Source organism: Gilliamella sp. BG2, assembly GCF_046635645.1.
GTDB classification, from domain to species: Bacteria; Pseudomonadota; Gammaproteobacteria; order Enterobacterales; family Orbaceae; genus Gilliamella; species Gilliamella bombi.
Genome location: NZ_JBIDFF010000020.1, coordinates 1 through 47,231, shown reverse-complemented (window position 1 = coordinate 47,231; position 47,231 = coordinate 1). Strand labels below are relative to the sequence as shown.

At 34.8% G+C, this 47,231-nt stretch carries 31 protein-coding genes and 2 tRNA genes; 14 read left to right on the top strand and 19 right to left on the bottom strand.

What is annotated here, in order from left to right; translation table 11 throughout:
• Window positions 1-589 precede the first annotated feature (589 nt).
• Entirely contained in the window at window positions 590-2,377 is a 1,788-nt protein-coding gene (locus ACGH6Q_RS09245; protein ID WP_411592661.1) for a hypothetical protein, read from the bottom strand.
• A 386-nt stretch (window positions 2,378-2,763) separates the two neighbouring features.
• Here ACGH6Q_RS09245 and ACGH6Q_RS09240 point away from each other — a divergent pair, with 386 nt between their 5' ends.
• A complete protein-coding gene (locus tag ACGH6Q_RS09240) occupies window positions 2,764-3,258 on the top strand; it encodes a GNAT family N-acetyltransferase (RefSeq protein ID WP_085163926.1) in 495 nt (164 codons plus the stop codon).
• A gap of 43 nt (window positions 3,259-3,301) precedes the next feature.
• Window positions 3,302-4,033 carry a rhomboid family intramembrane serine protease gene (locus tag ACGH6Q_RS09235; RefSeq protein WP_174798551.1) on the top strand — a complete coding sequence of 244 codons (732 nt, stop codon included), beginning with the start codon at window positions 3,302-3,304 and terminating at the stop codon, window positions 4,031-4,033.
• 54 nt (window positions 4,034-4,087) lie between these two features.
• Here the strand turns inward: ACGH6Q_RS09235 and lolE are convergent, their stop codons facing one another.
• From lolE to lolC, 3 genes are read right to left on the bottom strand one after another with little or no spacing between them, the layout of a single operon-like run.
• Window positions 4,088-5,326 (bottom strand): lipoprotein-releasing ABC transporter permease subunit LolE, encoded by a 1,239-nt coding sequence (gene lolE, locus ACGH6Q_RS09230; RefSeq protein ID WP_411592659.1) that lies wholly within the window; start codon window positions 5,324-5,326, stop codon window positions 4,088-4,090.
• A gap of 12 nt (window positions 5,327-5,338) precedes the next feature.
• Entirely contained in the window at window positions 5,339-6,043 is a 705-nt protein-coding gene (gene lolD / locus ACGH6Q_RS09225; protein ID WP_411592658.1) for a lipoprotein-releasing ABC transporter ATP-binding protein LolD, read from the bottom strand.
• Window positions 6,036-7,238 carry a lipoprotein-releasing ABC transporter permease subunit LolC gene (gene lolC / locus ACGH6Q_RS09220; RefSeq protein ID WP_411592663.1) on the bottom strand — a complete coding sequence of 401 codons (1,203 nt, stop codon included), beginning with the start codon at window positions 7,236-7,238 and terminating at the stop codon, window positions 6,036-6,038. The genes lolD and lolC overlap by 8 nt, the downstream gene beginning before the upstream one ends.
• Window positions 7,239-7,396: 158 nt before the next feature.
• Between lolC and mfd the strand changes: the two genes are divergently transcribed.
• From mfd to mmuM, 5 genes are all read left to right on the top strand, one after another.
• Entirely contained in the window at window positions 7,397-10,855 is a 3,459-nt protein-coding gene (gene mfd / locus ACGH6Q_RS09215; RefSeq protein ID WP_411592657.1) for a transcription-repair coupling factor, read from the top strand.
• Window positions 10,856-10,891: 36 nt separating this feature from the next.
• The gene (locus tag ACGH6Q_RS09210) at window positions 10,892-12,403 is read left to right on the top strand and encodes a YdgA family protein (RefSeq protein ID WP_411592656.1); all 1,512 of its coding nucleotides are present in this window, start codon (window positions 10,892-10,894) and stop codon (window positions 12,401-12,403) included.
• Window positions 12,404-12,716: 313 nt separating this feature from the next.
• Window positions 12,717-14,009, top strand: a complete 1,293-nt coding sequence (locus tag ACGH6Q_RS09205) for a DUF945 family protein (RefSeq protein ID WP_411592655.1) — start codon at window positions 12,717-12,719, stop codon at window positions 14,007-14,009.
• Between the two features lie 89 nt (window positions 14,010-14,098).
• Complete coding sequence (gene mmuP, locus ACGH6Q_RS09200) at window positions 14,099-15,502, top strand: S-methylmethionine permease (protein ID WP_411592654.1); 1,404 nt, start codon at window positions 14,099-14,101, stop codon at window positions 15,500-15,502.
• Window positions 15,489-16,430 carry a homocysteine S-methyltransferase gene (mmuM, locus tag ACGH6Q_RS09195; RefSeq protein ID WP_411592653.1) on the top strand — a complete coding sequence of 314 codons (942 nt, stop codon included), beginning with the start codon at window positions 15,489-15,491 and terminating at the stop codon, window positions 16,428-16,430. The genes mmuP and mmuM overlap by 14 nt, the downstream gene beginning before the upstream one ends.
• A 522-nt stretch (window positions 16,431-16,952) precedes the next feature.
• Here mmuM and ACGH6Q_RS09190 read toward each other — a convergent pair.
• Window positions 16,953-18,923 carry a TonB-dependent receptor domain-containing protein gene (locus tag ACGH6Q_RS09190; RefSeq protein WP_034911754.1) on the bottom strand — a complete coding sequence of 657 codons (1,971 nt, stop codon included), beginning with the start codon at window positions 18,921-18,923 and terminating at the stop codon, window positions 16,953-16,955.
• 167 nt (window positions 18,924-19,090) lie between these two features.
• Here ACGH6Q_RS09190 and ACGH6Q_RS09185 point away from each other — a divergent pair, with 167 nt between their 5' ends.
• The 4 genes from ACGH6Q_RS09185 to ACGH6Q_RS09170 all read left to right on the top strand — a co-directional run bounded on the left by ACGH6Q_RS09185 (window position 19,091) and on the right by ACGH6Q_RS09170 (window position 24,948).
• Window positions 19,091-20,017, top strand: coding sequence for a siderophore ABC transporter substrate-binding protein (locus ACGH6Q_RS09185; protein ID WP_411578667.1), 927 nt, complete (start codon window positions 19,091-19,093; stop codon window positions 20,015-20,017).
• A 329-nt stretch (window positions 20,018-20,346) separates the two neighbouring features.
• On the top strand, window positions 20,347-21,663 hold the full coding sequence (rimO, locus tag ACGH6Q_RS09180) for a 30S ribosomal protein S12 methylthiotransferase RimO (protein WP_411592662.1): 1,317 nt from the start codon (window positions 20,347-20,349) through the stop codon (window positions 21,661-21,663).
• 8 nt (window positions 21,664-21,671) lie between these two features.
• A complete protein-coding gene (locus ACGH6Q_RS09175) occupies window positions 21,672-23,060 on the top strand; it encodes an MATE family efflux transporter (RefSeq protein ID WP_065608778.1) in 1,389 nt (462 codons plus the stop codon).
• Between the two features lie 316 nt (window positions 23,061-23,376).
• Window positions 23,377-24,948 carry a phosphoethanolamine transferase gene (locus ACGH6Q_RS09170; protein WP_411592652.1) on the top strand — a complete coding sequence of 524 codons (1,572 nt, stop codon included), beginning with the start codon at window positions 23,377-23,379 and terminating at the stop codon, window positions 24,946-24,948.
• 72 nt (window positions 24,949-25,020) lie between these two features.
• Here ACGH6Q_RS09170 and tkt read toward each other — a convergent pair whose 3' ends face one another.
• The 9 genes from tkt to erpA all read right to left on the bottom strand — a co-directional run bounded on the left by tkt (window position 25,021) and on the right by erpA (window position 34,919).
• Window positions 25,021-27,027: a transketolase gene (gene tkt, locus ACGH6Q_RS09165; protein WP_411578669.1), complete on the bottom strand. Its 2,007-nt coding sequence runs from the start codon at window positions 27,025-27,027 to the stop codon at window positions 25,021-25,023.
• Between the two features lie 137 nt (window positions 27,028-27,164).
• Window positions 27,165-28,115 carry a transaldolase gene (gene tal, locus ACGH6Q_RS09160; protein ID WP_296301997.1) on the bottom strand — a complete coding sequence of 317 codons (951 nt, stop codon included), beginning with the start codon at window positions 28,113-28,115 and terminating at the stop codon, window positions 27,165-27,167.
• 321 nt (window positions 28,116-28,436) lie between these two features.
• Window positions 28,437-28,673: a FeoC-like transcriptional regulator gene (locus ACGH6Q_RS09155; RefSeq protein ID WP_065575337.1), complete on the bottom strand. Its 237-nt coding sequence runs from the start codon at window positions 28,671-28,673 to the stop codon at window positions 28,437-28,439.
• A gap of 83 nt (window positions 28,674-28,756) precedes the next feature.
• The gene (feoB, locus tag ACGH6Q_RS09150; protein WP_411592651.1) at window positions 28,757-31,084 is read right to left on the bottom strand and encodes a Fe(2+) transporter permease subunit FeoB; all 2,328 of its coding nucleotides are present in this window, start codon (window positions 31,082-31,084) and stop codon (window positions 28,757-28,759) included.
• Window positions 31,081-31,323 (bottom strand): FeoA family protein, encoded by a 243-nt coding sequence (locus ACGH6Q_RS09145; protein WP_411592650.1) that lies wholly within the window; start codon window positions 31,321-31,323, stop codon window positions 31,081-31,083. The genes feoB and ACGH6Q_RS09145 overlap by 4 nt, the downstream gene beginning before the upstream one ends.
• 976 nt (window positions 31,324-32,299) lie before the next feature.
• A complete protein-coding gene (locus ACGH6Q_RS09140) occupies window positions 32,300-33,226 on the bottom strand; it encodes a hypothetical protein (protein WP_411592649.1) in 927 nt (308 codons plus the stop codon).
• A gap of 956 nt (window positions 33,227-34,182) precedes the next feature.
• A tRNA-Gly gene (locus ACGH6Q_RS09135) sits at window positions 34,183-34,258 on the bottom strand.
• Between the two features lie 18 nt (window positions 34,259-34,276).
• Window positions 34,277-34,364: transfer RNA gene (locus ACGH6Q_RS09130), tRNA-Leu, on the bottom strand.
• Between the two features lie 216 nt (window positions 34,365-34,580).
• A complete protein-coding gene (gene erpA / locus ACGH6Q_RS09125) occupies window positions 34,581-34,919 on the bottom strand; it encodes an iron-sulfur cluster insertion protein ErpA (protein WP_034914816.1) in 339 nt (112 codons plus the stop codon).
• 159 nt (window positions 34,920-35,078) lie between these two features.
• Here erpA and hemL point away from each other — a divergent pair, with 159 nt between their 5' ends.
• Together hemL and bcp are read left to right on the top strand one after the other, a co-directional pair.
• Complete coding sequence (gene hemL, locus ACGH6Q_RS09120) at window positions 35,079-36,371, top strand: glutamate-1-semialdehyde 2,1-aminomutase (RefSeq protein WP_296302990.1); 1,293 nt, start codon at window positions 35,079-35,081, stop codon at window positions 36,369-36,371.
• A gap of 61 nt (window positions 36,372-36,432) precedes the next feature.
• The gene (gene bcp, locus ACGH6Q_RS09115; RefSeq protein ID WP_065559949.1) at window positions 36,433-36,909 is read left to right on the top strand and encodes a thioredoxin-dependent thiol peroxidase; all 477 of its coding nucleotides are present in this window, start codon (window positions 36,433-36,435) and stop codon (window positions 36,907-36,909) included.
• Between the two features lie 24 nt (window positions 36,910-36,933).
• Here bcp and ACGH6Q_RS09110 read toward each other — a convergent pair whose 3' ends face one another.
• Entirely contained in the window at window positions 36,934-38,019 is a 1,086-nt protein-coding gene (locus ACGH6Q_RS09110; RefSeq protein WP_174798563.1) for an AI-2E family transporter, read from the bottom strand.
• A gap of 48 nt (window positions 38,020-38,067) precedes the next feature.
• The gene (locus ACGH6Q_RS09105; RefSeq protein ID WP_411592648.1) at window positions 38,068-39,591 is read right to left on the bottom strand and encodes a helicase HerA-like C-terminal domain-containing protein; all 1,524 of its coding nucleotides are present in this window, start codon (window positions 39,589-39,591) and stop codon (window positions 38,068-38,070) included.
• 168 nt (window positions 39,592-39,759) lie between these two features.
• Between ACGH6Q_RS09105 and ACGH6Q_RS09100 the strand changes: the two genes are divergently transcribed.
• The gene (locus ACGH6Q_RS09100; protein ID WP_034914830.1) at window positions 39,760-39,981 is read left to right on the top strand and encodes a YdcH family protein; all 222 of its coding nucleotides are present in this window, start codon (window positions 39,760-39,762) and stop codon (window positions 39,979-39,981) included.
• A gap of 342 nt (window positions 39,982-40,323) precedes the next feature.
• Here ACGH6Q_RS09100 and mgtA read toward each other — a convergent pair whose 3' ends face one another.
• From mgtA to zntB, 3 genes are all read right to left on the bottom strand, one after another.
• Window positions 40,324-43,032, bottom strand: a complete 2,709-nt coding sequence (mgtA, locus tag ACGH6Q_RS09095) for a magnesium-translocating P-type ATPase (RefSeq protein WP_065589908.1) — start codon at window positions 43,030-43,032, stop codon at window positions 40,324-40,326.
• A gap of 968 nt (window positions 43,033-44,000) precedes the next feature.
• The gene (locus tag ACGH6Q_RS09090; RefSeq protein WP_296318391.1) at window positions 44,001-45,893 is read right to left on the bottom strand and encodes a DNA topoisomerase III; all 1,893 of its coding nucleotides are present in this window, start codon (window positions 45,891-45,893) and stop codon (window positions 44,001-44,003) included.
• 143 nt (window positions 45,894-46,036) lie between these two features.
• Entirely contained in the window at window positions 46,037-47,038 is a 1,002-nt protein-coding gene (gene zntB / locus ACGH6Q_RS09085; RefSeq protein WP_051634328.1) for a zinc transporter ZntB, read from the bottom strand.
• Window positions 47,039-47,231: the final 193 nt, after the last annotated feature.

The window sequence follows — 47,231 nt, the reverse complement described above, 5'->3', positions numbered from 1 at the left end:
TCCTTTAAGGAGGTTAAAGTATAGCCATTTTAAAAAAACTTGGCTAGCTTTTTATGCAATTTTTTAATTAGAATACGGTGTTAGGTTTTGGCGTTACAGTAGGTATAACACGAGATAACTCCCTATTACTAAAAAAATATTAACAATACTACTTGGTGGACAAGTTATTTTTGAGTTAAAAAACTAACCAATTATAATTAGCAAATTTACTATGTACCTTAAATTATTAGTTAACAGCATAAGGAATTATATAAAAAATATTAGTACTTATTACTGCCATGTTTTTATTTGAATGTAATGAAAAAACTTATACTGTAGAAGATTATTGAAAATAACAAAGAAAGACTAAATGAATATCGTAAAAAATGTATAAACGGAGAAATAGATGGCGATAGTTTAAATTGTCAAAATTTGCACAAAGAAATGGTTAGACTTAGTAGACTAACTAATACAGGAAAATAGACTAACTAAATTAAAGATCTAAAGTCGTTTTAGGTAACTTTTAAAATTTCATATGTGGAATAATATGATACGGCTTTATAAAAGCCGATTTTTCCGTCGGCTTGTTTAGTGATTTTGAATTTTTCTGTTATGGTGTTACGCAAACTGCACGAGTAATGGCTCTAGCATTGTAAAAATCATAACTATAAGGAAACCCTAAAGCTGAATGAACACCAAGTCCTTTTCCATTACGATGAGAATCTCCTGCATTCACCCCTACACTTCGACTCCAATACCCTATATAGATATCCCAGTCACTGCCTGGATAACCGCTACATCTAACGCTTTCCAAATCTTCTGCATCAAAATTGTTAACAATACACCCCCATTCATTAAATAGCCCGCCCTGCCACATTGTTGTGCTTTCTTGATAGCTTAATTGACGAACAGGTAAACCAACGCGAGCACTATTTTCGGCTCTTCCTGGAATACCGCCTCGCCAACCATAACGACTTGCATTTGCATTCGTATAGTCATTTACATCTGGTATTCGATAGCCACTACCAAAACTTGCACAATAATTACTAACTTGTGTTTGGGCATTAGAACCATTACCTGTACCACGATAATTAACATTTGGCTGAGCTATATACCAGCGCATTATTTTAAATTCATATAATAATTTTGTCTTCGAACTATCGGCATATAGTTTGAATGTGACAGGTGTAAAACTTTTATTATTTGAGTTATATCTTGGTCCTTTCAAGGTTATTTTTAAACTTGGCTCGGCATTACCTAATGCCCCTGAGTTATTATAATTTTTATATTGCCAACGTGGTGTATTCTCTGTACTCAATGTCAAACTGACATTACCACCTTCTTCTGCCCTTACCACGTTACCATTAGCTGCTAACACTTGAGCTGGGGTTATATTTTTAAGTAACAAATAAAAAAACAACCCATGCGAACCAGTGCTTGGAAAGTTATTGCTAGTAACTGATGACGCCCCATTATAATTTCCACTATTCGAAGCACTTAATACCTTATACCCCTTATTAGCCACCCACGTCGAACCATCAACATTAAGCCCCATCCCATTAGAAGTACTGCCAAAAGCCAAATTAGGTTGGGCATAGCACACCGATACAATTGCCTTATTAGGGTTGATATAATAGGTATGACTCCCACTGGCAAAGTCGATACGATCTGGTACACCAGATCGCGTCTGTAACAGACCTCCCGATGAACTAATAGTTAACCTATATGGCGCATCACAAACATTTAGCAAACTATTAGGGTTACGCTTAACGATTGAGGTAATGTCCTCATAGGCATTATTGGCGTTCTTACTTTCCCACTTTACCGTTATGCTTCCTGTCGCACTGATGCCATCATCACCATCATCATCTCGCCCATAGTTATATGGGGCATTAACGACATCATTGAGATTAATAGTCGGGTAGTTATTATTGCCAGATCGAGGAAAAGGCACCATACTTTGTACCGTTTCAAAGGTATCCAAAGCGTTCGGTAATTCAATCGGACTGGTTGTACTTGAGTTATCTTCGTTCGCTTTAATTATTGTTCCATCCGATAACGTAATACCCAACAATGAACTAATATCATTTGCTTTTGTTACCCCACCATCAAACGTTAAATAAGGCGCCGTGCCGTGAATATCCTGCAAAGTCTGCGCCGATAATGCCTGCGAACTCATCGAATACGAAAGTAATAACAGTGCCATAAAAACCAGTGGGAACTTGAATAACAACTTGGAAATCGGTAATAGCCTTGGTGGCAATTCGGCCGATAAATCTAGCAATTTCGCTATATTAGGCAATAAAAATAGGAAATGAGTCTGATTTTGACTATGATGAAATTGAAAAAGATTTAGGACACAGGTTTGGCAGGTTAGATACCAAGTACTATAGCGCATAACGATTATTCAACCATTTAAATTATTGTTCTAATTTTATTTTTTATAATTATTCCTCATATTCCTCAGCTAATGAGCACTCCCTTGCATTAAAAGCGGTGGAATTATAATCTATTAAATGGAAATTCACTAGTTTTTTGTTAAAAATTTGTAATTTTTTGTTAAATAAATAAAATTAAGTTTTTGTTGGTATGCTTTTGGAAATGGTCTTGGTGGTGTTTTTGGCTAAAAACAACAAAAAATAAAATAAAATAAAAAACTTTACTATATTTTTTATTTAACCATTTCTACGCTGTATTTTTCTCACTATAAAAAATATGCTTTATTGCCAATAAACAATAATAAAATTACAATAATTTCACTTTAAACCACTTAAAGCAAAAAAAATGATTACTTACCACGATGCTACATTAGAAGATTTACCATTTATTGTTGATGTTTATAATTCAACAATTGCTGGTCGCCAAGTTACTGCCGATACAGTACCTGTTTCTGTTGAAAGTCGATTGGAATGGTTTTACCAGCATAACCCTAACAATCGTCCACTTTGGTTAATTAAATATCAAGATAAACCTTGTGGTTGGATTAGTTTATCTTCGTTTTATGGTCGCCCCGCTTTTTATAAAACCGTTGAGATTAGCTTATATCTTCATCAAGATTTTCGTGGCAAAAAAATTGGTCAATTTATGGTGGATAAAATTGAACAATTTGCTAAACAGGCTGGAATTGAGGCAATTTTTAGCTATGTGTTTCGACATAACTTACCTAGTGTTAATTTATTTAAAAAAATGCAGTATCAACAATGGGGACTTCTTCCAAAAATTGCTGAATTAGATAATGTTCAGCGTGATTTAGTGATATTAGGTAAACGGTTAGATTAACTGACCTCTATCGATAAAATTTACCTATTCAAAAGGATTTTTAATGAGCACCTTTAATGATATTAAATATTACGCCAGTCAATCTAAAATCACCACAACGCTAGTAGTAATCAATATTCTGTGTTTTTTTGCATTTCGGCTAGTTGATAGCCGTGGGTTTTCGCCATTATATGAAAATCATTTTTTGATTGATTGGGGAGCCGATGTTGCGGAGTTAACTTTTTCTGGCCAATATTGGCGCATGTTTACTAATTTATTTATGCATGTCAGTTTTACTCATTTAGCTATGAATATGCTGGCATTATGGAGCATTGGTCCTATTTTAGAACAACGCATTCCTTGCCTTGCTTTTGTTGGCATTTACTTTTTTTCAGGGCTAGTAGGAAGCTTATCAAGCAATATTGCCACCATCAATCAAAATGTGATTAGCTGTGGTGCCTCGGGTGCTATTTTGGGTATTATTACCGCATTGTTGGCTTATTGTTTGGTATTTAGAACCAATATACAAGAAATGCCAGTCAAAGCAATGCTGGTGAGTTTAGTATTAACTGCTGGGTTAGGGTTATTGCCATCTATCGATAATATGGCGCATATTGGTGGTGCTTGTGCTGGTTTTGTACTTGGTGGGGTTGTTTCGTTATGTATTAAAATGTTCAAATACCCAAGTAAGTTAACTCTGCTTATTATTGGTCTTGTATTTATTGTGACTGCATTGGGGATCTATGTGCAATATATGCACTATGCTTTACCTAATGGTTATTATGTCTATTATTAATAATAAAAAGGCGCTGATTATCATTAAACAGCGCCTTATTTATACAAAAGCTATTTAAAAGCTATTTAAAATCCGTGCAGGCTCAATCTTACAAGCACGTTTAGCTGGATAATAGCTAGCAATTAAGCTAAGTAACATGGCAGTTATAAACACTATCACCACATCAAATAGATGAATTTCGGATGGTAAAAAATCGATAAAATAGATATTGCTATTTAAGATTTTATGCCCCATTAATGACTCAATAAAGCCCATGATGTTAGAAAGTTGCCATGACAGTATTACGCCTAAAATAACTCCAATTAGACTGCCAATTAACCCTGAAATCACCCCATACCATATAAAAATATGTTTGATTAAACGATTAGTTGCGCCTAGGGTCTTTAATATGGCAATATCACGCTGTTTATCTTTTACGGCAATGACTAAAGTGGATACAATATTAAAACAAGCCACGCCAATGACCACAATCATGGCCAGATACATGATTTGCCTAATCATTTGAATATCACGATACATAAAGCCAAACGTCTGTTCCCAGCTATTAAATAACAGATCTTCGTCAAGCCTTAATGCTGCTTGACCAATAAGGTTATTGGATTGATAAACGTCTTTTACATTTACCATAATACCTGTAACGCTATCGCCCATATTTAGTAATTTCTGTGCATCTGTTAATGGAATTAAGGCCATGTTATTACTCAAGCTGCCACTTAATTCTAAAATCCCTACTACTTGCAAACGGACTCTTTTAGGTGGTTTGAGTTGATTTGGACTGCTCGAAACAGGAATTAATAAAGAAACCCATCCCCCTTCACTCACTGATAAATTTTTAGCAAGCCCTGCTCCAATAATAATTTGTTGGCTATCGGGCTTAAAATCTTGCCATTTATTATTCAGTACATAATTCGGTAGTGAACTGAATTGCATTTCTTGTTCAGGGTCAAGACCTTGTACTTGCACAGCGCCAAGCTTGCTACCGTTTTCAATTAATCCAGTAAAATTAACAAATGGTAAGGCTGATACAATATTACTATTGTCTTTAAGTTCTTGTTGAACGTGTTGCCAATTATCTAAATTGCCGTATTTTGGATAGAATTGTCCATGCGGCACTACCGATAACACTCGATTGTGTAATTCACGCTCAAAGCCATTCATGGCACTTAAGCCAATAATTAATGCCGCAATACCAATAGCAATGCTGAGTGTTGAGATAATCGAAATTAACGACACCATACCACTTTTGCGACGCCCTTTTCGAAATTTTATGGCGGTAATTAAAGATAAATTCATATTAATTATCCATTAATTGTTATCTGATGATGCGCTATCAGAAAGTTGACCATCTCTCATCACCATTTGTTTATCAAGTTTATTGGCAAGCTCAAGATCATGTGTAACAACCAAAAACGCAGTTCCGTGTTCACGATTTAATTTAATCAGTAGCTCAAAAATAGAATCGGCTGTTGATTTATCAAGGTTACCTGTTGGCTCATCAGCCATTACTAAAGCGGGGTTATTAATTAATGCACGCCCTATTGCCACTCGTTGGCGTTCTCCGCCAGACAGCTCGGAAGGGCGATGATTTGCTCGTTTGACTAAATTAACCGACTCTAGCATTGCCATAGCCCGTTTTTTAGCTTCGTTGGGTAAAACGCCTCCAATTAATAGTGGCATCGCTACATTTTCAAGCGCTGTAAAGTCAGGCAATAGGTGGTGAAATTGGTAAACAAAGCCAATTTCTTGATTGCGTAGACTTGCCTTTTCTTGTTCAGATAATTGATTTAACTGATGTGATTTAAAAATAATTTCGCCAGATGTGGGATTATCTAAGCCACCAAGCAAATGCAGTAAAGTGCTTTTACCCGATCCTGAACTACCTATAATGGCGAGTAATGACTGTGAATGAATATCAAACGAGACATTTTTTAAAACCTCGGTCACCATTTTGCCTTCGTTATAAGTTTTATAAAGATTTTTGGCACTTAGTAATATTTGTGAATTATTCATAACGTAAAGCCTCGGCAGGTTGAATATTGGCTGCACGATATGCAGGATAAAGTGTTGAAATTAGCGATAACATAAGCAATCCAATAATAATTAAAATAATTTGCGATGGTTCAACCAATGAAGGTAGCAAGATACCAGCTAAAGATAAACCTAACAATTGCATGATTTCGTTTAAGTTAATAGCAAGTAGCAGTCCTAAGGCGCTACCTAATAACGTGCCAATTATTCCTGAACTTGCACCTTGAATAATAAAAATTAACATAATTTTAAAGCGAGACAGACCTTGTGTTTTTAAAATAGCGACTTCGCCTTGCTTTTCCATCACCAGCAAGCTTAATGAAGTAATAATGTTAAAAGCCGCAACAATCACAATCAGGCTAATAAGTAATCCCATGACATTTTTTTCCATTTTAATGGCTTGAAATAATTCACCGCGTTTAGCTCGCCAATCTTTAAAGACTAATCCTTCAGGTAATGGGGTATTGGTTATCGAGGCAATATCCAGTGGTTTATCTAAAAATAGACGCCAACTGCTAATCATATTAGGAGGATAACGTAATAAGTTTTTGGCGTCAGATTGATTGACATAAATAAGCGTTTGATTGATATCGTGGTTAACCGTAAACAGTCCTACAATATTAAATAAACGCTGGGAAGGTATACGCCCAACTGGGGTAATTTGACTTGCATCTGTTACCATTAAACGTATTTTATCGCCAACAGTTACACCTAATTGATTAGCTAACGTTTGCCCTATGATAACATTGTATTGCCCTGCTTGAAGATCTAATACCGATCCACTATAGATATAATCATTAATAGGATCATCATCTTCTGGGTTAATGCCCATTAGTGTGCTTACAGTGATACTTTGCTCACTTTGCAAAACCACATCACTCGACACCAAAGAACTAATACGATTAACACCTTGAATCTGATTAAATTGCGCACGAGTAATGACCTTAGGATCTATCCTACCTTGTGGTGTTGTGATCTGGGCTTGAGGTAAAAACTTTAAAATACTACTTTGCATCTGATCTTCAAGCCCATTCATGACTGATAAGACCACAATTAGACCAATTGAACCTAACATAATCCCAATCATCGACAACCATGATACAAAGCGACCAAACCCATCCGTTTTTTGCCCGTATACATAGCGCAAACCAATAAAAAATACTAATGGACGAAATATTTTTGACATAAACGTATATATTACCTGAAACTTTTTTACAAAGTTTTGCTAGTTAAATGCAAGGTGCTTATCATACAGGATTAAACAGTTATAGAAAACAACCTCATACTTACGTTATAATCTGACAATAAATTTTCAGCGACATCAACGAACTCATCATGTCTAAAACAGTTAATATTTCAAACTTAATTCCTCAAAAATCAGGTGAAGTAAAGCAAATTGGGCAGCTAGTTGGCTCTTCCTTATCACAATTTTGCGCTCAAGCTATAGATGCACATGAAGGTATAGTTGTGATTGTCACTGATGATATGCAACAAACCTCGCGCATTCATGAAGAACTAAAGCAGTTTACATCCTTCCCTTCTATTATCTTTCCAGATTGGGAAACATTGCCTTATGACAGCTTTTCTCCTCATCAAGATATCGTATCAGAACGCTTATCTTGCCTTTATCATCTTGGACATTTAACCAAGGGGGCGTTAATTTTACCCATTAATACCTTAATGCAAAAAGTCTGTCCACAAAGTTATTTGGGTGGACATGTTTTTATGATGAAAAAAGGCTTACAAATTAGCCGAGAACATTTACGCCTTCAACTTGAAAATGCTGGCTATCGTTCAGTCAGCCAAGTTATGGAGCATGGCGAATATGCTACTCGTGGAGCGCTTTTTGATATCTACCCCATGGGCAGTGATAAGCCTTATCGCATCGATTTTTTTGATGATGAAATCGACAGTATTCGTACTTTTGATGTCGAAACTCAACGTACCTTTGGTGAAATTGCTGAAATACAATTGCTACCAGCCCATGAGTTTCCTTTCGATAAAACAGCTATTGAGTTGTTTCGTAGTCAATGGCGAGAACAATTTGAAGTTAGATTAGACTCAGAAAGCATCTATCAACAAGTTAGTAAAAATATTTTGCCAACCGGTATTGAATATTGGCAAGCACTGTTTTTTAACGAACCATTAACACCTCTATTTTCTTATTTTTTAGCAAATAGCTTAATTATCAATACAGTTAATATTGAGCAATATGCTAACAAATATTGGCAAGATATTACCCAACGTTATGAAAGTCGCAAAGTCGATCCTATGCGACCATTACTTGCACCAAATGTTATTTGGTCTAAAACTGACGAGATTTTTACCAATTTCAAAAACTACCCAAGAATGGTTTTATCGCATGCAATAACGACTGAATCAAATAAAAACGTTAATTTGCCTTATATAACATTACCTAATATTGCTATTGAGATCCAACAAAAAGATCCTTATTTGCAATTTCAAAAATTTGTTGAAAATTTTGCAGGAACAATCATCTTTTCGGTTGAATCAGAAGGACGCAAAGAGGCTTTACAAGAAATTCTTGGACGAATTCGTATTCACCCCACTACCATCAATTTACTTGATGAACGAAAAAACAGTGATAGCCGATTTTATTTAATCGTTGGAGCTAGTGAACAGGGCTTTATCAATCAGCAAGATAATTTTGCCTTTATTACTGAAAATGAGCTATTAGGACGACGAGTAGTTCGTCGTAAAAAAGAAAATAAACAAGCTATCAATACTGATTCACTTATTCGTAGTTTAGCTGAGCTCACACCCGGCAAACCCGTTGTCCATTTGGAACATGGCGTTGGTCGATATGCAGGACTTACCACATTAGAAACAGGTGGGATTACGGCTGAATATCTTATTCTATTATATGCTAATGACACCAAGCTTTATGTTCCTGTTTCATCATTAAATCTAATTAGCCGTTATTCTGGTGGCGATGAAGAGAACGCACCATTGAATAAATTAGGTACTGATGCATGGAGCAAAGCACGGCAAAAAGCGGCCGAAAAAGTACGAGATGTTGCAGCTGAATTACTAGATATTTACGCTGAACGTGAAAGTAAACCCGGATTTGAATTTAAACAAGACCGAGAGCAGTATGAATTATTTTGCCAAGGGTTTCCTTATCAAGAAACTGATGATCAACAAAATGCCATTGGTGCAGTAATTGGCGATATGTGCTCTCCTTATGCCATGGATAGATTAGTCTGTGGTGATGTTGGATTTGGTAAAACAGAAGTAGCGATCCGCGCTGCTTTTTTAGCTGTTATTAATCATAAACAAACAGCAGTTTTAGTTCCTACAACTTTACTTGCAGAACAACATTACGAAAGCTTTTGTGATCGTTTTGCAAACTGGCCAATTCGCATAGAAAGCCTGTCTCGATTCAAAACCGCCAAACAACAAAAAAGTATTATAGAAGCTCTTGGTGAAGGCAAAATTGATATTGTAATTGGCACACATAAATTGTTACAAGAAGATATCAAATGGAAAGATTTAGGCTTGTTGATTGTTGATGAAGAACATCGTTTTGGCGTCCGCCAAAAAGAACGAATTAAAGCAATGCGAGCAAACATTGATATTCTAACACTAACCGCAACGCCAATTCCAAGAACCCTCAACATGGCAATGAGTGGTATGCGGGATCTTTCTATTATTGCGACTCCTCCAGCTCGCCGTTTAGCAGTGAAAACCTTTGTTCGAGAATATGATGATCTCGTGATTAGAGAAGCCATTTTGCGTGAAATTTTACGTGGTGGTCAGATTTATTACTTACACAATGATATTTCTGATATCGAAAAAGTAAGCGAAAAACTGGCAGAGCTGGTGCCCGAAGCACGCATTACCATTGGACATGGGCAAATGCATGAACGCGATTTAGAACGTGTGATGAATGACTTTCATCATCAACGCTTTAACATACTTGTTTGTACTACCATTGTTGAAACGGGTATCGACATTCCTAACGCTAATACCATTATTATTGATCGTGCCGATAAATTTGGTTTAGCCCAGTTACATCAGCTCAGAGGACGAGTTGGACGTTCTTATCATCAGGCTTACGCTTATCTATTAACCCCACATCCTAAATTACTCACTAAAGATGCCAAAAAACGCCTAGAAGCAATTGCCTCACTTGAAGATTTAGGTGCAGGTTTTGCTCTAGCCACACACGATCTTGAAATTCGAGGTGCTGGGGAGTTATTAGGCAGCGATCAAAGCGGTCAAATTGAGACTATTGGCTTTAACCTTTATATTGAGCTACTTGATGAGGCCGTCAAATCACTAAAAGAGGGTAAAGAGCCAACACTTGAATCATTACTCAATAATCAACAAACAGAAATTGAGTTACGCTTACCAACACTTATTCCTGATGATTTTATTCCCGATGTTAATACACGTTTATCACTATATAAACGTATTGCGAGTATCACCGATCTTATCGAACTCACCGATATTCAAGTTGAAATGCGTGATCGTTTTGGTAAATTGCCCGATGCAGTGCTTTTTTTACTAGAAACTACCAAAATCCGTTATCACGCAACTCAATTAGGCATTACTAAGATTGAATTTGGTGAAAAAGGCGGTTATATTGAATTCGGTAATAATAATAGGGTGTCAGTCGATTACTTAATTGAAATAATTCAAAAAGAACCAAAAAATTATCGCTTAGAAAGTTCAAATCGATTAAAATTACAAAAATCAGAATTGCAACGAATCGATCGCATTGAATATATTAAAAATTTGTTGTCTGATTTTGCAAGTCATCAAGAATGATAACTATAATTACAATAAACGACTAAGAGAGCCACAATGAAAAAAAGCACACTTACTATAGGAATAATTGCTGTATTAGGTATGGCTTATGCAGGTACATCATGGTACAGCGGTAATATGATTGAAGAGCATATTGATGACCAATTAGCACTAATCACAAACAAAGTTAACCTGTCCCAAGATCTTTTCACATTTTCCGTTACTAAAAACCATTATGACAAAGGTATTTTTTCAACAAAAGTACATCTAACAGTGACCGTATCACCACGTGAATCGACTATTCAAGGTAGTTATCCAAAAAACTTATTTGATGACGATGTCACTATCCATCATGGCCCTTTTCCTATTGCTGCGCTTGCAAAAGGGACTTTTTCCCCACAATTGGCTTGGTTACAATATGAAATGAGTCAACAAGCAAATCCAACACTGTGGAAACTAGCGGGCAATCGACCGTTTATTAGTGGACATACAAGCGTGAGTTATGACGAATATATTACCGTTAAACTAGCAAGCAAAGCGATTAAAGCCTCGCAAAACGAAATCCCAACCATTCATGATAGTATCTTAGATATCAGTAACGGCAGTTATACCTTTAGTAGCTATACCGATGGTTCTGACATCAAGGCTGAAATCAAACTGGATAAATTAGTTTTTCTTTCTGACGATACCCATCATTTTAACTTTGATGACTTTAAACTGTCATTAAAGCCACTGACTACCACAGAAGACATCGATTATGAATTTAATATTGGCAATATTAACTACAGTTTTGATAGCTATCTTTCAAAAGGGAATTTTAATATTGACAACTTAAAATCAAAAGGTCGTGCTAACTACAAAAATCGAAATATTGATGAGCAAAGCAGTATTGATAAAATTACATTAAATTTCAAATCATCCACACCGAAAAACGAATCAGTGATTATTGACAAAATTGTGATGAGTCAAAAAAATATCTTAAATGACAGCAATAATACAATTGAAGGTTCGCTTGTAAGTCGTATTGGTTCGATTATTTACGGTCAACAAAATCTAGGTAGTGGATCATTTGATATTGACTTCAAAGGGGTTGGTAGACAATTTTTCGATCCTCACTTTGAAACAACTGATCCTGACATAAGTGAGAGCGACAAACACAATATTGAATTTTCGTTAAATAGATTGAATTGGCACAATGCTAGTGGCGACATTAATGTTAACTTATTGTTTAATATATCAGAAATAAATAGCTCAAATACTGATGTAGAAAACTATGACAAAATAAATACACTTAAATTCAATCTCGAAGCTCCGTTTGATGTTTTAGCTAGTTTGTCCGCACAAATCCAAAACCCTAACACTAAGCAAGTTACATCAGAACAAATTGCAAAAGAAAGCGCTGTAATAAAAAACAATGCCAAAATGTTTTTTAGTAGATCACCATTTTTTATCTTTAATAAAGATCAAACAGAAGGTATCTATTCTAATGTGGAGTATACAAAAGGCAATCAAAGCGTAAAGGTAAATGGACAATTACTAGATAAAAAAGATTTTTTTGGAAATTTCTAATTTATTTTAGCGACACTAAAAAAATTATAAAATGTTTCAATGATATTGGTTAATTTGGCGATTATTTTAGATTCAAGCGTAGTAGTTAACAATATATGCACCATAATATGCTAAGGTACTTATTTAAACTTGTATAGGTGCATTTTACAAAACATCAAAAAACTATCGCCTAGAAAGCTCAAATCGATTAAAATTATAACAACTAGGATTACAATTAATTTATCACGTTGAATATGTTAAAAATTTTCTAGTTGATTTTATAAATCATCAGGAATGATAATTTAAAATATAATAAATAACTAAGAGATCTATAATGAAAAAAACCACACTTGCTATAGGAATATTTGCTGTATTAGGGGTTGCTTACGTAGGCACTGCATGGCATACAGGCAACATGATCGAAAATAACATCGATAATGAATTGGTACAAATTACAAACAAAATTAATCAAACTCAAAACGATTTCACGTTTAATATTATAAAAAGTAATTATGGAAAGAATATCTTTTCAACTAAATTGCATTTAACTATTACAGCATCACTCCAAAATGCTACAGGCGACGATGCTCAACCTAAAACCTTATTTTCTGATGATGTTACTATTCATCATGGTCCATTTCCTATCGCTGCACTCGCCAAAGGAAGTTTTGCGCCTAAAATGGCTTGGTTAGAATATGAAATGAGCGAACAAACTAATCCGACACTTTGGAAGCTAGCGGGCAATCAGCCTTTTATTACAGGACATGCAGGTATAAGTTATGGCGAATATATCACTGTTAAACTAGCAAGCAAAGCAATAAAAGTTACCCAAAATGAAGTTCCATTCTTTCCAAGAATTGATAGTGCATTAGAACTTGGTGAAGGCAAGTACACCTTTGGTAGTTATACTACTGGCTCTGACATATCAACTAAAATTGAAATTGATAAAATTTTATTAACCTACCCTGCATCATTTAATTCAAAACCAGTTTCGGTTGTTATTAATAAATTCGTTATGGACGAAAAAAATGTCCTAAATGATGTCACTAATACTGTCGATGGATCATTTTCAAGTAGTGTAGATTCAATTATTTATGGGCAACAAAATCTAGGTTATGGCTCGATAGATATTGATTTTAAGGGACTTGATAAACATCTATTCACTAATCAATTGGGAATAGGTTATCCTGACTCAGATGATACAGAACAAAAGCATTATATTAATTTTTCGTTAAATAAATTGAATTGGCACAATCCTGCAGGCGATATTAATCTTAACCTATTTTTCAGTATGTCTGATATAGATAGTACAGCTATTGATGAAGCTGATTACGATAAAATTGACTCACTAAAATTAAAACTTGAAGCACCATTTGATGTATTAGCTTATACGTCCGCACAGATCGAAAACCCTAACTCTAACACGGTAACACCAGAACAAATTGCTAAAGCAAATCAAAACCTACAAATGATGTCCGCATTTTTCATTAGTAGCTCTCAATATTTTACTTCAAGCAATGGTAAAACCAAAGGTATCTATTCTGATATAAGCCTAACCAAAGATAGTGATGAAGTTAACGTAAATGGTAAAAAAGTAACAAAAGAAGAATTCTTTGAACAATTATAATTAGCTAATTTATTATTCAAATTAACCTATTTAGTTCCGCCACTAATTTTGGCGGAATCTTATTATTTTTAACTTAAGCAAAAAAATTTATGAATACAAATTCATCATCCACAACAGAAAACCAATTTAAACGAACCATGAAAACCCGCCATTTAATTATGCTATCCCTTGGTGGTGTTATTGGTACAGGTCTATTTTTTAATACTGGCTATATTATTGCTACTGCTGGGGCTATTGGCGCTATTATTGCTTATTTAATTGGTGCATTAGTTGTTTATTTAGTGATGTTGTGCCTAGGCGAACTGGCTGTCGCTATGCCTGAAACAGGTGCATTTCACACTTATGCTTCTCGCTTTATTAGTCCTGGCACTGGTTATACCGTTGCTTGGCTGTATTGGTTAACTTGGACAGTGGCACTTGGTTCAAGTCTAACCGCAGCTGGCTTATGTATGCAGTATTGGTTCCCTACTGTTTCGGTCTGGATTTGGTGTTTAATTTTTTGTATCGTAATCTTTGCATTAAACATTATAACCGCTCAATTCTTTGCCGAAAGTGAATTTTGGTTTTCAATCATTAAAGTCATCACTATTATTATTTTTATTGTTGCTGGAGCTGCTGCTATCTTTGGTTTTGTTCCTATGAAAAATGACATGCCAGCACCTTTTTTACACAATATTACCGATAATGGCTGGTTTCCTAATGGTATAACACCAATTATCATGACGATGGTTTCAGTTAATTTTGCCTTTTCTGGTACCGAGTTAATTGGTATTGCTGCGGGCGAAACTCACAATCCCGAAAAATCGATTCCACTTGCCATTAAAACAACAATTTTAAGATTGATTCTCTTTTTTATTGGAACCATTATTGTGTTAGCCTCTCTACTACCTATGGATCAAGCTGGCGTTATTACTAGTCCATTTGTAATGGTATTTGAAAATATCGGCATTCCATATGCTGCTGATATATTTAATTTTGTTATTGTAACCGCTATTTTATCAGCCGCTAATTCAGGACTTTATGCCTCTGGGCGTATGATGTGGTCGTTGTCTAATCAAGGTACACTACCAAAGTGCTTTGCTAAATTAACCAATAAAGGTATTCCAATGATCGCTATTGCAGTAAGTATGCTTGGTGGATTGTTAGCGTTATTTTCAAGCGTGATAGCTCCTGATACTGTATTTGTAGCATTAACCGCTATTTCTGGCTTCGCCGTGGTAGCAGTTTGGTTAAGTATTTGCATTTCACATTACTTTTTTAGAAAGCAACTATCCGAAAATCAAAAAAATGCCTTAAAATATAAAGCACCATTTTACCCTTTTGTGCCAATTTTAGGGTTTATTCTGTGTTTGATTGCTTGCATTGGTTTAGCATTCGATCCAGAACAACGCATTGCGCTTTATTGCGGTATTCCTTTTGTAATTGTCTGTTTTATTGCGCATCACTTTACCCAATCTTATCAAAAACGAGCAGTAAAAAATGACAAGTTATAATCCAATTAGTGCACTATTCAAACAAAAAAATCACATTATTATTGATGGTGCACTAGCCAGTGAACTACAACGCCGTGGATGCGATCTTAATGATAGTCTATGGTCGGCAAAAGTATTAATTGAAAAGCCCGAACTGATCTATCAAGTTCATTATGGCTATTTTAAAGCTGGCGCCGATTGCGCTATCACCGCCAGCTATCAAGCCACACCAGTAGGGTTTGAAAAAAAAGGAATTACGTTTGATGAATCTATCAAATTAATAAAAAAAAGCGTTGAACTTGCACAGCAAGCTAAACAGCAGTATTTGAATGAAACAAAGCAAAATAAAACATTATTGATTGCTGGGTCAGTTGGTCCCTATGGAGCATATCTTGCTAATGGGTCAGAATATACTGGCGACTATCAACTAACTGAAGCTGAATTTATTGATTTTCACCGTGATCGCATTCAAGCCTTGATTAATGCCCAAGTTGATATCCTTGCTTGTGAAACTCTACCTTCTTTTGCTGAAATTAAAGCGTTAGTTAAATTGATACAGCAGTTTCCAACTATCAATGCATGGTTTTCGTTTACATTAAAAGATGCCCAGCATCTTAGCGATGGCACACCATTATCACAAGTAATAGATTATTTAAACAACTTCGAGCAAATTGTAAGCCTTGGTATTAACTGCATTGCGTTAGAAAGTGTTACTCCAGCATTAGAAGTGCTAAATAAGCTTACAACCAAACCATTAATTGTTTATCCAAATTCAGGTGAACAATATGATCCAATAACAAAACAGTGGCACAAGAACCATCAACATGATTGCACCTTCAAAAATCAACTACCAATCTGGACAAAATTAGGTGCAAAATTAATTGGCGGTTGCTGCCAAACAACACCGAATGATATTAAAGAGATTGTGAGATTATTAAAGGATTATTAATTTTATTGTGATTGGATTTTGAGCATGAAGAGCTATTATAGTTTTGCGATAATATCTTAAACGGCTTCAAATCCAATCAAATTAAACCAACAAAACCATCAGTTAAACACTTGATTTTATTTTCTTCTATAAAGTTAAAGCCTGAGAGTCCAGTCAATAATTCCCTAGTACAATGAAAAGCTACTGAACAATTAATAATTAAACTTAATTCATTTGATTATAAATCGCAATTAATAGCACTACAAATAAGTGCAATGTTCCATCCTAAATTTTTACTATCTATCATTTGAAGGAAGCAATTAACTTTTCTAAAATAAACCGACTCGTTTCACTTTTCTTGTTTTGGATAAATATGTCCATTTTTTAATAAATTACCGTATTAAGCAATTCATAAATAAATGAATACACAAATTTAATTGCAAGATCAGATTAAATAATATTTAATTGAATAATATCATTAAAAAGGCAGCTATATTAAAAAGCTGCCTTAAAATTATAGACAAAATTAAATTTACTTAATGATTAAAAATTAACCTCAGTCCCAACAAAGTATCGTCTACCTTCTAAGGTTTTACCAAAATCATCGTTAGTTACATTTTTATCAAATAGATTATAAACACCGGCATAAACCTTAGCTTGTTTATGTATTTGATAAGATGCACCGATGTCCCAGAAAGTATAACCAGGATATTCAACTTTTGTGCCATCACGGTTATTAGACGATTCCATGCCATAATAGGCCATTTTTGTCCATAAATCCCATTGTTGGGTGACATACCAATCTAATTGAGTATTGAATTTTTGTTTAGGGGTTCGATTTAAAGATCGTCCTTTAAATTGCCCACTTTTTTGTTCTGTTTTCGTCCAAGAATAGTTAGATGTTAATAGGAAATCAGTAAATAAAGGCGTTTTAAATGAAAATTCAAAGCCTTTAAGATCAGCTTTGCCAACATTTTCACGGCCTTGTATAAAGTCAAACTTTTTACTATAACCATTCAACAAGCACTTGCTTCCTTTTTTACGATTACAAATATAATATGATTGAATTTTGTCTTTATATTTTGTGTAAAATGCAGTTGCAGAGGCATCAATACCATAATCATTGGTATAACCTATACCAATTTCGAAATTATTTGTTTTTTCTGGTTTTAAATCTGGATTTCCAATGATTACACCATCAGAATATCCACCACCAGTAACTTGCCCCCAATCCGTCACCACATAACGTAATTGTGGTGTAGCATAACCAGTAGAATAACCGCCTTTTAACGTAAAGTTATCATCAATATTCCACACACTGTAAACTCTTGGGTTCCAGTTACTACCATAATTTTCATCTTTGTTATAACGTAATCCTAATGTTAAACTCCAATTTTCTAAAATACGTAACTCATCTTCTCCAAATAACGCATAATTCCAACGATCAATTTTAGATAATGTCGTTTTTAGTTGATTTCCTTCGTCATGCAACTCTTGATAATTATATTTTCCGCCTAAAGTCAGCATGTTAATACTAAAAGGAATAGTAACACGTGTATCTACATCCGTATTACGAATTTTCATGTTCCTTTTTGGGTTATTATTTCCTTCATAAGAGACAAATGAAGTTGTAGAGACATCACCAAACAAACCATTATGTGTTAAAGCAAACGTATTTCGTCTATTATCTCTATTAAAATCACTTCTAGATTTATCTCTTGTTTTTCCTGCAGTTGCATTACTATTTTGTAAAGCTCGGCCAAAATCGAGATCAAATTTTTGTGTGTCTGTAGCATTTAAAGATAATTTACCATTTAAACTACGTAATTTTTGTCCTGCATGGCCAGCAAGAAATTTATCTTCATGGCGATTTGAATACTGCCCATAAAGTTGTATACCTAAAACGTCATCAATAATCGGTCCCATGGTCGAAAAACTGCCAGTATATGTATCTTTTTCTTTTGAACGATAAGGAATAACCGATTCTAAACGTATACCACTTTGCCATTTATTTGACACTTTTTTGGTAATAATATTAACAACCCCTCCCATCGCATCAGAACCATATAATGACGACATAGGGCCTCGCACAACCTCAATACGTTCAATTGCCGTTAATGGTGGTAACCATCCTTGTTCAAATCCTGAATTATCACTATTTGGTCTTGTTTCGCGGGTACTAACCTTTTTGCCATCTACTAATATTAGGGTATATTTGGCATCCATGCCTCGAATACTAATATCAGTAGAATCACCACCACCAGTAATATTTACTCCAGGAATATCCTTCAACGCATCTGTGACATCACGATAAGGTTTTTTTTCAATTTCTTCTGGTGTAATTACCGAAATGGTAGCCGGTGCTTCTTTGACTTGTTGAGAAAACCCCGATGCAGTAACAACCATGGTGTCAGTATCTGAATTGCTAGCTGCTATAGCAGCTGTCGATAATGACAACAAAATACTAGTATTAATGACATTTGTAGCCAATTTAATCTTCTTTTTTGCTTTCATTGTTATAACCCTATTATTTATAATGACATTTATAGATTTATAAGATATATGAAGACTACACTATATGAGAATGATTATCAATATCTTTAAAAAATTATTTATAGCTAGACAAATCCTTTTTGTTAAATGATAATAATTATCATTTATATAAAAACAGGAAAATTGAGATGAATAAAAAGAAAAAGATATTTTTAAGTAGTATTGCATCGATTATATTAAGTTTAACTGGTTGCCAATCAACGACAACAATGAGTGTAACTGCCAACAACCAAACGGTACAAGTTCCTAAGTTGCCCGAAAAAGTTGTTGTCATGAACTATGGGGCATTAGATACTTTAGAGGCGCTAGGTAAAGGTTCGATAGTTGTTGCAACTCCACTATCAGTTATCCCTTCTTATTTGCAACAATTTAACAAAACATCAATTACCGATACAGGCAATATGAAAGAACCCAATATTGATGCAATCAGACAAGTTAAGCCAGATTTAATTATTATTGATGGCCGTCAAGCTAGTAAAACTGAAGATCTATCTAAAATTGCACCAGTCATTAATTTAAGTGTTAACGCCCAAAATTATGTTGAATCAACCAAAAATCATATCCACCTACTGGCAAATATTACAGGCACAGAGAGTAAAGCTGATAATATTATTCAGTCATTAGATGAAAAAATTCAACATGCCCGAGCAGTAGCCGAAGCTAGTTCTAAAAAAGCTATTGTTGCTATTCATAACGATGGGAAGATGATTCTTATCAATTCAAGCTCAAGCGCGGCATTGATTCACGATGTACTAGATGTTAAACGAGCGGTACCACTCACCGTTATGCCCGCAAATAACTTAATAGGCAAACCAAAACCAATTTTTATTGATGATAATTACATTAAATCAGTCAAACCTGATATTATTTTTGTTGTTGATCGTAGCAAAGCAATCGGCAATCAAGGTATGGCTGAGCACTTTTTTTCACAAAAAGTATTAAACAAAAGCAAAACACAGGTTGTTTATTTAACTCCTGATCTTTGGTATTTGTCGGGTGGTGGTGCTGAAAGCATAGATCGTCAAATTGACGAAATCATTAATGCATTAAAATAATATAACTTGATTGTTAACTTTCTATTTTTTAAATAGCCTTTATTGTCAATAAAGGCTTTATTTTATACTGATAAATATCAGAGAAATACTTAATAAATAATCCTTTTTATTCAAACGAACTACTTTCCGAGTTATTACTAATACTTAATAGATAAGCCAAAGCATTGTTAATGTAAATTTGAAATTAGAAAATCGGTATATTAACTATGATGAAATGTGATAAAATGCCGACTTTATTTTGATTTGTAAACGATAATTAACAAATATAGTTTATTGAATTCTCAAACAATACCTCTTTAATATAACACACTATTATAAATACTATGAATATGTTACCCCCTACAATTGGATTTGTGAGCCTTGGCTGTCCTAAAAATTTAGTTGACTCTGAGCGAATTTTAACCGAACTGCGTACACAAGGTTATCAAGTCGTACCTAGCTATGACAATGCCGATCTAGTCATTGTAAACACTTGTGGATTTATTGACAGTGCAGTGCAAGAATCTCTAGAAGCAATCGGCGAAGCTCTTAATGAAAACGGCAAAGTCATTGTAACTGGATGCCTTGGTGCCAAAGAAGATCAAATTAGGACTGTACACCCAAAAGTACTTGAAATATCAGGTCCACACAGCTATGAAGCGGTACTAAATCATGTTAATAAATATGCACCAAAACCTGCTTATAATCCATTTACCAGTCTAGTCCCCCAACAAGGTATAAAACTAACACCAAAACATTATGCTTACCTAAAAATTTCTGAAGGTTGTAATCATAGTTGTACATTTTGCATTATTCCATCATTACGAGGTGAAATGATTAGTCGCCCTATTGGTAACGTACTTGATGAAGCAAAACGTCTAGCCGACAGTGGTGTTAAAGAATTATTAGTTATTGCACAAGACACTTCAGCTTACGGCGTTGATATCAAAAACAGGACCAGTTTCTGGAATGGAATGCCATTAAAAACTGATATTCAAACGCTTTGCGAACAATTATCAAGTTTGGGAATTTGGGTCAGATTGCATTATATGTATCCTTATCCAAGTGTCGATAATCTAATTCCATTAATGGCAGATGGTAAAATTTTGCCTTATTTAGATGTGCCATTACAACACGCAAGTCCAACAATTTTAAAATCAATGAAACGACCTGGAACCATTGAAAGAACCTTAGAACGTATCCATAAATGGCGAGAAATCTGTTCTGATATCACGTTACGTTCAACCTTTATTGTTGGTTATCCCGGCGAAACAGAACAAGATTTTGAATTACTGCTCGACTTTTTATCACAAGCGCAATTAGATCGCGTTGGCTGCTTTCCATACAGTCCTATAGAAGGTGCTGAAGCCAATAAACTTGCCGATCAAATTCCTGAAGCAATAAAACAAGAACGTTTTGATCGCTTTATGCAACTACAACAAAAAATCTCAACGCAAAAATTACAAGCCAAAATTGGCAAAACGCTAGCTGTCATTATTGATGAAGTTGATGATGAAGGTGCAATAGGTCGTAGTATGGCTGATGCCCCTGAAATCGACGGCGTTGTTTATTTAAACGAAGAAAACCAAGTCAAAGTCGGTGATATTGTTCAGGTTAACATTGAGCATTCCGATGAGTACGATCTATGGGGAACGGTTAAACGTTAATTAACACCATGAAACAACATTATAAACACGAAGTAAAAAATCTGGTTAAATTGGCAGTTCCGGTGCTAATTGCGCAAGTATCGCAAACTGCGATCACCTTTGTTGATACTATCATGGCAGGCAATTATAGTAAAACGGCACTTTCTGGGGTAGCCATTGCTGTCTCGATATGGCTACCTACCATCTTATTTGGGCAAGGTTTACTCACTGTTTTAACGCCAATTATTTCAAACCTAAATGGTGCAGCTAAACGAAACCAAGTTGCCGATCATACTCGGCAAGGCGTTGTCATCGCATTGGTATTATCAGTGCTTATGATGTTAGTTCTCTATCATTCCGACCTAATAATAAACTTAAGAAGCTCGGACGATCACCCTATTGATCCAGAAATGATGGACGTGGCAACCAAATTTTTACGTGCCATAATGTGGGGTGTGCCAGCATTCTTGCTTTTCTTGGTCTACCGCAATCAATGTGAAGGGCTATCAAACACAAAGCCAGCCATGGTGATTATATTCATTGCCCTTCTTGCCAACATTCCAATTAATTACGTTTTAATCTATGGAAAATTAGGCTTACCTGCTTTTGGTGGGGTCGGCTGTGGCATTACAGCGACAATCATCTTTTGGCTCATGTTTATATTAATACGCTTATATACACTCACTAGCGCAAGCCAACGCGACATTCGCCTAACACCAATCACCAAACTAGTTGATTTTGCTATAATCAAAAAAATTGTTGTGCTTGGTACTCCGCTTGCTCTCGCTTACTTTTTTGAAATGAGCTTATTTGCTGTGATTGCATTATTAATTGCCCCATTAGGTCAAATAACCGTTGCTGCACATCAAATTATATTCACTATCAGCAGTTTAACCTTCGCTATTCCATTATCTCTTGGGGTTGCTACTAGTATTCGTGTCGGTTATTTACTGGGCAAAAGAAAACCAGTTTTAGCCAAACAAACTTCTTACATTAGTTTAGCCATATCCTTAGCAATCGCCATTATAGTTGCATTAATTTTAGTTATTTTTAGTTCACAAATCATCACCATATTTACACAAGAAAATGCTGTAATTGCTATTTGTATGCAACTTATTATTTTACTCGCTATTTATCAAGCGTCTGACTATTTACAAGTAGTAGCTAGTAATGTGCTTCGAGGTTATAAAGACACTAAAAGCATTTTTTTTATTACTCTACTTTCTTATTGGGTAGTCGGATTGCCGGTTGGTTATGTTCTAGGATTAACCGACCTAATCATTCAGCCAATTGGCGCAGCTGGTTTTTGGATAGGTATTATATCAGGACTTGCTGTTGCGGCATTACTATTAATAGCTAGGATGATCTATATTCAAAAACAACCTGTTGAAGTTATTTTAGAGCAGGCATCAAGATAAAGTTATTTATTAAAGACATTCAATAAAATAAAAAAGATTAACCTCATTTTATTAATAACAACTTATTGATTATTCAATAAATAAACATAAATAGGTTAATCTTTCAACAATTATGGACAAGCAACCATCCCATCGAAGTTCTAACATTAGTCCATGGTGGTAAACCCTAGACATAGGAAACTTCATCACTTTCTCCTCGTCGATACTAATACTCACAATTAAAATATTGGATATTTTTTATCAAAACCTATTGTCAAATATTTGAATAAATTTATAATTCTTGAAACCAAAAATTGATATAATAAATATAGTTACTATGATAAAAAAAGAAAATATACTTTCACATGGAGTGTGTCTTTGTCTTTCTATTTTGCTTGTTTACTTATTAGGTTACGAGCAAAGATTTGATCGCATATTTCTAACTTACTTTTCTCTTACTTTTTTAGCTCGACTTACTTTTTTTCGAATCTTTTTCTGCATTTGGTTTGTAATAGCTGCTATCTATTTTCCTATTGGATTTTATTATGGTCCACCTAATGTTGCCGTAATTAGTGCTATTGCTGAAACAGATTTTGATGAAATGACGGAATTCTGTTCACAACTATCAGTTTATTTTTATTTTGCTCCTCTAATCTTAGCATTAATTTTTATTATATTATTTAAAAGATTTTCATTTCCAAAAACTAACAATTTCTATTTACTTATTTTTGTATTAGGGCTATGTTTTTATAGACCAATTAAAGCTGTAATAAAACATAATCCAAATTCTTTCAATACAATATCAACTACTTTATTGAATAACTTAAAGTATCCTATTTTTGAGTTTTCTCTCTCATTTTACGATAGTGCAAAACTTTATTTTCAAGAAAAACAAGAACAATTAAAACAAATTGAGCAAACAAATACTATCCCAATTTTATCTATTAATCCTCAAAAAAAGAACTATATTATTATTATTGGCGAAAGTGTTCGTAAAGACTATATGAGCGCTTATGGTTTTAAACTTGACAATACTCCCTTTGCTCGCACCCAAGCCAGCATTATTTGGGATGGATTAATAACACCTGCACCAAATACCCAATCATCAATTCCACATTTAATTAGTCAATCAATCTTTTTAGACGACAAAAAAGTCAATGCACAACTAAATAATAATATTGTTAGCATTGCTAATGAGGCAGGATTTGAAACTTATTGGCTTTCAAATCAAGGTAAGTTAGGCACAATTGAAATTACGGTACCTCGTATTGCCTCTTATGCACAACATTCATTTTACACTAAAAAAGGTGAATATAATGGTAAATCATCGAGAGGAAAACATGATACTTTATTATTACCTGAATTAGATAATATTTTATCGACAGAAAATAGCAAACCAAAACTTATTGTTATGCACCTAATTGGTTCACACTCTAACTTTTGTAAGCGATTAGAATTTAATGTGCAGTTTGATCTGAATAATAAAAATATATCATGTTATGTTAGTAGTATTAAAGAAACAGATGATCTTATTGCACAAACTATCAGTATACTAAAAAAATATAATCAAGATTATTCAGTTGTTTACTTTGCAGATCATGGGCTTGCGCATGCAGATCAACATAATGACTTAAGACACAATTCAGAATATCAAGATAGTTATCGTGTCCCATTTATCTTTTTTGATTCAGATAAAACACCCCAGCAAAAAATTAATAAACAAGTATCGGGATTCCAATTAGTTTATCTATTGAGTAACTGGATGGGGATAAAATTAGACGTAAACCATAATTATATGGAAAACGAACTTTCTCAAATACCAGAACAACAAAATATCAAAGTTAAAGGCTGGGATAACAATAAATTATATCAATTTGATAAACTAAAAAAAGATCCTAATCCCTATTAGGTTTATAATCATAGACAGATATAAAATGCCATCATTAGATCAGATGGCATTTGATTGATAATTATTCTATTATTATTTTAATAAACTATTTGCCTGAGCTATTACATTTTCAACAGTAAAGCCGAATGCTTTAAATAGTTGATCAGCTGGACCTGACTCACCAAAGCTTGTCATGCCAACGACTTTGCCGTTAAGACCAACATATTTATACCAGTAATCGCTGATACCAGCTTCAATAGCTAGGCGAGCTGTCACTGATGATGGCAATACTGACTCTCTATAAGTGCTATCTTGTTTATCAAACGCATCAGTTGATGGCATTGACACAACTCGCACTTTTTTACCTGCTTGTGTAAGTTGATGATAAGCTTCAACTGCAAGTTCTACTTCTGAACCAGTAGCAATAATTATCAACTCTGGAGTACCAGTACAATCATTTAAGATATAACCGCCTCGATAGACATTGGCTAATTGTTCAGCTGTACGTTCTTGTTGTTTTAAATTTTGTCTTGAGAAGATTAATGCAGTTGGACCATCTTTGCGCTCAATACCATACTGCCAAGCAATAGCTGATTCTACTTGGTCACATGGGCGCCAAGTACTCACATTTGGCGTAACTCGTAAGCTTGCCATTTGCTCGACGGGTTGATGCGTTGGGCCATCTTCACCCAAGCCAATTGAATCATGTGTATAGACAAATAAAGAACGTATTTTCATTAACGCAGCCATACGAACGGCATTGCGTGCGTACTCCATAAACATTAAGAATGTTGCACCATAAGGAATAAATCCACCATGTAAAGCAATACCGTTCATGATTGCTGACATACCAAACTCACGCACACCATAATGGATATAGTTACCATCAGCATTAGCTAAAATTTCTTTAGAGCCTGACCACATGGTTAAGTTACTTGGTGCTAAATCTGCTGAACCACCTAAAAATTCAGGTAAAGCTGGCGCAAATGCTTCGATAGCATTTTGAGATGCTTTACGAGTTGCAATAGTTGCTGGATTTGCTTGTAGTTTATTCACTACATCGTTAGTGATTTGAGTCCAATTTGCTGGCAAATCACCATTAACACGACGTTTGAATTCTTTCGCTAATTCAGGATAGACCTTAGCATAAGCATCAAAACGAGCATTCCATTCATCTTCTACTTGTTTACCTTTTGCTTTCGCATCCCAAGCATCATAATAATCTTTAGGAATTTCAAAAGCAGGATAATTCCAACCTAATGATTTACGGGTTGCTTCAATTTCAGCATCACCTAAAGGTGCACCATGACTTTCATGGCTACCTGCTTTATTTGGCGAACCAAAACCAATTACCGTTTTACACATTAGTAGTGATGGTTTATCACTTACTGCTTGCGCTTGTTCAATCGCTTGTTTTAAGGCTTTAGCGTCATGCCCATCAATACCACGAATAACATGCCAACCATAAGATTCAAAACGTTTTGCGGTATCATCAGTAAACCAACCTTCTACCTCACCGTCGATTGAAATTCCATTATCGTCATAAAATGCAATTAGTTTACCTAGCTTTAATGTGCCTGCTAATGAACACACTTCGTGCGATATTCCTTCCATCATACAACCATCGCCCATAAACACATAAGTATGGTGATCAACAATTGTATGACCTGCTTTATTAAATTGTGCCGCTAATGTTCTTTCTGCAATTGCCATACCTACAGCATTGGCAATACCTTGCCCAAGTGGACCTGTGGTTGTTTCGACACCTGGCACATAACCATATTCAGGGTGTCCTGCAGTTTTTGAATGCAACTGACGGAAATTTTTAAGATCATCAATCGTCACATCATAACCAGTTAAATGCAATAGGCTATAAATCAACATAGATGCATGACCATTTGATAAAACAAAGCGGTCACGATCAGCCCATTTAGGATTGGTTGGATTGTGTTTTAAAAAGCCACGCCAAAGTACTTCGGCCATATCCGCCATACCCATTGGCGCACCAGGATGGCCTGATTTTGCTTTTTGCACGCCATCCATGCTTAATGCCCTTATCGCATTCGCCAGTTCGCGGTGAGATAGTGTGGTTGCATTCATGTCATCATCTCCAAAAAATTTTGAGTTTAAATTTGTTAATACCTGCAAGGTTAACATCACTTGCAAAATCGTTATTTAAATTAACGAAAGAAAATAGCATAAAAATGGGGAGCATACTCCCCAATTGTTTTATATGATTATAACAATGCGCCAATCATATCTTCTAATTTGCCTTGATCTACGGCAAAAGCACGAATCCCTTCGGCTAATTTTTCAACTGCCATAGCATCGCTATTATGTTGCCATCTAAATTCGGCCTCAGTCATTGGCGCAGGACGAGCAACTATGGTTTGATTTGGATTGAGCTTCTGTACAACAGGCGTATTTGATTGTTGCATTTCGGCCAGTAAGTTAGGCGAAATTGTCAATCTATCACAACCTGCTAATGCTAAAATCTGATCGACCTTACGGAAGCTAGCCCCCATAACAATAGTTTTATAACCGTGTTGTTTATAATAATTAAAGATATTACGCACAGAAATTACGCCCGGATCTTCATCCGCAACATAAGGTTCGATTGATTTTTTAGCTTGATACCAATCATAGATTCGGCCCACAAAAGGCGAAATTAAAAATGCATTTACTTCAGCACAAGCACGTGCTTGTGCGAACGAAAATAGCAAAGTTAAATTACAGTTTATCCCTTCTTTTTCTAGCACTTCAGCCGCTTTAATACCTTCCCAAGTTGAAGCAATTTTAATTAAGATACGTGACTTATCAATACCCTTTTCTTCATAAAGTGCAATAATTTTACGTGCCTTTTCAATACATCCTTGTTTATCAAAAGACAAACGAGCATCCACTTCGGTCGAAATACGACCAGGAACAGTTTTTAAAATTTCGGCGCCAATATTAACTGCAACCTGATCACACGCATTAACTAATTGTTGTTCTTTACTGCCACCAATTTTTTTCGCAGTTTCAACTGCAGAATCAATTAAATAACGATATTGAGGAAGTTGCGCTGCTTTCAAAACGAGGGAAGGATTGGTTGTTGCATCTTCGGGGGAAAACTGCTTAATAGAATCGATATCACCAGTATCGGCTACCACTACAGTTAATTTTTTAAATTCATCTAATTGACTCATACATTTTATCCTCATACAACGTTTTACTATAATGAAAGTATAATAACATTTATTCAACAATAAAACGACTTTGTCATGAGGTGGTCATTAATCTATCTTGTTGTCAAAAATCAGACAGGCTGAAAACATAAAATGTAGCCTCAGACTCTGATAATATAGAATCACTTATCCATGTTTGCTAGCTTATCCATACAAATAAAATTAATTCTGTGAATTTAATCACAAAATCAAATCAGCGTTAATTAGCATCATTTATCTATGATGCAACAAAATAATTGACAACACATTATAAATGTAAAAAGTTACTGATTCATGATTCAATTAAACCCAAACATATTCAACATTACCAGCTAAGTGACAGTTTGAACAAGAGTGACACTTATTAGTTTGGCAAAACAATAGCTGATCTTGTACTATGAGCTTTATCATCCCTTTTTTAATCCAAAACCCTAACATCTGCTCAGCTGCACTTTCAGGTAAACGAAAATGGCGTGCAACATCTTGCAATGGTACACGGCCTTTTAATTGTACATAATCACGAATCGACGTTATTAACATAGCCATAATCCGATAATTAAAGTTACAGAAAAATCACAAATCTTTTCTCTATCTATATTTTTACAAATTAGCTAGCCAGCTACTTACTGACAGCATGATGATTCTTTACACTGTTGTAGATTCGGTTCCGTTTGTTGGTTAAATGATGAATATCGCCCTAAAGTACGCATAAACAATAGTGCTACAACAATAAATACACTACATCCCAAAAGCCACCAACCTGCTATAGTAGAATGCCCAAGCAAAGTAAATTGATAATAAATCGTTGCTGTTAGCCATGCGATAGTAAAAGTCCAAATTGCCACAAATATCATCCATCTAAAACCAGCCTCTCGGTACACAGCTCCTAATGCAGCAGCACAAGGTGTATAAAGTAAAATGAAGATCAAATAACTCATCGCATTCGAAGACGAACCAAAAGCGCCCTTGATTTGAGAAATTGTTACCGAATTTACATCCAAATCAGACTGAAGTGAATCAATATTTTGTGAAACTGTATTAAACCCTAGTGGATCTAATACTGCATCTGATAGATCAACTAAATTCTTAGGAATCGTTGCCAACGCATCTACAATCCCTTGTGATAAATCAAATGACTTGGTTGCTTGCTCATTGTCATCGCCCATCGAATAAAGCGAATTAAGCGTTGCAATCACCGACTCCTTAGCAAAAATACCCGTAAAAATTCCCACCGTTGCGGGCCAATTATCGTGTTTAATCCCCATTGGTGCAAATGCTGGAGTGATTGTTTGGCTAACAACAGAAAGCATAGAGTCCTGCGAACTTTCGTGTCTAAACGAACCATCACTCCCCCATGAATTAAGCATACTTAATATTGTTACCATCAACACAATGGCTTTACCTGCTTTAAAAATAAACGACTTTAAACGTTGCCAAGTTAAACTAATTAGACTACTTAAAGTCGGAATACGATACACTGGCATTTCCATAATAAACGGTGTTAATGAACCTTTTAATAGCGTAAATTTAAGTATAAATCCGGTTATCATTGCCACAACTACACCAAGCAAATATAAGGCAAACACCACTAAAGAAGCATTTTTAGGGAAAAATATCACAGCGAATAAAGCATACACCGGCAATCTTGCTCCACATGACATAAAAGGAATCATACAGATCGACATAATACGATCACGTGTACTTTCTAACGTTCGCGTGCCCATAATGGCTGGCACACCACAACCGAATCCCACTAACATTGGCACAAATGCTTTTCCCGGCAAACCAATGCAACGCATCAGCCGATCGATTACCATTGCTGCTCGCGCCAAATAACCAGAATCTTCCAAAAAAGATAAACAAAAAAACATCGCCCCAATGACAGGAATAAAAGTTGAAACAGTTTGAATGCCGCGGCCAATCCCATTAGCTAAAACAGCCGTAAGCCAATTCGGTGCATTGATAGCATGAAGTAACTGCGTTGTGCCATCGACAAAGATAGTACCACACAGCACATCAAAAAAATCAATAAACACAGCCCCAAAATTAATTGCTAGCATAAACATGGCATACATTGCGAGTAAAAAGAACGGAATACCAGTAATACGCCCTAAAGTAATATTATCCAATATATCTGAAAATCGACGACTAAGTTCACGTGGTTTATCAATCACTTTCTTACAAATTTTATCAATCGTATCATAACGTGCACTAGCAAGCGCCACATCAATTTCATTATCACACCATTTTGCAAGCAATGAACGGCAGTTTGCAAACATCTCTTTTTCGCATTCGAGTAAGTTATAACGCGAATCATCTAATAACGCATCCATCAATTGCCAACGATTGAATTGATGCACAACACTATCATCTGGTAACTCACAAATACAACGATTAATCACCGCTTGCTGATCATCGCCAAGCAAATCAATCGACGGTTGAGCTACTTGTGGCGTGATTACCATGTTTTCGATTTGTTGATAAAAGCACGATAGCCCCATTTTTTGGGTTGATGATAATGCCACAACAGGGCAACCTAACAGTGTTGACAACATATCAACATTAATCTGTTCGCCCATGGCTTTAACTGCATCCATCATATTTAATACAACAATCATTGGCACTTGCAAGTCAATTAACTGACAAGTTAAATACAGACTACGTTGCAAATTAGTTGCATCCATAATATTAATAATAACACTATCACTATCAGACAACACAAACTGACGTGCGATAAGCTCATCTTGTGAAACACTAAGTGGGTCTGGTTCGATCGAATATGTACCAGGCAAATCAACGACTTCATATTGTGCATTATGATAAGTAAAAACACCTGTCTTACGTTCAACAGTCACTCCAGGCCAATTTCCTACACGTTGCTTTGAGCCAGTTAATAAATTAAATAATGTCGTCTTACCACAGTTAGGGTTACCAATTAATGCTATCTTCATTTACTTATCTCCATAACTTCAATAGCTTGTGCTTCTTTACGACGCAAACAAAGCCAAAATCCACGCATTTTAATTTCAATCGGATCACCAAATGGTGCAACTCGCACAACCAGAACCTTACACCCTGGTGTAATCCCCATTGCAAGTAACTTTCGACGAAAAGGTAACGATTCGGGTAACAACCTAGTAATAACCCCCTCGTGGCCTAAAGGTAACTGGTTAAGAGTAAAAAATGACATTACGCTTCCTAAAAATGACAACAGTGCTGATATAAATAATCATATAAAATTAAAAATACATATTTTAGAAAGAAATGAAGTTATTTTTAGTGTAAAAATGCGAATTATTCTCAACAAAAATAAATAAACAGTAAAAAAATAGTAAATATAATTAAACAATAAAAAATACAAACTCAAACCTTCGCTGTGTTGTGTTTCTAAATAGGTAAAATAAATACTCACGATGTAAATACCCCAAACTTAGTACACTCTCACGTAGAAAATTAAGCTGCCTGTTTTCGTGTTTTTAATTCAATAGGCATCATATTATTTGATGTCTTATGTGTAAGATATTACTAATATTGTTTACGGTAATTTGAGAAACTACTGTAATAATTAGTCGTAAAAAACAAAATTAGCGCTTTATCACCAGCAAGCGATATGGCGTTTATATCATAAAGAAAAAACGACGGCCATTGATTTGGCTAAACGCTATTACAAAACCTATCCAAGCAAAATGCTACAGGTTGATACCAAAGGTTTATCTTTACTTATAAATCAAACGAAACAGCAAACTAGAAAAATTATTTTCTAGTATTAACATGATTTTTTTGTTTTTTTACTTAAACACGGTGTTTTCCTGAAACTTTTTGACAAAAATTGGACAGTCTTTGTTTGTTAGATAAATATTTGTTTAGATAAACTGCGTGATAATCGCTGTATCAAGCAAAAATGTACCAATCCCACCTGTCAAACCGATGTGAAAGCCGAAAGAGTGATACAAACTTTGAATTGCGATGTAGCATAATCGGCAAATATTTAGCGATTCAAAAGATAGAAAACAAAAACTTAAACGCTTTATTAATTTTTATAATATCATTAAACCCCATAAAGCGATTTCAGGCAAAACGCCTTATGAGTCTTTAGAGGATTATTTTAATTATGAAGTGTAAACAACTCGGCGTTTTCATACAGATTAAGAACTAAATGCTAAAAGCTAAGGCGCAATGCAAACAGCATAATTGGTGTGGCTAGCTGGGCGGACGCGGGCGTCGTCCGAGTCGACAGCGAACCGAGTGCTACCTGCCGCGTCGCCTGTCCAGTAGCCGTAAAAAACGAAGCCCGCACCAGCGTAGTCGTCCATGCGGCCCCACTCCGTAAAAAATCCTGCTCTTATGTGACGCTGGTAAAATAGAGTACCTGATGACGGCGTAGCCCCATCTATATTATTTATACATGGGAAATAATTATTATCTACACCACACTTCGAATTGGTTAAATCCCTTATCCTCGGCATTCGATACCCCAAACTATTACACCATGCTAACTGGTCACTATAAGTTTTCAATTGATCACCCCGATTGACGAACCACTGCTTTAACACAAATCCATATTTTACTACCTCATCAGCGGTACTAATATCCCTACCCACTAACTCAAACGTCTGCGGTAACCTTGGCTTAGCAATTGGGTTAGGATGAGGATTGTACCATTGATTTCTTGCCTCTGGACCTGTTAGCTTAACACGGGCGACAACTTGTCCCTTATCTTCATCAGGGATCCACCTATCATTAGCTACAACATTTGTCACTGTCGCAGTGATTCCCCCCAAAGTAACGGGTTCCCATGTCAATTCCTTTATATCTACTCCACTTATGAGTAAATCAAAATATAAATTATGCATACCTGTGGTCGGGAAATTGAGGTTGTATAATTCAGGATGAATTGATTCAAAATCAATTGATTGTACTAAAAAGCCCTTATCAGGATTCCATAAGCTAGCTTGGCCTGCATATTCGTCGTCACCAAAATTTAGATTTGGCCTTACATAATTGATAACTGGCGACGGTATTATTATTGCATCACTACGATTACCCGCTCTAACCTTTTTACCATTTGCCTGTACATTCCATGACGATGACAATAATAACAGTGCTGATACTAACAAAGCTGTTTTAGGTGATTTGAGCGATAATTTCGATAATTCGTTGAGAAATAATTTGGAAGGTATAAATAAGTTTCGTGAAAAAACTCGTCGAATAAGATTATTTGATAAACTTAAGACATAGGTTTGCCAGTGCTGGTGTCTGGTGTCTGGTGTCTAAAATGATAATGCATTATGGTTAACCTGTCAAGTAATGATTTGTTTTATTTAGATTTTTATAATTATTTGCTTATTTAATAAGCTTGTTTTCCTATAGCGATAAAAGTATAACCATAAAAAAAATAGTTGGCTAGTTTTTTAGCAGATTTTTTGTAAAGAAATGTAAAGATAAAACAATTCAACTTTATAGATAGGTTAATTTTATTATTAAAATATGGAGTTAGCTTTATAGCTTTTAAATTTTGTCGGAATAACTGATATTGGTGATAACGTTTAATTTAAGAATTTTGAGCGTAACATCTTACAAATCACATGGCTACAAAATATAAACTAAGGTACCCAACGCCCACGCTCGCTCTTAACCATCGGCATGATTTACTCAAATCATTATGAAATTCGCCTTTTTTAAGCCTATTTGCTTTGCTCAGAAGTGCCAAATTGTTACTGATAAATTGGCATCCATAACAAAGCACAAACTCGCCAAACAGTCCTATTTGGCGTGCTGCCCTCAGTCTATCAGCAAAGCACTCCGACACAGTTAAAAGATAGGTAAATTAACCTTGCCGTGTTGTGTGTTTTCTCTAAAATAGCTCAGGTAGACTATTGATTTTATTGAAGTTTTTTTATTTTACTTAATTTAAGTAATTATTAGCTAATTTCTGTTTTTATTACAATGTTTTTGCTGTGTTTTTTGTGCCTTGCACACAACTAATAACTTTCGTTAGTTAACACACTATGGGATATAAATTTACTTTTATACTAAATAGATGTTTTATTGGAGCGGGAAACGAGGTTCGAACTCGCGACCCCGACCTTGGCAAGGTCGTGCTCTACCAACTGAGCTATTCCCGCATGAGAGTTGTTTGTTAGTGGTGCCCGGGGCGAGACTTGAACTCGCACGGCCAAAAAGGCCGAGGGATTTTAAATCCCTTGTGTCTACCGATTTCACCACCCGGGCTCAAAACTTATTACCAAAAGGTAATTGCGTTTCGAATGCTGTGCATTTTACCCATCTTAATTTTGCCGTCAACTAAAAATTAAAAATTATTGTTTAACTGCTCAATGTTTGTCACTTTTTATGGCTTTTATTAATCTTTCTATAAAAATTAAAGTTAAAGTTATGGTTTATTATCTTCCCATAACGTTATTGGTATTTTTAAAACTTAAATATGGCTTAAACACTGAAAGATGAACCGCAACCGCATGTTGTTGTTGCATTGGGATTATCAACCACAAAACGAGAGCCTTGTAAACCTTCTACATAATCGATAGTGCCGCCAACTAGATATTGTAAGCTCATGGGATCGATAACTAAAGATACACCATTTTTTTCAATAGCTAAGTCATCTTCGTTTACCTTTTCATCGAAAGTAAAACCATACTGAAATCCACTACAACCACCGCCTGTTATATACACCCTTAATTTTAGGTTTGGGTTCTCTTCTTCAGTGACTAATGATTTAACTTTGTTGGCTGCAGCATCAGTAAAGTTAATCGGTAAAGCATCGCTCATATTCTTCTCCTAATATATTGATCTTTGCATTATATACCTTTGCTAAATGAAAATACAAAATAGAAAACTTCTATTAAATAAATTTCTCATAGTTGGCTTGAATTTATTTTGATTTTATGAATAAATACAACAAATTTTTATAGAGAGATCATCTCAGTTATGCAAAACAATTTCAAATCAGAAAAACTTTATCATCAGGCTCAATCAGTTATGCCTGGTGGCGTTAATTCGCCTGTTCGCGCCTTTAATGGCGTTGGTGGCTCACCTTTATTTATTGAGCGTGCAAACGGTGCGTATATTTATGATGTGGACGAAAGAGCCTATATTGATTATGTTGGTTCTTGGGGGCCGATGATCCTTGGACACAATGACCCCGATGTAGCCAATGCGGTAATTAACGCTGTTCATAACGGTTTGAGTTATGGTGCACCAACCGAAATTGAAACCAAAGTTGCTAATTTGGTCACTCAATTAATGCCTTCAATTGAAATGGTGCGTATGGTAAATTCGGGAACTGAAGCAACCATGAGTGCCATCCGTGTTGCACGTGGTTTTACTGGACGTGATAAGATTATTAAATTTGAAGGCTGTTATCACGGTCATGCTGATTATTTGTTAGTTAAAGCGGGGTCTGGTGCCCTTACTTTTGGTCACCCAACTTCACCAGGTGTACCTGATGATTTTGTTAAGCATACATTAGTTTGTGATTATAATAATTTAGAATCGGTTAAAAAACAATTTGAGCAATATCCCGACCAAATTGCCGCCATCATTATTGAACCAGTTGCGGGCAATATGAATTGCGTGCCAGCAAAGAAAGAGTTTCTACACGGTTTACGAGCACTTTGCGATAAGTATGGTACGTTATTAATCATTGACGAAGTGATGACAGGCTTTCGAGTCGCACTGGGCGGAGCTCAAGATTATTATGATGTTGTGCCCGATTTAACTTGTTTAGGCAAAATTATTGGTGGAGGTATGCCTGTTGGAGCGTTTGGTGGTCGTGCAGATATTATGATGCAATTAGCACCAACTGGTCCAATATACCAAGCTGGAACGCTTTCAGGTAACCCCGTTGCAATGGCAGCGGGTTACACAACGTTAACCAAGTTAATGGAAGTTGGAATCTATCAAGAGTTAAAAGATAAAACCGCATCGCTTGCTGATGGTTTATTATCGGTAGCTAAAAAGCATAATGTGCCGTTAGTGTTGAATTATGTAGGAGGGATGTTTGGATTATTCTTTACAACTGCTTCTGAAGTAACCACTTATCAAGATGTGATGCAGTGTAATGTTGAATTATTTAAGAAATTCTATCATCATATGCTAAATGAAGGTGTTTATTTTGCACCGTCAGCTTTCGAAGCTGGTTTCATGTCACTTAAGCACACAGATAAAGAGATCAATCATACCATTGATGCAGCAAGTCGTTTTTTTAATAACTTAGTTTAGATGTATGGCACTTTTTATATTTCCAATTAAAAATTAAACTATTAAAATAGGTAATAATCATATGGTTAATCCACTTAAAGAAGGTGAAAAAGCACCTCAGTTTTCGTTGCCAGACCAAGATGGAGAGCTTGTAGGCTTAAATGACTTTAAAGGCAAACGTGTTTTAATTTATTTTTACCCAAAAGCGATGACACCTGGTTGCACTGTGCAAGCATGTAATTTGCGAGATTGTTCTGATGAGTTCAAAAAATATAATGTGGTGATCCTTGGTATAAGTACCGATAAACCTGAGAAGTTATCTCGATTTATCGAAAAAGAGCTGTTAAATTTCACGCTGCTTTCTGACGAAAATCATGAAGTTGCTCAAGCATTTGGTACTTGGGGCGAAAAAGAGTTTATGGGAAAAACCTACGATGGGATTCACCGTATAAGCTTTTTAATTGGCAAAGACGGTAAAATCGAAAAAGTGTTTGATGATTTCAAAACCGCTAACCATCACGAAGTAGTTTTAGACTATCTTAAAAAACACAGCAAATAGTTCTGATTAAAAGCAGATTAACCATTAATCTGCTTTTACTTCGCTATTGATAGTATTTAATTCGTCTGATTTTGGCCATGCATTTATAATTGCTTTAACCAATGTAGCCAAAGGTATTGCAAAAAATATTCCCCAAAATCCCCATAAACCACCAAACACAATTACCGCTAAAATAATAACTAATGGATGTAAATTAAGTTTTTCAGAAAATAAGCAAGGTACCAATAAATTACCATCTAATGCTTGTATTAATACATAGAAAAACAATAAATAACCAAATTGTGCGCTTAATCCCCATTGAAATAGAGCAATTAATACAACCGGAATACTTGAAATAATAATACCAACGTAAGGCACTAATACAGATAATCCAACAAGCACTGCTAATAAAAGTCCATAATCTAAACCAAAATACCAAAAAGGAATATAGACACAAATGGATAAAATAATTATATGTAGTACATTGCCTACTATATAATTGGATATTTGCATATCCATTTCAGCAGCAACTTTGTTCAAAATTGTACGGTTCTTAGGCAAGATTTTTGAACAGTATCCCCATATTTTTGTTTTGTCCTTTAATAAAAAAAACATCATTATGGGCACTAATACCCCATTAATTGCAACAGATACTAGCCCTAATAAAGACACAATGGAAAATTGCAATAACGAATTACCAGTTTGCACAACTTTGTTGGTAATACCTTGGATGATCGAGTCGAATAAGCCAACATCAATTAGTTCAGGGTAGTGTTCAGGCAAGGTGGTTAAAAAGTTGTTTGCAAAATTTAGCATGTTTGGAATATTAGTGATTAAGCTAATGCTTTGTTGCCAAATTAATGGTAATAAAATCATAAATCCAACTAATACAATCATTAAAAAAAGCAGTAACACCATTACAACTGCCAGTGTTCTTGGTATGTTTTTTTTATGTAGATAGTTAACCGGTCTATCAAGTAAATAAGATAGTACAATCGCAATTAAAACCGGTAGAAGAATTTTATTGAAAAAATAGATAATAACAAATAAGCCAACAATAACAGCCATTAGCGAAACAACATGCGGATCGCTAAAGCGTTTTTTATACCATTCTATGAACATTTTTAACATTAAAATACTCCTATTTTGCTGACTTTTTAAGTAATAACTTCGTTTTGGTTATTTTTTTAAACCACCTAATATACCACGGGTGATCTGTTTACCGATTTGATTAACAACTTGCCTTGTTGCGCTTTTAGCTATTTTTTGGGTGATACCATCATGTTGTCCACCTCTTGGCCCCTTAGTACCAAAAAGTAGTGTGCTTAAAAAATTTAGCAATCCACCATTATTTTGTTTATTATTTTTATCATCGTCTCTTTTTATATCGCTACCATTGCTGTTTTGATCGGATTGGTTATTTAACGAAAATCCATTTTTCAGTATTTCATAAGCGGATTGTCGATCTATGGTTTGTGCGTATTTGTTGTAAAAACATGATTGGCGAATAATAGTTAATTGATCTTCTGGCAACATAGGTCCCATTTTTGAACTCGGTGCAATAATATAACCACGTTCAACCATGTTTGGACTGCCTTTTTCATCTAGAAACGAGATAAGAGCTTCGCCAACGCCTAATTCCATTATTGCTTTTTCAGTATCAAAACTTGGATTGGCACGCATAGTTTGGGCAGCCACTTTTACAGCTTTTTGATCTTTTGGGGTAAATGCGCGTAAGGCATGTTGCACACGATTGCCTAATTGCCCTAAAACTGTATCAGGAATATCACTCGGATTCTGAGAAGAAAAATAAACCCCGACCCCTTTAGAGCGAATTAAACGCACCACTTGTTCTATTTTTTCTAATAATGCAGGCGAAATGTTATTAAAAAGTAAGTGAGCTTCGTCAAAAAAGAAGACAAGTTTCGGCTTATCAAGATCACCTACTTCTGGCAAATGCTCAAAAAGTTCTGACAATAACCACAATAAAAAGACTGAATATAATTTTGGCGAGTTATATAACTTTTCGGCTGATAAGATGTTAATTATACCGTAACCTTTAGGATTAACTTGCATTAAATCTTGAATGTTAAGCATTGGTTCACCAAGGAAAAATTCGGCACCTTGTTGTTCAAGAGTTAACAATCCACGTTGAATTGCGCCAATTGACGATAGCGAAATGTTTCCATATTGTGTGGTAAATTTTTTAGCGTTATCACCAACAAATTGAATTAATGCTCGAAGATCTTTAAAATCAATTAATAATAAATTGTTATCATCAGCAATTTTAAATACTAACTGTAAAACCCCTGCTTGAACGTTATTTAAATCGAGTAACCGTCCAAGCAAAATAGGTCCTATATCTGACACAGTGCTACGAACGGGGATTCCTTTTTCAGCAAATACATCCCATAATTCAATGGGTGACGAGTCTGCTTGCCAATTATTAACTTCAATACTCGCTAAACGAGCTTGTAGTTTTTCAGTTAATTTGCCCTTTTCACCAATCCCAGTTAGGTCGCCTTTAACATCAGCAAGAAAGACAGGTACACCTATTTTTGAAAAACCTTCTGCCATTTTTTGTAATGTCACTGTTTTACCTGTACCAGTTGCGCCAGTAATTAAACCATGACGATTAGCTAATGCAGCAATAATTGTTAAATCTTTACCATGACTTTTGGCAACTACAATCGACTCACTCATGGAATAACTCCCTTGTTGTTTTTTACTCTGCAATTAAAACAGTTTTGTTATAAAAATATATTTGGTTATTAAAACAATTTTTCTATTAAAACTACACATAATATTGTATTCTGAATTAGCAATAGCTGCTATTGTTATTATTCTAACTAGCCCATATAAGGAGGCACTATGTTTCCAGAATATCGAGAATTAATTTCCAAATTAAAAAATACCGATTTACGTTTTCAAAAATTATTCGACCAACATAATGAGCTCGACCAAAAAATTAAAAATATTGAATCTGGAATTATTGTCAATACCGCTGAAACGATAGAGGCATTAAAAAAACAGAAACTTAAAATTAAAGATGAAATTCATGAAATTCTAAAAAAAGCGTCTGAAATTATCTAAACTTTTAATTACCTACAACTTGTAATTATTTTAATTAATCGTTTTATTTCAAACTAATAAACTAATAAACAATTAAACAAAAACCCCAATAATTGGGGTTTTTTATTATGTGTTAACTTAAAATCCTTGCGCTAACTATTTTATATTTAATTGCTTAATTTTGCTTGAGCTTTTTTTGTTTTCGGCTTTTAATTAGCATAATTAAATTTTTATGTGGTGTTTTCATAGATTATTTCCTTTGTTATTATTTTATATTTAACATTTTGATTTTTAGTATTTTTTAAATACATACTTCTTAAATTAGCTAAGCGATATTAGTATCACTTAGCTGTTATTAGTTAATTAAAACCATTGTCCAAAACGTTTGATATAGATACGTTTCATTAATTGTGCAACGCAGCAATAGCTAAATAGAGTTGCTAATAGCCATGGAAAGTATGACCACGGTAATGGTTGTAGTCCAATTAACCCACTTAGTGGAGAAAATGGAATATAAATACCAATCGCCATAACTAACAAAGTCATCACAATAACAGGAAATGCCGCCGTGCTTTGCACAAATGGAATTTTTTGTGTTCTTAGCATGTGCACAACCAAAGTTTGCGATAATAACCCTTCAATAAACCATCCTGAATGAAATAGTGATTGAGCTTCAACACTATTAGCACTAAATACAAACCACATTAATGCATAAGTTGTGATATCAAAAATAGACGATGTAGGCCCAATCCAAATCATAAAACGTCTAATATTTAACGCATTCCATTTACGTGGTTTTTGTAAAAATTCATTGTCCATTTTGTCCCATGGCAATGAGAGTTGTGAAATATCATACAATAAGTTTTGAATAAGTAAATGTATCGCTAGCATAGGTAAAAATGGTAGAAACGCACTAGCAACCAATACTGAAAAAATATTGCCAAAATTAGAACTTGCTGTCATGTTTAGATATTTCATGATATTGCCAAAGGTCTCGCGGCCACATATTACACCTTCTTCTAAAACCATTAAGCTTTTTTCAAGTAAAATAATATCAGCAGATTCTTTAGCGATGTCGGTTGCAGTATCGACCGAAATCCCTACATCTGCATCGCGAAGTGCTGGTGCATCGTTAATACCATCGCCTAAAAAACCAACTGTATGTCCATTATCTTGCAACAACCGAATAATTCGCGATTTTTGCAGCGGCGTTAATTTTGCAAAAATAGTGTGCTGTTCGATCTGTTTTTTTAGCTCGACATCATCCATTTTTTCAATTTCAGTGCCAAGTAATGGCGTGCCTGGTTCTAAACCAACTTCTCGGCAAACTTTAATGGTGATGATTTCGTTATCACCAGTTAAAACTTTAACGCCCACACCATGCTCATTCAATGCCGAAATAGCTTCAAATGCGCTTTCTTTTGGTGGATCTAAAAAAGTTAAAAAGCCACGAATGGCGAGAGCAGTTTCGTCCTGCACGGTGTATTGTGGTTTTGTTTCACTTGCCGGAATGTTTTTTACTCCAACGGCTAATACTCTAAAACCTTCTTTATTATATTCATGTGCTAATGCGATCAAAGCTTGTTTACGTTCATCGTTTAATGGTAAATATTCGTCATTTTCATAAACGTAACTAGCAATAGACAGCATTTCTTCAACTGCGCCTTTACAAATCATCAAATGGTTATCATCACCATTTTGTACCACCACCGATAAACGTCGGCGTACAAAATCAAATGGTAATTCATCAATTTTTTTGTATAAGCTAACACCAACCTTTTTCATGCTGGTCTTTTCTTCGGCAAAACGAATAATCGCTTTATCCATCAAGTTTTTCATGCCGCTTTGATAATAACTATTAAGCCATGCAAGTTCCAAAACAGATGAATCGACTTGACCTTTTATATCAAGGTGATGCTCTAAAATAATTTTATCTTGTGTTAATGTCCCCGTTTTGTCAGTACATAAAATATCCATCGCCCCAAAATTTTGGATTGCGTTAAGTCTTTTAACAACCACTTTACGTTTTGCCATACCAACAGCGCCTTTTGCTAGATTAGCGCTCACAATCATTGGTAACATTTCAGGCGTCAAGCCAACGGCCACGGCTAATGCAAAAAGTGCAGCATCGCCCCAATCATTTTTTGAAAAACCATTAATAAAAAATACAATTGGCACCATAATTAGCATAAAGCGAATAAGCAACCAGCTAACGCTATTAACACCGCGATCAAACGAAGTTTCAGCACGAGATCCTACAATTGATTTTGCCAATGAGCCAAAATGAGTATCCCCTCCTGTTGCAACAACAATGGCTGTGGCGGTTCCACTAACAACGTTGGTTCCCATATAACAAATGTTATTAACATCAAGCAAATTATCTTTGTTGATGTTTGATGTTTCGATATTATCGGATGTTTTTTGTGTTACAGCACCTAATGTGTCGTACTTTTCAACAGGAATCGATTCGCCTGTTAATACGGCTTGGCTAACAAATAAATCCCGAGATTCAATCAATCGAATATCTGCCGGGATCATGTCTCCAGCCGACAAGTAAACAATATCCCCAGGAACAATTTCACTTAATGGAATTTCAATACGTTCTGGGCTCATATCTTTATGCGCACGTCTTAGCACCGTTGCTGTTGTACGAATCATCGATTTTAACGCCTCAGCCGCTTTGTTCGATCTAAATTCCTGCCAAAAACGCAATAATCCACTCAGTGATACCATAGTTAGAATAATGATAATACTGGTTAAATCTGTCTCTTCACCATTTTGCAAAGGTAACCAAAAATCAGTCACAAAACTGACAATAGCTAACGCTAATAATACAAATATAAATGGATTATTAAACGCCATTAATAGTTGTACTAAAACTGATGGTACCTTTTCGCGTGCAACTTCATTTTTTCCATATGTTTCAATTCTCGACTTTGCACTTTCTTGTGTTAATCCTGAAAGGCTGGATTGAAATTTAGCTAAAATACTATCAAGACTGCTTTGAGCTTCGTTGATAGCTTTAATATCTACACTATTTTGTGCTTTAGTTTTTGATGTATTTTTTGTCATCATAAGTACCTATATTCATAATTTTGGCAAAAGTAGGCCAACTTATTGTTACTAAATAACAATAAATAATTAAATTTTGTGATTAACTAAAATTTAGTGCATAACAAAAGTAGCCTATAAAGCTATTTCTTATAGCTTGGGCTGAGCATTAAATTTGATTAGCAAACAGAATTAATTAAGAATTTAGATACAACTCGGTGGTTCTAAATGTTTTTCTGAAAGATGTAAAACACGCACCATTAAACTTTGCGCGCATTGGTGTTTTGAATTTGTGTGATAGCGTGTAAAAAAATACATATCGTTCACCGTTACCGTTTTATCAATTTCGGTTTGTGAACTGAAAAAATGGTTATTTAGACAGGTTCATTAACCGATAATGATGTGTTTAAATTTGTCTCCCCTAGTCTTGGGGTGACCCGATTGAGTGTCCATATTTCTCCTGTAAATTGAACTCTTCACTTTATATTTCAACTTCCCTTCACCCTCGTTTTTAACTTCCATAATAGCTAAAAAAGGAAGAAAAGCTCAAAAGGCGGGCTCTTTATACTCCTTTAAGGATTAGAAGTCAACCTATATCACGAAAAAATAAATACAGTTGTTGAAAAACGGCACTTATCGCCGTTTTCATCTTCACTTTATATAAAATTGATAACCCTATTATCTAATAGAATATACAATCGCTACCCTATTAACTAACGTAAATATTTTAAAGGGAACTATCTGAATTACTCCATAATAATCAGTCCAATTTGGTAATTATTTTGTGATTTCTTTTATCACATTTATTTAAGAAAAATGTACTCAAAACGGCTAACTTGGATAATATTATTAATATATGCTGATATTTGATCGAGTTATAAAAATAACAAAAAGAAAAAGCACTTAAAATTATTATTTAATTAGTATGGCTATATTAATAAACAGAATGAACAGTATTATTAAATTTCATCCTGTTTTTTATATAGATATTAACCTTGAATATTCAACCTTGCATTCTTTAACTGATTAACAAGATCTAACAGTGATAAATTAAGTTGATACATAAATTGTTGGTACGAAAACTCTTTTTTGCTAATTTCGTTTAATTGCAATTCCCAATGGGCGGTCATGTCTGGCATCGACATTATATCTGGTAGTGATAAAATCAGATTTTTACCCACCTCGGTTGAGCGAATTGCTTTGCCTTGACGAATTAAAAATTGACGTTTAAATAACAATTCAATAATACCTGCCCTTGTTGCTTCTGTACCTAAACCATCTGTTTCGCGTAGTATTTTTTTGATTTCTGGATCTTTAACAAATCTGGCAATCCCCGTCATCGCAGACAACAGTGTTGCGTCAGTAAATTGTCTTGGTGGCTGAGTTTCTTTGCTAACCAGTTCAGTATCAATGCATTGCACGGTTTCACCCTTTTTAACTAATTTAGTTAATAAACCATTACTTTCATTGTCATTCATATCGGTTGGGGATTGATGGTTTTTAGTTCTAAATAAAACTTTCCAACCTTCATCAAGCATTTGGTTAGCTTTAGAAATAAATTTTCCGCCTTGAATATCTACATCAATTTGCAATTCAGCATATTTATATGCTGGATAAAATTGAGCTAAATATTGCGTTGCCACAACTTGATAAACCGCCTTTTCGTTGTCAGTTAAGTTTTCCATTTTAGCTTTACGCAACGTTGGAATAATAGCGTGATGTGCTTCCACTTTTTTGTCATTCCAAGCTTTAGTGCGTAAAGTATAATCAGCATTATTAATTGCGGTTTGTAGTTCTGGACAATTATTTTCAATGGCAGACTTTACACCTGTAATTTGTTTTAAGTGTTCTTCTGGCAAAAAGCGACAGTCTGATCTTGGATAAGTAATTAATTTGTGTTTTTCATATAACGATTGGCAAATATCAAGCACATCTTGGGCACTTAGCCCATTTTTTTTAGCCATCTCAATTTGCAGTGCCGATAAATTAAATGGCATTGGTGGCGCAAGTTCTTTCTTTTTATTACTAACTTTATCAATTGTGCCTGATTGCTTATTAATACGCTGACAAACATTTTCGGCCAATTTTTTAACTAAAACACGTCCTTCTTCGTCCTGATAAGGCGAGCAAGCTTCGCTGGGTTGCCATTTAGCTTTAAATATTTCATTATCTTTGGTTTGTAGCACTGCAAAAACTTCATAAAATGGTTTAGGTACAAATTGCTCTATCTCTAAATCTCGCCTAACCACTAACCCTAAAATAGGAGTTTGTACTCGCCCAATTGATAAAACCCCCCGATAACCGTTTTTTTGACCAACAATGGTACAAAGACGACTCATATTAATTCCATATAGCCAATCGGCTCTAGCCCTTGCTAATGCCGAAGTTGATAAAGGAATAAAATCTTGATTGTTGCGTAATTGTTGCAATGATTTTTCAACAGCGCTGGCATTCAAATCACTAATTAAACAGCGTTGAATTGCTTTGCGCTTATCTGGCGATAATTGGCAATAATTTAAAATTTCATCAACTAGTAACTGCCCTTCCCTATCTGGGTCACCAGCATGTACTATTTGCTCTGCTGACTTAATCAAATTTACCAAAATATTAAATTGTTTTTCTGTATTGCCTTTAGGCATTAATATCCATTTTTCAGGCACTATGGGTAAATCGTTAATTGCCCACTTTTTATATCGCTGATCATAAACTTCTGGCGTGGCTTGCTCAAGGAGATGACCAATACACCAACTAACCACATCACCATTACTCGCTTTAATAAAACCATTACCTTTTTGAAGAGGTTTAGGTAATACGTCAGCGATAGCCCTTGCTAAGCTGGGCTTTTCGGCAATAAATAAACGATAAGATTGATTAGGTTGCATAAGAATAATTATTCATTAAAATTTCAAACAAGATAAGTTTGAATCAGTATTAATTTTATGGTTTTAAATAAAAAGTCAATTATATCCTTATACCCAACTTTATAAACATTCATAAATTTTCATCCATTTTTAAAGATGCTTTATTACCACCATTTTTTGTATTTAAGCCAAATAACTGAAATAACACAAATAATAACAAGCAATAATATTAACCCTACAAAAGACCAACCTTCACTACTAAAAGGAATGCCGGCTAAATTGACACCAAGCAAACTGGTTAAAAACGTAATGGGTGTAAAAATTATGGTAAAGAGTGACATTAAATAGATTCTTTTATTGGTTGATTCAGCCAAGAAGCTATTAATTTGTTCCATAATTGAAGCTATTCTTAATAAACAGCTATCAATATCAGATACATAATGATTTTGTTGATAGGAAATATCATGCAAGCGTTGGCGATCGTTATCGTCAATCCACGATATTCTTTCAGTCGAAATTTTTACAAAAATATCGCGTTGTGGTGATAACAATCGGCGTAAGACGATCAACTGTTTACGAACTCGACCAATTTCTTTATAAGAAAAGATACGTTGGTTTAAAACAGATTCCTCTAACTTAATGATTTTATTGTGAACACTATCAAAAGATAAATTAACTTGATCACTAATTAAATCAGACATTTGAATCAACCAATCCGCCACATCTACAGGACCAATGCCCTTTTCTAGATGATCCTTTAATTCAGCAATAGCCGAAATTTGTTGATGCCGTGTTGAAATAATCATGTTATCAGTTATATAAAAACGAAAGGTAACAATAGGATCGGGAAGCTCATTGGGAACAAAATTAACACCTTTTAAAACCACTAAAACACCAGACTCAAAACGAATTTCCTTGGATATTTGCTTAGGTTTTAGCAATTCATTTTTAATCAAATCTGGAACTAGATTTGTATTATTTACCCAATTGATGGTTTCTTGTTTAGCAAAATCTAAATGAATCCAAAATGGTTGTGAAATTGAAGGTTTACTCTGTTCATTAAGTGGTAGCGCTTTGCCTTTACCATCTAACTGACAACAAAAAGCTGGTTTAGCTTCTAAAAGATGTGAAACAGAAATAGAACTCACACTATTTTGACTAGTCATTACCGATCCCATTTATTGTTTTTTCAAATTATATACCTAATTTAGCTTAAATTGGAGCCATCAACTAGCGTTTTATTATTTTATTTAAGGCATTAAAACCAATCCGTTAAGCTCATACTGACACAGGTTAAACCTGACTAAAAACCTAAAACGGATCAAGCTGAACAAAGTGGACAATATCTGGAGCATAATA

Coding starts and splice junctions, on each gene's coding strand:
- zntB (WP_051634328.1), bottom strand. CDS start 47,038: ATGACTAGTCAAAATAGTGTGAGTTCTATTTCTGTTTCACATCTTTTA.
- hemL (WP_296302990.1), top strand. CDS start 35,079: ATGCAAAACAATTTCAAATCAGAAAAACTTTATCATCAGGCTCAATCA.
- ACGH6Q_RS09100 (WP_034914830.1), top strand. CDS start 39,760: ATGTTTCCAGAATATCGAGAATTAATTTCCAAATTAAAAAATACCGAT.
- ACGH6Q_RS09210 (WP_411592656.1), top strand. CDS start 10,892: ATGAAAAAAAGCACACTTACTATAGGAATAATTGCTGTATTAGGTATG.
- ACGH6Q_RS09240 (WP_085163926.1), top strand. CDS start 2,764: ATGATTACTTACCACGATGCTACATTAGAAGATTTACCATTTATTGTT.
- mfd (WP_411592657.1), top strand. CDS start 7,397: ATGTCTAAAACAGTTAATATTTCAAACTTAATTCCTCAAAAATCAGGT.
- tal (WP_296301997.1), bottom strand. CDS start 28,115: ATGAGTCAATTAGATGAATTTAAAAAATTAACTGTAGTGGTAGCCGAT.
- erpA (WP_034914816.1), bottom strand. CDS start 34,919: ATGAGCGATGCTTTACCGATTAACTTTACTGATGCTGCAGCCAACAAA.
- ACGH6Q_RS09170 (WP_411592652.1), top strand. CDS start 23,377: ATGATAAAAAAAGAAAATATACTTTCACATGGAGTGTGTCTTTGTCTT.
- ACGH6Q_RS09145 (WP_411592650.1), bottom strand. CDS start 31,323: ATGTCATTTTTTACTCTTAACCAGTTACCTTTAGGCCACGAGGGGGTT.
- ACGH6Q_RS09185 (WP_411578667.1), top strand. CDS start 19,091: ATGAATAAAAAGAAAAAGATATTTTTAAGTAGTATTGCATCGATTATA.
- ACGH6Q_RS09235 (WP_174798551.1), top strand. CDS start 3,302: ATGAGCACCTTTAATGATATTAAATATTACGCCAGTCAATCTAAAATC.
- ACGH6Q_RS09090 (WP_296318391.1), bottom strand. CDS start 45,893: ATGCAACCTAATCAATCTTATCGTTTATTTATTGCCGAAAAGCCCAGC.
- feoB (WP_411592651.1), bottom strand. CDS start 31,084: ATGAAGATAGCATTAATTGGTAACCCTAACTGTGGTAAGACGACATTA.
- ACGH6Q_RS09245 (WP_411592661.1), bottom strand. CDS start 2,377: ATGCGCTATAGTACTTGGTATCTAACCTGCCAAACCTGTGTCCTAAAT.
- mmuM (WP_411592653.1), top strand. CDS start 15,489: ATGACAAGTTATAATCCAATTAGTGCACTATTCAAACAAAAAAATCAC.
- bcp (WP_065559949.1), top strand. CDS start 36,433: ATGGTTAATCCACTTAAAGAAGGTGAAAAAGCACCTCAGTTTTCGTTG.
- lolD (WP_411592658.1), bottom strand. CDS start 6,043: ATGAATAATTCACAAATATTACTAAGTGCCAAAAATCTTTATAAAACT.
- mgtA (WP_065589908.1), bottom strand. CDS start 43,032: ATGACAAAAAATACATCAAAAACTAAAGCACAAAATAGTGTAGATATT.
- rimO (WP_411592662.1), top strand. CDS start 20,347: ATGTTACCCCCTACAATTGGATTTGTGAGCCTTGGCTGTCCTAAAAAT.
- ACGH6Q_RS09105 (WP_411592648.1), bottom strand. CDS start 39,591: ATGAGTGAGTCGATTGTAGTTGCCAAAAGTCATGGTAAAGATTTAACA.
- tkt (WP_411578669.1), bottom strand. CDS start 27,027: ATGAATGCAACCACACTATCTCACCGCGAACTGGCGAATGCGATAAGG.
- mmuP (WP_411592654.1), top strand. CDS start 14,099: ATGAATACAAATTCATCATCCACAACAGAAAACCAATTTAAACGAACC.
- ACGH6Q_RS09190 (WP_034911754.1), bottom strand. CDS start 18,923: ATGAAAGCAAAAAAGAAGATTAAATTGGCTACAAATGTCATTAATACT.
- ACGH6Q_RS09205 (WP_411592655.1), top strand. CDS start 12,717: ATGAAAAAAACCACACTTGCTATAGGAATATTTGCTGTATTAGGGGTT.
- lolE (WP_411592659.1), bottom strand. CDS start 5,326: ATGAATTTATCTTTAATTACCGCCATAAAATTTCGAAAAGGGCGTCGC.
- ACGH6Q_RS09155 (WP_065575337.1), bottom strand. CDS start 28,673: ATGTTAATAACGTCGATTCGTGATTATGTACAATTAAAAGGCCGTGTA.
- ACGH6Q_RS09110 (WP_174798563.1), bottom strand. CDS start 38,019: ATGTTAAAAATGTTCATAGAATGGTATAAAAAACGCTTTAGCGATCCG.
- ACGH6Q_RS09175 (WP_065608778.1), top strand. CDS start 21,672: ATGAAACAACATTATAAACACGAAGTAAAAAATCTGGTTAAATTGGCA.